The following is a 57,671-nucleotide window of genomic DNA, read 5'->3' as shown; positions in this document are numbered from 1 at the left end:
GAACGAGAGAACACGGACTGCAATAGAACCAATTTGGAAGTGCCCGACAGCAATAAACTTCTTTTCATGCGTCATAACACGCACAATATCGCCTTCCTCAAGTCCTTCTTCAATCTTGTTGATAGCACCTGAGAAAATCCATGGATGGTAACGAAGAAGACTCTCTTCTTTGCCCCTTTTCAAATATACTTGCTTATACATAAAGTTCCTTTTTAGAGTTTATTGGTTTCCGCTTCTTGGCGATTTGCGAATTATTTTCATGAAGATAAATATTTATTTACGTGAAAAGAAATCTTTTTCTTCATGAAAAAAAATATTTATCTCTACGATAATAATTTACATAGAGACGTTATTTTGATGTCACTTCTGATGTATTCCTCGCTTCTTCTGGTGTGGGTTTTACCTTGGGAGGGACTACTACGAGTTCGTAATTACCACTATGTTTCAATTCATGCAGACGCTCATAGAGTTTAATACATGTCCAAGCATCTGTAGAAGCATAGATTTTCTGCTTGTCATTCAATATCTCATTCTCCCAGTTCGATAACTGTTCACGCTTCGTGATACGCTCATGGAAAACATTAGCATAAAGTTTCTGAAGGCTCATATCTTCAATACCCAACGCCTTAACATAGTCTTGGAGGTCGATAAAAAAACCTGGTTTAAAGTCTACACGCTGATGTAACATCAAGATATCATCACTCAATGAGAGTCCCACCTTTGGCACTGTTGTATCTTCAAGAAAACGTTTAATACAATCTGGTACACCTATGATATTTAATCGAAAGAGAAAACAGACATCACGATCGCAAGCCTGCAAGAGTGCTACTTTGCGACGTTGCCCTTTTTTGAAGACAGGACGCGTCTCCGTGTCGATGCCGATGATATCCTTAGAAAGCAGATAATTAACCGCTTTCTCAGCTTCAACTTCATTTAAGACAACGACTATCTTCCCTGGGAAGGTAACCCTTGGCAACTGTGATATTTTACTCTTATCAAATCTATTGTATAATACTGTACTCATTTTAGATTGCATACTAACTTGCAAAATTAAAAAAAAAGTTTGAAAAACGGCACTTATGTGGCACTTATTTATTACTTTTGCAAGGATAAAAGAACAACGATAAATGGCAAAAAAGAAAACAACACAGAAAAGCAAGACTTTCACCGAGGCGATCGGACTAAATAACATTATTAACGACAAAACAGGATTTGTTGCTGGACTTATCCTTTTATGCGTTGCTATCTACATCTGTGTCGCTTTTTTCAGCTATTTCAGTACTGGTGCAGCAGACCAAAGTTTAGTTACCGACCTTCGCCCGGGAGAGGTGGAGAATACAAATAGAGTTTTCCAAAATACATGCGGTTCGCTTGGCGCAATCATTTCATACGGACTTATTTCCCGCTGTTTTGGTATTCCTGCCTTTATCATTCCTGCCTTCATTGCCCTTTGTGGACTTCGCATGATGGGAGCTTACAAGAAACTGAACTTAACGAAATGGTTCATGGGAATGGCTTTGGTAATGATTTGGTCCTCTGTTACTTTTGCAAAAGTCCTCACGCCATTACTGGGAGATCAAATATATAATCCTGGCGGAGACCATGGAGCTTTCTGTGTACAATATATGGAGAATCTTGTTGGTTCACCGGGATTGATAGCTATCTTGGTAATTGTCATGTTAGCTTATCTTACCTATATCACCTCTGAAACAATTACCGTCGTACGCAAGATGATAAATCCTTTTGGTTACATCCGTGACAAGGTGAAGTTTACAGTGGTACATGGCAGCAAAAGCGATAGCACAGAAGATCTCTATAACGATGAGGTTATAATAGAAGATGAACCAGTAGAGACAATAGAACACGTTGATCCTACTCTCGCTGAACCTATTGACTTACCAACAGAGCCAACAACCACTCCACAAGAGCCAGACACGCTCAACTCGTCCTATGGCAATGAAAAGGGAACAAAGACACCAAACAATATTACCCCAGGCTTTGAGATTGAGGAGAAGAAAGTTGAAGAAAAAGCAAATAGCAAGACACTCGCAAGTAACAACCTTCCACTGACACCAATCAATCCTCGTGAACCTTTCACAAAGTGGAAGTTCCCTTCACTTGATTTGTTGAGAGAATATGCTTCTGATTCTAAGACTAACTATGTAAGCCAAGAAGAGTTAGAAGCTAACAAAGATCGTATTATCAAAGTTCTAAATGACTTTGGCGTACAGATTCGTAGTATTCGTGCAACTGTCGGTCCGACAATTACTCTTTATGAAATTACCCCTGCACAGGGTATTAGAATCTCTAAGATTAAAAACCTTGAAGACGATATTGCACTGAGTTTGGCAGCTATCGGTATTCGTATCATAGCTCCTATGCCGGGTAAGGGTACAATTGGTATTGAGGTTCCAAATGCTAAACCCAACATCGTATCAATGTTCTCTATTCTAAACTCACGTAAGTTCCAGGAGTCAACAATGGAGTTGCCGATTGCATTAGGTAAGACTATTACCAATGAGGTGTACATGGTAGATCTTGCTAAGATTCCTCACTTACTTGTTGCAGGTGCTACTGGACAGGGTAAGTCAGTTGGTCTGAATGCTATCATCACCTCCCTACTCTATAAGAAGCACCCAAACGAACTGAAGATTGTACTCGTTGACCCTAAGAAAGTGGAGTTCAGCGTCTATTCTCCAATTGCAAAACCATTTATGGCTGCTGTTGAGGAGAATGAGGAAGAGCCAATCATCACAGATGTTCAGAAAGTTGTAAAGACGCTAAAAGGTCTATGTGTACTTATGGACGAGCGTTATGACCTGCTGAAAGCAGCTCGTGTTAGAAACATAAAGGAATACAACCAGAAATTCCTTAGACATGAACTGAATCCAGAGGAAGGACATGAGTTTATGCCATATATCGTTGTCATCATTGACGAGTTTGGTGACTTGATTCTTACTGCTGGTAAGGAAGTAGAAATGCCTATCACCCGTATCGCACAGCTGGCACGTGCCATCGGTATTCACATGATTATTGCAACCCAGCGACCAACAACATCTATTATCACAGGTAATATCAAAGCAAACTTCCCAGGACGTATTGCTTTCCGTGTTGGAGCGATGATGGATTCACGTATCATTCTTGATCGACCAGGCGCACAACAGCTCGTTGGACGAGGTGATATGCTTTATCTCAATGGTGCTGACCCTGTCCGCGTACAATGTGCTTTCGTGGATACACCAGAAGTAGAGAACATCACAAAGTTCATTGCTAACCAGTTAGGACCTGTCCGTCCAATGGAAATCCCAGAGCCTTTGTCTGAGGATGAAGCTGCTGGTGGTGGCTCACTGGACGCACAAACTCTTGACCCATTGTTTGAGGAGGCAGCACGAGCTATCGTTGTATCCCAGCAGGGTTCAACAAGTATGATACAGCGTCGACTGTCTATTGGTTACAACCGGGCTGGTCGCCTAATGGATCAAATGGAAAAAGCTGGTATCGTGGGTGCGGCAAAAGGTTCAAAACCACGTGAAGTATTGATAAGTGATGAGGTAAGTCTTGACAACCTTCTTACAATCCTGCGTGGGCAATAAAGTTTTTACATATACGGATAAAATCATTAAAACGATAAAACTATGAAGCAGATTAAATATTTATTATTGTTCGTTGCCATCTTTATGACAAATAGTATAGTAGCACAAAATGCTAATCAAGCAAAGGCATGCCTGGATAAAGCTACTGCAAAAGTGTCTAATTTAGGCGGTTTTACTGCCCACTTTGCCCTCTCCAGACCAGGTTCTGTTGGCAGGGCATCGGGCACTATTTCTGTGAAAGGAACTAAATTTGTTGCTACTACTCCACAGACAACCGTATGGTTTAATGGTACGACACAATGGTCATATATGAAGTCAACTGACGAGGTGAACGTTTCTACACCTACAGAGGCGCAACGCCTTTCAATGAATCCTTACGCATTGATGACACTGTATCGTCAGGGCTACAACCTCTCTATGACAACAGAGGGTGGTGCTTACGTAGTACACATGAAGGCTACCAATCCTAAACGCAATATCCCAGAGGCATATGTAACAGTCAATAAAGCTTATCAGTTGCAGAAAATCAAGATCAAACAGGCTAACAAGTGGACTACTATAACAGTCTCTGACATCCAGCGTAAGAATCTTTCTGATGCTATTTTTACTTTTAATAAGAAAAGTCATCCATCTGCTGAGATTATAGACTTGAGATAAATGACTTACTGGGAGGCTATACAAACACTACATAAGCACTTCTACCTATCTGGTAGAAGGAATAAAATATGGCAAGCCAACAACGTAGCAAAGCTTTTTTACTACGTGTTGGCTGTTTTTCTTTATGCTTATTTTGTTTGGATAGGATGTGAATTAGCAGACCTCATCATCAAGGATAATTTAGGGGGATATCGTTTCATCTATGCCCTACTACCGCTTCTGCTGTTCTTAGATTATCTTTTCAGATATACAACAGACCATCGGTTGCTGATGCATATCCGTCCTTATCTTCTCCTACCGCTTCCCAAACACAGCTATACAGACTATCTGATTTTGCGTCAGTTGATAGTTTTTAAGAACGTAAACCTCCTCTTTATCTGCATTCCTTTTGGTATTAAAACAGTCATTCCAGAGTTGGGTGCAACAGCTATGATTGGTTATACAGCAGGATTTTACCTCCTTCTGCTTATCAACGGACAGTTTTTCCAGTTTACACAAGTGCTGACGGCACGTGGACTTTTGTATTGGCTCATACCGATTTTTACTTATTTCTCCATCGCAGTAATAACAATCTTCTTCCCTTCTCCACAAAGTTACCTCCATCACTGTGCAGAGATGGGCAATGCAATGATTAGAGGTGAGATATGGATATATGCTGTTATGGTATTGTTGCTAATAGGAATGATATTGCTAAATCGCAATGTCCTTGAACAGCGTATCCGCCAAGAACAATACCCAGCAACAAGATCTAAAAGTACCAAAAGTAATATCAAACTCACTTTCTTCGATCGTTTCAACTTAATCGGAGAGTACCTTAAAATAGAGTTATGGACAATCCTCCGAAATAAGAGCCTACGCCTTATATTCATTTTCAACACAATTGGTATCTTTCTGTTTAGCCTAATTATTGCTGTTGACCCAGAAAGTGACATCGTAAAAATCAATGGCTTCATTTACTACAGCTTTATCATCTACGGGTTAAGTTCACTTACAAAAATCATGTGTTATGAAGGCAATTACTACGAGTGCCTACTGATGCAGCGTAATAGTGTCCAAACTCTTTTGTTAGCAAAGTACTACTTCTATACTGCCCTGCAGTTAGTTCCATTGCTAACCTTCCTTCCCATAGTTCTTATTGGCAAAATAAGCTTTTGGACGATACTTGCCTACGCTCTCTTTACAGCTGGTGTCGCCTATCGTATTCTATTTCAAATGGCGGTATATAATAAGGTAACATTCTCTATGCAAGCTACCCACACGGGCAAGAATGCGAATACAAACTACATACAGCTCATCGTTACAATCATTACTATCATAAGTCCGTTCCCCATCGCTGCATTAGGTACATGGTGGCTAAACCAACCGATTCTCACAAACGCCACCCTCTCCCTCCTTGGTATCATCTTCATAACCACTCATCGTCGTTGGATTAGTAGTATCAGCCGAAAGATAAAAGACAACCAATACGAACAACTTGACGGGTTTAGGAGGAGTAGATAAAGAAAACAACTTTCCGTTAAAACCAAAACCAAAAATGAGCAGTTAGACTGGGTAATCACTCACAACTCGCATCATCTTCACCACCTTTTTACATAGTACTAAGCATCAACACCATATGTGTTAAAGCATGAGCACCACATGTGCTAAGCGTGAGCACCATATGTGCGCAGCCTCAACACCACAATAAAAGTACTGAACATAAAATGGACTTTAGGGTGAATAGAGTCGCTAAACAACAATGAATAAGGTGACAAGAGGAATACTTATAAACCAAGCATAGCCAATATAATCTAAGAAACTCTTCTCTTAACAGGAAAATATCTACAATCATTAGAAAAACAACTATAGTTAATTCAACTCAACACAGAACAAAATAAGTAATATAAATGTTTTTGACTTATAGAAGTTTTTTCGTAACTTTGCTCTCAGAAACAAATTAAAATAAAGATTAGAACGTTATGCTTACATTAAAGCTCATCAGTGAAGAAACTGAACGCGTCATCAAAGGACTGGAGAAGAAACACTTCAAAGGTGCACGTGAGGCAGTTGAGAAAGTATTGGAATATGACCGTTTGCGTCGTGAGACTCAGCAGAAGCTTGACACAAACAAGCAGCAGCAGAATCAGCTCTCGAAGCAGATTGGTGGACTGATGAAAGAAGGAAAGAAAGACGAAGCTGACAAGATAAAGGAAGAGGTAGCACTATTAAAATCTTCTGACAAAGCTCTCCAAGAGATAATGGATATGGCACAGAAGGATATGACAGACGTGTTACTGACGATTCCTAACATCCCTAACGAGATTGTACCTGAAGGTAAGGATGCTGAGGACAATGTTGTCGTAAAGGAAGGGGGCGAGAAGCCAAACCTACCTGCTGACGCTTTGTGCCATTGGGACTTGCTAAAGAAGTTTAACTTGGTAGATTTCGACCTCGGTGTAAAGATTACTGGTGCTGGTTTCCCACTCTATATCGGTAAGTTGGCACGCTTCCAACGTGCCTTGGAGGCATTCTTCCTCGACGAAGCTCGCAAGAGTGGCTACTTGGAAGTACAGCCACCATTGGTAGTAAATCAGGAGTCTGGTCAGGCTACTGGTCAGTTGCCAGACAAAGAGGGACAGATGTATCATGCTAATCTTGACGACCTCTATCTCATCCCAACAGCTGAGGTTCCTGTAACAAACATCTTCCGTGACGAGATTCTCAACGAGCAAGACCTGCCTATCAAGCGCTGTGCTTACTCTGCTTGTTTCCGTCGTGAAGCTGGTAGCTATGGTAAAGACGTACGTGGTTTGAACCGTTTGCACCAGTTCGACAAGGTTGAGATTGTACGTATCGATAAGCCAGAGCACTCTTATCAGTCATTGGATGAGATGTTAGACCACGTTGAAGGTCTTTTAAAGAAGCTCGAATTGCCTTATCACATCCTCCGTCTTTGCGGTGGAGACATTAGCTTCACAGCTGCTCTCTGCTATGACTTTGAGGTGTGGAGTGCTGCACAAGAGCGTTGGTTGGAGGTGTCAAGTGTATCAAACTTCGAAAGCTATCAGGCAAATCGTCTGCATTGTCGTTTCCGTCATGCCGATGATAAGAAGATTGAACTCTGCCATACATTGAATGGTTCAGCCCTTGCTCTGCCACGTATCGTTGCAGCTATCATCGAGAACAACCAAACCCCAGAGGGTATTCGTGTACCAAAGGTACTCGTTCCTTACTGTGGTTTCGAGATGCTCGATGACAAGATGGACTAAAGAATACAGCCCCTCCCTTAAAAAGGAGGGGCATCATTACCGCGAACAACTAATAAAACAACAAAAGCTACTTACCCTTATCAATCTTTCATACGACTCTTTACAATAGAAGAACACCCAAAGTATAAAGAACACATAGGGTCAGTACTTTTAATATCTATTACCACTCCATGAACAAGATTATCCGTAAACAACAGTTTTCAGAGAAGGTTTTCTGCTTAGAAGTAGAAGCACCGCTCATTGCACGAAGCTGCCGTCCAGGTAACTTTATCATCGTGCGTGTTGACAACCACAGCGAACGTGTACCTTACACCATTGCTAAATCGGACCCAGTAAAGGGTACGCTCACCATGGTTATCCAAGAGGTAGGACGCTCATCAACAAAGCTTTGCCAGTTGAATGAAGGCGATGAGATTGTTGATATTGTCGGACCACTCGGCACTCCATCCCACATCGAGAACTACGGTACGATTATCTGTGCGGGTGGTGGTATTGGTATTGCTGCCATTCTCCCTATCCTCACAGCCTTGAAGCAGGCTGGTAACAGAGTAATTTCTGTCCTCGCCGGTCGCACAAAGGAGTTAGTTATCATGGTAGACGACGTAAAGAAATACTCTGATGAGGTTATCATCATGACCGATGATGGTTCCTACGGAGAGAAAGGTGTCATCACCGTGGGCGTAGAAAAGGTGATACAGCGCGAACACGTAGACAAGGTGTTAGCAATCGGACCTCCTATCATGATGAAGTTCACCTCTCTTTTAGCCAAGAAATACGGCATTCCTAACGACGTTTCACTCAATACTATCATGGTGGACGGAACAGGAATGTGTGGTGCTTGCCGTCTAACGATTGGTGGTAAGACTCGCTTTGTCTGCATTGATGGTCCTGAATTCGATGGCGACCTCGTCGACTGGGACGAGATGTTCAAGCGAATGGGGACGTTTAAGGATATTGAGACCTCCCCCAACCCCTCCGAAGGAGGGGAGTGCCTGGCGGAAAACAAGTCAGGGAATGAGGTTCAAGGGAAGAATGGAGATTGTTGCGACAGCGAGAAAAACAAGTCTACAAATAACGACGAAAACACGTCATCACCTACAGCCCACCTATCAGAAGAGTTGGAGGGAGCCGATTGGCGCACCACCTTACGCAAGGCCCTCAAGCCAAAGGAGCGCACAGCTATTGAGCGTGTGAAGATGCCAGAGTTGGATGCAGACTATCGCGCGAAGACCCGTTTAGAGGAGGTAAATATCGGATTAACCCCAGAGATGGCCATGCAAGAGGCTAAACGTTGCCTTGACTGTCCAAAACCCTCTTGCGTAGAGGGCTGTCCTGTAAACATTCACATACCAGACTTCATTAAGAATATAGAGCGTGGCGACTTCCTCGAAGCAGCCAAGATACTCAAAGAAACATCAGCTTTGCCAGCCGTATGCGGTCGTGTTTGTCCACAAGAGAAGCAATGTGAGAGCCGTTGTATCCACTTGAAGATGAACTCACCAGCTGTAGCCATCGGTTATCTTGAGCGTTTCGCAGCCGACTACGAGCGTGAAAGTGGACACATGGCATTGCCTACTGTTGCACCATCCAATGGTATCAAGGTAGCCGTTATTGGTTCTGGTCCTGCAGGCTTGAGTTTTGCTGGCGATATGGCTAAGCGTGGCTTCGAGGTTTATGTATTTGAGGCACTGCACGAGATTGGCGGTGTTTTGAAATATGGTATCCCTGAGTTCCGTCTGCCAAACAAGATTGTTGATGTCGAAATAGATAATCTTCGTCGTATAGGTGTACACTTCCAGACCGATACTATCGTCGGTAAGACCATCAGTATAGAAGACTTAAAGGAGAAGGGCTTCAAGGGTATCTTCGTTGGTTCAGGTGCAGGATTACCTAACTTTATGGGTATTCCAGGCGAGAACGCTATCAACATCCTTTCAAGTAACGAGTATCTGACACGTGTAAACCTCATGGACGCAGCCAATCCAGAGACCGACACACCAATCATTATGGGTAAGAAAGTCTTGGTTATCGGTGGTGGTAACACAGCTATGGACTCTTGTCGTACTGCCAAACGATTAGGTGCTGACGTCACACTCGTCTATCGTCGTTCTGAAGCCGAGATGCCTGCACGTCTTGAAGAGGTGAAACATGCTAAAGAAGAGGGTATTAACTTCCTCACTCTTCATAATCCACAGGAATATAAGGCGGATGAGAAAGGCCGTGTATGTGCCGCTGTCTTAGACGTAATGAAACTCGGAGAACCAGACGCAAGCGGACGCTGTCGACCAGAATTGACTGGCGAGACCGTCACTGTCGAGTGCGATCAGGTTATCGTTGCCGTAGGTGTATCACCTAACCCATTGGTACCAAAGTCTGTAAAGGGACTTGAATTAGGTCGCAAAGACACCATTGTTGTCAACGAACAGATGCAGAGTTCACAGCCAGAAATCTTTGCTGGTGGTGACATTGTACGTGGTGGTGCAACCGTTATCCTTGCCATGGGAGACGGAAGAAGAGCCGCTGCAAACATGGCAGAACAATTATTAGCAGAAAAATAATCACCCTGCTTATTGCTTGTATTGGTTAGTAGCACGTTTTATTAATGACAGTTACTCCCTTTCCAACAACAACAAACAGTGGTGCTAAGCCTTAGCACGAATGGTGTTTACATACAGCACCATTCGTGCGAAGCATCAGCACATGTGCAAAGAGGCATAAATAGCTTACTTTCTGTACCCTGAATAAAGAGCAATATACTAACAAACAATGTATATGAGAAGCGTGTACAGGATAGTATGAAACCTTATAATCGAAACAGTCGGATTGAGTTCTTCAATCCGACTGTTTTAGTTTTTGTAATTAAGAAACTAAAAGTAATAGAACAATCCTATCATTCCTTGCTATAAATCGTTGGGTCTTTCACACCTGCAGCTTCAAAGGCTTCCTTACGTTCAACGCATGTTCCACACTTACCACAGTGAATATCAGCACCTTTATAACAGCTCCAAGTCTTAGAATAGTCTATTCCCAACGCAGCACCACGCGCCACAATCTCAGCCTTAGTAATCTCCATATAAGGAGCCTCCACACGCACTTTCACAAAAGTTCCAGCCTCCGTAGCACCATTCATCGCATGAATAAACTCTGGACGGCAGTCAGGATAAATCGTATGGTCACCACCATGATTAGCAATATACACACGCTTCAACTCATGACTCTCAGCAATCCCCGTTGCAATCGCAAGCATAATACCATTGCGGAAAGGAACAACCGTCGACTTCATATTCTCTTCCTCATAATGCCCCTCTGGAATAGCATCAGCCCCATCAAGCAACGAACTCTTGAAATACTGGTGCATAAAAGACAGTGGAATCGTAATATGAGGAATCCCCAACTTCTCACAATGATACTGAGCATAAGGTAGTTCCTTAGCCCCATGGTTCTGACCATAGTCGAAAGAGATTGCTAAAGCGATCGTCTCCGCCTTATCATAAAGCAACGTGATAGAATCAAGTCCACCACTGACAATAATAACCGAATCTTTCATTACAATCTTATTTTTTTGCAAATTTACAAAAAAGATAGTGTTTGATTTCACCAATCCATCAAAAATTAGTATTTTTGCGGATAGGAATATTATAACGTTACAAATAATAAAGAACAAATGAAAATTAACGATTTTAACTTCGCTGGACATAAGGCTATCGTCCGCGTAGACTTCAATGTGCCTTTGGATGAGAATGGTCATGTAACTGACGAGACACGTATCCGTGGTGCTTTGCCAACACTTAAGAAGGTATTGGCTGACGGTGGTGCTCTTATCATGATGAGCCACATGGGTAAGCCAAAGGGCAAAGTGAAGCCAGAGCTTTCATTGAGCCAGATTGTTAAGAACGTAAGCAATGCTCTCGGCGTTGAGGTTAAGTTCGCTAAGGACGCTGGTAACGCTGAAGCTGAGGCTGCTGCATTGAAACCAGGCGAGGCTCTCTTGCTTGAGAACCTTCGTTACTATCCAGAAGAGGAAGGCAAGCCAGTAGGTGTTGAGAAGGGAACTCCAGAGTTCGACGCTGCAAAGGCTGAGATGAAGGAACGTCAGAAGGACTTCGCTAAGAAGCTCGCTTCATACGCTGACGTATATGTAAACGATGCATTCGGTACAGCTCACCGTAAGCACGCATCTACAGCAGTTATCGCTGACTACTTCGATGCTGACCACAAGATGTTGGGTTACCTCATGGAGAAAGAGGTTACAGCTATCGACAACGTATTGAAAAACGCTCAGCATCCTTTCACCGCTATCATCGGTGGTTCAAAGGTAAGCTCTAAGCTCGCTGTAATCAAGAACCTCCTCGACAAGGTTGACAACCTCATCATCGGTGGTGGTATGGGTTATACCTTCATCAAGGCACAGGGTGGTAAGATTGGTAAGTCACTCCACGAGGACGACTTGATGCCAGAGGCATTGAACGTAATCGCTGCAGCTAAGGAGAAGGGTGTAAACCTTTCACTCTCTGTTGCTACTGTTTGTGGTAAGGACTTCTCTAACGATACAGAGCGTAAAGTATTCCCTATCGATCAGATTCCTGATGAGTGGGAAGGTATGGACGCATCTGAGGAGAGCATCGAGGCATGGAAGAAGATTATCCTCGCTTCTAAGACTATCCTTTGGAACGGTCCTGTAGGCGTATTCGAGTTGGAGAACTTCGCTAAGGGTACTGGCGAGATTGCCAAGGCTGTTGCACAGGCAACTCAGGAGAACGGCGCATACTCTCTCGTTGGTGGTGGTGACTCAGTTGCTGCTGTTAATAAGTTCGGTCTTGCTGACAAGGTATCTTACGTATCTACTGGTGGTGGTGCTATGCTCGAGGCTATCGAGGGTAAGGTACTCCCAGGTGTAGCTGCTATCGAGAAGTAAGAGATTTATCTATCTCTCAAATATACACAAGCCGTTGCTTCATCATGAAGTGACGGCTTTTTTTATATAGCGAACTAAACGAGGAAACGAACCATATACGAGAGTAGTATCTAATGGCTTACAGGAAACTAATTAACGATTTACAACTTAACAACAGGTTATAATCTTCATCAATCGACACTCTTTTGTAATAAAAACTTCATACCTACAATTTTAGTAGATGCTTAATCGGAGTTGAATTAACGCCTAATTGGCTTCTAAAAGATGCCCTTTTGAACCCTTACTAACGCCCTTTTGCACCCTTACTAAGCACCTTTTAAAACACACACTCACAACAACCTGATAACAAAACATTTACAAGAACGCTTAAAACGCATATTTTTTGAGGTTTTTCTTGCCTTATCTTCCATTGTTTTGTAAAGATAATTGATAACTAAACTTAAAACCTTAAACTTTGACGTTTAAACTGTCCCCCAAACGGTAACCATAATTATGAATTTTGAATTATGAATTAACAACTCGCAGTTTCATACAGCTTGAGCACTATTTCATCAGCAGGGAGAAAAAAGATGAGAGTAAGTAGAAGATTAAAACTAACTTTGCAATGAGGTTATTAAAACAGTATCAAAACATGACCATTAAAGTACATGACAACATGATATATTTAACTCAAACAAAGATGAAGAAAAACAAACAAAGGAAAAAGCAAATCATTCTTTCCACCACCGCTATCATTGCTATACTCGGAGCGATAATTGCATTGTGCAATATTATTGTTGATAAGAATGCAAAAGGAAGAACATTCAATGATATCAATGATGTTCCCACTATGCAGACAGCCTTACTGCTCGGTACTAACCCAAAGGCAAGGGGAGGGAAAAGACCGAGTTCCTTCTATATGGCACGTATCAAGGCGACTGTAGAACTTTACAAACATGGGAAGTTCAAACAACTTATTATTAGTGGAGACAAACGCGAAGGATATGACGAACCACAAACAATGCGCCATGACCTTATAGAAAGAGGTGTCCCTGATAGTATCATCACAATGGACGGACAAGGCTATCGTACCCTACTATCTATGAGAAATATTAAGCAACACTTTCGGGTTAACGATATGATTATCATCTCACAGAAGTGGCACAATGAGCGTAGCATCTTCTTAGCAGACAAGATGAATATTAAAGCTGTGGGATATAATGCTGATGACGTACGACATCCAAGGGCCATATGGACACATATAAGGGAGTTATTGGCAAGAGTTAAACTCTTTATTGACTTGTATATTACACATCGAAAAGACTTCTGTGAGTAGCTATCCTAAGCCACTGATAGGGTGCAAGAAATAGATTTTCTATACAAAGTAACAAGAGTATAGCTTTTTATTACTAAATTTGCACTACTATAACAATTTGTTGACAATAAGTAGTGAAACAGCTGTTAATCATACAAAACGGAAGCACAGAAATGATGCGACTGGCGTTTGACGAGATTCTTTATATTCGGTCAGACGGCAACTATTGTGTGATGACACTTTCAAATGGTGAGGAGATACAGTTATGGATGAACCTCAAAGCCATTACAGAACTCATTGATCAACAGATGCGACAGCAAGAAATTGTATTCGTAAGGGTGGGTAAACAATATGTTCTCAACCTTCACTATATCAGTAGAATTGACACGAAGAAGGACCAGCTGAGCCTGTGGAGAAAAGAACTATCACAAAAGATAGTACTCGACTCTATCTCACACAAAGCGTTGCAGCTCCTTGAAGAGGGTATAAAACAAAAGCAGAATGAGCTATAGTGACGACGATATTCAGTTCTTAGGAGGTACGGAATTCAAGCCTTCTCAGCTAACAAACAAGCAGCAGCCAGCATCCCGCAGATGGTGGATAGGAGTTGTTGCGCTTGTATTTATCGCCCTTTCTGCTGCAACCTTCTACTTCTGGCAGAAAGCAAATAGCCGTACCCTCGCTTTTGATTACCCATTAAGTCGCACGTCAACAGAAATCATTCGCGACTTAGAGAAGATGCCGACAGACTCGTTACAAGGGGTAACGATGAAGGTTGATTCACTCTATGGTGTGAGTATGAGACTATACGAACTGCACGGACTTACACCTACCCTATCTCGTACTGCCCCTTCTGACAGCGACTCTACCGTCTGCCTTGTCACACATGGTTGGGACTTCTATTGGGACGAAAACCATCAGTACAAATACATTGGCGACTTTATCTATCATGGTAAGGAGTATGCCAGCAACCATAATAAGGCTGGTTTTGTAGCTATTGTTGGCGACAAGTGGCAAATAGGCATCGGTCAGGACGATTCCATAAAGGAGTATGTCAAAGCTCACAATGGTAGTATGTTCCGCCAATTTGCCCTCGTATCGGCAGGACAAATATGTGAGGAGCAGTTTGCCTTAAAGGGAAAAGTGACACGCTGTGCATTAGCACGTAAGGCCGGCTCTACAACGATTTGGTATGTTGAGACTATCCATAAAGAATCCCTCTACGACTTTGCACAAGCCATTGCCGACTATGGCTTTACTGATGCCGTCTATCTGACAGGTGGAAACAATGGTAACACCTTCTATCGCACACCATCCAATAGCATCTGTGGAGTAGCTGACTGGAAGGGATACGGAAATAACCTACTTATATTTAAGAAAACAAAATAGAAACAAGTTAATAGGAATATCAAATAAAAAAATAAAGACTCATTTGTACGTAAGTATATTGAAGAGAGTATGACAATTTTAGTTCTTAAAACAATATATATATATTTTAGTTTGAATAAGATGTTTATATCTTGTTTTTTTGTATATTTGCACTATATTTTAAAAGCATTTAATCAATGAATAAGGTTATGTGTAACTCTTCTGCGATAAGATGTATAAACTACTGTTGATCATCAACAAGTTACATAAATAGATACATACAAGTTCTGGTAAAGAATGTCATTTCGAGCCTTTTTGCCACAATGTTACGTTTATAAGTTCTTGATATTCAACGTTCATTATCGCTGAAGAGTTATTTTGTTTGTAATCAAAATATAAATAATATGGAAATTATCTCATTAAGAGGTCCCCAAAATAGTGGGAAAACAACAACACTAACGATTGTACATGATAAGCTATTGGAACAAAGCTCTCAAAATTCTAACAGTTATTTTAAAGAAATATCCAATGGTGATTTTCTTGATGTCATAGAATACAACGGAAGAAAAGTTGGTATTGTTACACAGGGAGATTATTCAAGAGGAGAATGCTCTGTAAAGAATCATCTCGAAGAATTAAAGGATTTGGGATGCGATGTGGCTATTTGTGCTTGTACAATTGGTTACGGCAAAGACAGTATTCAAGCTGCTATCAATGCTTATCCTATGCACGATTACATTGAAAAGAAATGGGTTGACGATGCCACACTATACAACACAGCCAATCATGAAGATGCGAATAAGATAATGGCACTACTTAACCTTCAAAAAGTTTTGTTTGTCTTATTGAATGAGTACACAGATTGGGAAGGTGCTTTTCTCTCTACAGCCCTTCATGTTGGCGTAATACCAGGTAGTGAAATCAAGTACAGAGTGCATACAGTTGCTCCGACATTAGATGCAGTCTGTTCCATTGGTGGATTCAAAACATTGCCCAACTATTCTTTTGAGAATATGCCCAAAGACTATGCAGCCTTAGTGCTTATCGGTGGCAATCAATGGGATTCTCCTGAAGCAGAACTTGTTGAGCCATTGGTACAAGAAGCATTGAATAATGGCAAACCCGTAGGAGCTATATGCAACGGAGCATCGTTTCTGTGTGCTCATGGCTTCTTGAACAACGTAAAACATACGGGTAATGGTCTCGACCAACTTAAACAATGGGGTGGTGAAAGATACACGAACGAAACAGGATATGTGAACGCACAGGCTGTAAGTGATAAAAACATCGTTACAGCAAATATTACTGGTCACTTGGAGTTCACTCGTGAAATGCTCTTACTTCTGAAAGCCAATACTCCTAAAAAGATTGCAGATTGGTATGACTTTTATAAGAATGGATTTGTAAAACAGTAGTAATACTAACAAATAAAATTGATTAGGAGAGGGTGTATCAAAATGTATATACCAATTTGATAATCTTACAGTTTGAAACAATTCATTAAAAATGACCATTTCTGTACTCGATTTTGAGTAAAGAAATGGTCTTTTCTTTGTTTTAGGAAAAACTACTTATAGTTTGAAAGTTGTCAAGTTATTAATTTGCATTTTGACACACGCTCTTTCTATATAACTTGTTGTAATAAGTCTGAGAATGATATTCTAATCTCTTAAGCGATAAAGTCCAATTTCAGAGATAGTTGGCACTGCACGCACCTCACTGATAATAAGGCGTACCTCCTTAGCAGTTTCAACAGGGAACTTCAGCAAACGCTTATGACCAACGGTTGTACCCTCAGTTACTTTCTTCCAATTGCCCTTGGCATCCTTCACCTCAAGTGAGAACTTCTCAACACGCTGTCCCTTACGGATATCCTCCTGCACAGAAAGGACATTGAAGGTAGCAGGTTTATTCAGTTTGAATGAGAAGACAGCCTTACCATCCTTCATCTTTGGACGTACAGAAGTGTCATAATTATCGTCAATAACATTGCGACCCTTACCCTCTGAAAGCACACAAGTAACCTTTGCCTTTGCCAAGAGATTATCAGTGAAGGTATTTGCATACAACTGGCGGAAACCACGAAGACTTCTTATATCAGCCTCAGAGAGTTTACCTTCCTTATTAGGAGGGAGATTCAAGAGGAGTACACCATTCATTCCGACAGATGTGAAATAGATATCCATCAGTTCCTTTGGCGACTTCACCTTGCTATCCTGATCCTCATGATAGAACCAACCTGGACGGATAGACACATCAATCTCAGCTGGATACCAAATGAGTGACTTTGCCTTTTCAATCTTCTTGCGGCTACCGAGATCCTGACCCATCATATCACCAACAGGTGCAGTCAGCACTTCCTTCTGTGAGTTCTTTGCAATAGCATCCTGATCAAGATTGTCCTTTGGCACAACACTCCATTCCATCTCACGGCCACGGCCAGTCTCTGTACCAACCCAACGAACATCAGGTCCCATGACAGCTATCACTGCCTCTGGCTGTAACTTACGAATAAGCTCATACCAACGTACAAAGTCATACACCTGCTTCTTACCATTTGGTCCTTCACCACAAGCACCATCAAACCATACTTCACTTACCTTACCATATTGTGTAAGCAATTCTGTCAACTGTTTAACAAAGAAGTCGTTATAAGCTTCAGTTCCATAAAGGTCTGAATTACGATCCCAAGGAGAGAGATAGACACCAAAGTCCATACCATACTTCTTGCAGGCATCGCTCACCTCACGTACAACATCACCTTTACCCTTCTTCCATGGAGAGTTCTTAACACTATGTTCTGTATAAGCCGATGGCCACAAACAGAAACCATCATGGTGCTTACAAGTAAGGATAGCACACTTAAAGCCTGCTGCCTTCAACTCACGTATCCACTGATCAGCATCAAGGTCAGTAGGATTAAAGATAGCTGGTGACTCCTTACCATCACCCCACTCTCTACCAGTATAGGTGTTTATACCATAATACAAGAAAGCCGTAAGTTCCAGACGCTGCCAATTAAACTGACAAGCAGAAGGCACCATCTGGGCAGTTTTCCTGACAATATCAGCGGGACTGTCGGTGGGTTGTAGGCCACAAGATTCTTTTCCAGAGCATGGGATGCTGTAGCAAAGCGGGCATGAATAGCAAACAGATGGTTGCAACAGTCGACTTTATAAACGGAGAATAGACTTTAATCCTCATAAAACAAATTGTGATAGTTGGGTTCGTATGATTTGATAAGATGCAGCAAATTTATAATTTTCTACTGAAAATGCCAAATAATGGAGCCATAAAAATAAATTCTTCCTTTGTAAGTCATAAACAAGAATAGCTTAAAAGACATCTCTCTAAGAAGGAAGATGCCTTCATCAAAAGTTTTTTTACCATCTCTCGCCATTGCGATTATCTAAATTTCTTTTCAGATTATTTTGTGGTTCCAGAATTTTTACCTACCTTTGTCGCCGATAAAAAACAAGACTTTGAACAGGTAGAAGGAAACATGCAAAATCATAACGAATTCCTTTTCACAAGCGCAAGCAACAGCATCATACAGGAGAACGAAAGTTTTTCTGCGAAAAAATGTACAAGAAAGTCGTCAGATTATTTGGTAGTTTCAAATAATTTATTACTCTCTCTCTCTCTCTCTCTCTCTCTCTCTCTCTGGTAGAGCAGACGCAGACCATCCTTTTTTATTTCTCGTTCACGCGCGCGAGGCATGTCTCGCAAACTCTTATCCACAAAGGGCTCGGTAGAGTTCCCCTTGTGCAGTAACCCATGCCTTTTTGTGAACTAACAGAAGACAAAATAAGACCAAACGTTGCATTATATAATTCTATAAATTATGAAGAAAAAACAATTAAAAACTTATTGCATCCCTGTATCTACTCTGGTGTATGTAAAAACTTCTTCGCTAATGGAAACCTCTTTCCCCAGCCAACATAATCCGGGTCAGCACGGTACAGGTCCAAGCAGTGCCAAGCAGGGAATGAACTGGGAAGAGTTGCAAGAAGGCAAAGAGGGCGTTTCCACTTGGGAAGACTAACGAAAGAGAGTTATCAACAAAAAAAAAACAAAAACAAAACGACGAAATGAAAAAAGATTTATTTAGGGCGCATCTGATGTCGCTCATAGCCCTTTGCAGTTTTATGCTGGTGCTGGGTTCTTGTGCCAATGAGGACATAACGCAGAAAACAACAGACACAGATGCCGACAACGACAAGAACCTGACTACGTTTACAACAGGTACAGATCCAAACACTCGCACTTCACTAGACTACAACACTGGTGCTTTCTATTGGGAATCTGGTGACCATATCTATGTAAAGGATGACAACTACATGTGGCAGAAGAGCAGTAACGCTCCTACCACAAAGACAGCCTCTTTTAGTTTCATGGTACCAGGTAAGTTCACGGAACAAGCATCCTATAAGGTTTTTTATCCTGGCAAGAACGGAAATCAAAATGAAGTGACCATTCTAGCTGCCCAGACGCAGACTGTACCAAATACTACAGCCCACTTGGGTGAGTCGGGCGACTGTGGAACGGCTGACGCAACAGGAACCGTCGGCGGAAAAACATTCAGCTTCAAGCTCGATCATCAGGCTGCCTATCTCGTCTTCCAACCTTACACGAGCAACGCCGTTCTTCGTAATTGCTATCTGACAAAGATAGAAGTTACCTCTAACAATGATATTACTGACACCTATACATTTGATTTCACAACGAACAAACTGACAGGTGGAACACCATGGTCTTCTACTAATCACAAACAGATTATCCTTACCACAAAGGGAAGCGGTACTTACGTCGATGGTTTCCCATTGACCAACAGCGCTGCTGACCTTACAACCAATGGCGCCTACATGGTTATCAAACCAGGTACACATAAACTTAGAATCCGCTATTGGGTGAAAGATGTAGTCAATAACATAGAGGGAACCATTACAAAGGTGCTCAGTTCTTTTAATTATGTAAAGAACACCTATTACGACATGATAGCTGATCTTAATATTCGTAGCTACGACGGTCACCAATATTACATGTGGGATGCCCAGCAGAACTATTGGGCAGGCCATGAATGGGACTCTTCTGACCCCTGGCAGCCGAAACTTTGGTATCAATCGAATCCCAATTATCCACAAAACAATACTGACCCTCGCTGGTATAACGAGGTGGTTTGCGATCCCAGCAACCCACAGGACGCTACAACGCCTCTCTTTCAGACGCTGCTAAGTGCTAATGAAATGTCTTGGTATACTCGTGCAGGTGACCCTCGTTGGGATACTGATGAACTATGGGCAACAATGGGTCATCTTTACAAAGGCGGCGTGTGGTTAAAGAAACTCTCCAGAATTGCAGCTGATCAACATGTTACTACGGCCTACATGAAAACAAAAGGAGTAGCTGGTGTTGATATGCGTACCCATACAATTATCATAATGACCACCCCATATTATACAGTTCCCAAAAAAACTCTTCCTGATGCTGCCGAACAAGCTGACTATTTCTACTTACCTGCTCTTGGCTCGTATAATAACGGAGCATTTCAAGAATGTGGTAGAAATGGTGGCTACTGGTCTTCAACAGCTGCACCAACAGGAGGGAGCACACACGCCTGGCATATGTCTATCAGTAAAGATTACCTTGATATGCACGACTTTGGTAGTGACCGTAGGTCGGGCATCATAGCTGCACCTTTCAAAAACGGTCAGACAGGCTCAGGCCCATTCTTTGAATAGTCATTCCATAGGAAAGCCGAAGATAGTCTTTGGTGGTTCTTTCCTATCAATCGGAAAAATGGACAATAAAAAGGTTTGTGAACCTATAGGAGTGTAAAACTAACGAAAATAACTCGTCGGCCGCGGCCGAAACCGATAAAACGGTGAAAAAGACCTTAATGCAAGTTATATAAAAATATTGGTGTCCGATAAAACTTTTGCGTTCATATCTTATTAATTCAGAATAATAAAAAAACGGGCTGATTGTTTTGTACATTCAGCCCTTCTTATTTCCTTTGTAGTTGTCAAAATAAAACAATGAAATAAGATGAACAAAAGTACACATTTTATCGGACAGCCACTATATGTTCAACTGTTAAACTATTTTAATCGTGATAAAATTCTCTCTCTGAGCCAAGCTCAGGGAGGTGAACACTATATAAAGAAGTTTGATGCATGGCATCATCTTGTTGTCATGCTTTATGCCGTAATGCTGCGTTTAGACTCTCTGCGTGAGATAAAAGCCTCTCTCTTTGCTAATGTTAATCGCTTTAATCATCTTGGTTTAAAGCATTTTCCTTGTCGAAGTACCTTATCAGATGCAAACAAACGTCGAGATTCCGAGATATTCGGTTCGATCTATATGAACCTATATGAGAAATACCGCCATGAGCTTTACTCGGACAGCCCAAATAGTGGACAGCCCAAATGGCTGAAGAATCTACAAATAATAGATTCTACGACAATAAGTCTGTTTTCTAACCTAGTCTTTAAAGGTGTAGGACGTAATCCCAAAACTGGCAAGAAGAAGGGTGGAATAAAAGTACATACAGTGATATTTGCCAATGAGAATGTTCCAAGCGATATCAAGTTCACATCTGCAGCTAGTCATGATCAGTTTGCACTTATCCCAGAACGATATGCCAATGAGGAACTGATTGCTTTTGACCGAGCCTATATAAACTATGAAAAGTTCTCTGAACTGACGCAAAGAGGCGTTATATATGTAACTAAGATGAAAAATAATCTTAGCTTTGAAAGGATTGCTGATACAGATTACCAGATGACTACAGATTATGGAGCTGTACGCGTAGAAACCATTCTCTTCCATAAGCATACAAAGGAAAAAGATATCTACCATAAAGCAAGAAAAATCACATATCAGGATAAGACCAAGAAAGGGAAAATCAGATTAATATCACTGCTGACCAATGATTTTCAGATGTCGGCAGAAGATATTATAGCTATCTATAAGAGACGATGGCAAATAGAAACCTTATTTAAACAAATAAAACAGAATTTCCCGCTAAGATACTTCTATGGAGAGAGTGCGAATGCTATAAAAATACAAATATGGATTACGCTTATAGCCAATCTGCTTATAACCCTAGTGAAGAACAAAATAAAGAGACCTTGGAGCTTCTCAGGCTTGGCAACAATGATAAGAATTCTACTTATGAGTTATGTCTCAATACAGAGTTTCTTTGAGCAGCCACATAGAGACTGGGATAGATTGATTACCCAAGTAAAAGCCCCACCAGAAGAGTTGTCATTATTCTAGGGGGGCTTGGAATTTGAAATTAGAACTAATCATGCCTATTTCAGCAGGATTGAGAGAGGATATTGCAGTATATGGAGGTTTTATCGGACAGCAATAATATAAAAAAGGATGCACAAACTGTGCGTCCTTTTTTATATAACTTATTGCAATAAGCCAAAGAATAATAGTTTAATCTCTTAATCGGTATAAACCAATTTCAGAGATTGTTGGCACTGCACGAACCTCGCTGATGATAAGGCGCACCTCCTTAGCAGTCTCGACAGGGAACTTCAACAAACGCTTATGACCAACGGTCGTACCCTCTGTTACTTTCTTCCAGTTGCCCTTAGCATCCTTTACTTCGAGTGAGAACTTCTCCACACGCTGTCCCTTACGGATATCCTCTTGCACAGAAAGGACATTAAAGGTGGCAGGTTTATTCAGTTTGAATGAGAATACAGCCTTACCATCCTTCATCTTTGGACGTACAGAAGTGTCATAATTATCGTCAATAACATTGCGACCCTTACCCTCTGAAAGCACACAAGTAACCTTTGCCTTTGCCAAGAGATTATCAGTGAAGGTATTTGCATACAACTGGCGGAAACCACGAAGACTTCTTATATCAGCCTCAGAAAGTTTACCTTCCTTATTAGGAGGAAGATTCAAGAGGAGTACACCATTCATTCCGACAGATGTGAAATAGATATCCATCAGTTCCTTTGGCGACTTCACCTTGCTATCCTGATCCTCATGATAGAACCATCCCGGACGGATAGATACGTCAATCTCAGCTGGATACCAAATAAGTGACTTTGCCTTTTCAATCTTCTTACGACTACCAAGGTCTTGCCCCATCATATCACCAACAGGTGCAGTCAGTACTTCCTTCTGTGAGTTCTTTGCAATAGCTTCCTGATCAAGATTGTCCTTTGGAACAACACTCCATTCCATCTCACGACCACGACCAGTCTCTGTACCAACCCAACGAACATCAGGTCCCATGACAGCTATCACTGCCTCTGGCTGTAACTTACGAATAAGTTCATACCAACGTACGAAGTCATACACCTGCTTCTTACCATTTGGTCCTTCACCACAAGCACCATCAAACCACACTTCACTTACCTTACCATATTGTGTAAGCAATTCAGTCAACTGTTTAACAAAGAAGTCGTTATAAGCTTCAGTTCCATAAAGATCTGAATTACGATCCCAAGGAGAGAGATAGACACCAAAGTCCATACCATACTTCTTGCAGGCATCGCTCACCTCACGTACAACATCACCTTTACCGTTCTTCCATGGAGAGTTCTTAACACTATGTTCTGTATAAGCCGATGGCCACAAACAGAAACCATCATGGTGCTTACAAGTAAGGATAGCACACTTAAAGCCTGCTGCCTTCAACTCACGTATCCACTGATCAGCATCAAGGTCAGTAGGATTGAAGATAGCTGGTGACTCCTTACCATCACCCCACTCTCTACCAGTATAGGTGTTTATACCATAATGCAAGAAAGCAGTAAGTTCCTGACGCTGCCAATTAAACTGACGAGCAGAAGGAACAACATTTGCTGCCTTATGAACAATTTCCGCAGGAGAATCTGTCGGATTAATTATTACAACGTTCTGCTCCTGAGCATGAAGCGTTGGAAGAACTACCGGCGAGAATAATAAGCTTGTACAAGCTATCGTTGCCTTAAAAAAATGGGAATAAGAATTCAGCCACATAATTATTAGGTAATGATTTATAAATGTAATTTTAATATTCTACGGCAAATTTAAATATTTTCGTCGAGAAAACCAAATACGTTCACAATAAAACACATTTATAAGCGTTATATATACAATAGTAAGAATTCAAAGAAGTGCGGTTTTCAAAGTAAGAGATTCACTGCATTGGTAAATTAAAGTTAAATAAAACCTTTTTGATAAGTAAAAACCTCTCTTTAACTGTTACTTTCTTTAGAAATCCTATATAAAGAAAATGAGTCTAAACCCTAAGAACCTAAAAGAGGAAAACAAGATGCTGCATAGTCCAGCAACATGGGTTCCTACGCTTTATTTTGCCATGGGTATGCCTTTCGTCGTACTCAATATGGTTTGTACACTAATGTATAAAGGAATGGGGGTATCTGATAAACAGATAGCCTTTTGGACCTCCCTCATCATGCTTCCTTGGACCTTAAAACCGTTATGGAGCCCGTTCTTAGAAATTTATAAGACAAAGAAGTTCTTTGTTGTATTGACACAGTTGATTACAGGTGTGCTTTTTGCATTAGTAGCCTTTGCCCTTCATCTTCCTTTCTTCTTCCCCGTCACAATAGCGATACTTGCTGTTATCGCGATGAGTGGTGCTACACATGACATTGCTGCAGACGGAACCTATATGTCTGTACTCTCAAACGAAGAGCAAGCACGATGGATTGGTTGGCAAGGAGCTTTCTATAACATTGCAAAGATTGCTGCGACTGGAGGATTAGTCTACCTTGCAGGTACGTTTATTGAACATTTCGGAGTAACAAAGGCATGGATGTTTATCATGTTTATTATCGCTACAATCATGTTAGTGATAGGCTGTTACCACATCATTATACTCCCAAATCCAAAGAAGACTACAACTGATTCTCCTAAAACATTAAAAGAATCGTTAGGTGAACTTGTTGAGGTATTTATCGACTTTTTCAAGAAGAAACACATTGTATATTATATCTTCTTCATCATTCTCTATCGCTTTGCTGAAGGATTTGTAATGAAGATTGTTCCTCTCTTCCTCAAGGCATCACGTGCCGACCAAGGTTTAGGATTGAGTGAACAAGAGATTGGACTTTGCTATGGTACTTTTGGTGCTGCTGCCTTTGTTATCGGTTCTATCCTTGCAGGCTATTACATTGCATGGAGAGGATTGCAAAAGAGTCTCTTTTCACTTGCATTGGTTTTCAATATCCCATTCATAGCCTATACATTCTTAGCAATCTATCAACCAGAGAGCCTTTGGTTGATTGGCGGTGCTATCGTAATGGAATATTTCGGCTATGGCTTCGGCTTTGTTGGACTATCCCTCTTTATGATGCAACAGATTGCACCTGGTAAACACCAGATGGCACACTACGCTTTCGCAAGTGGTATTATGAACTTGGGCGTAATGTTACCAGGTATGTTGAGTGGTGTTTTCAGCGATTTCTTGGGTTATCGCCAATTCTTTATCTTCGTATTGGTATGTACTATTCCAGCACTGTTGGTTACATGGTTTGTCCCATTCACCTATACAGATGATACGAAGAAAGAAAAACTTGAAGCATAAGAAAAGTATTTTATAACATAATAAACCAAAACATAATAATTAAAACCAAAGATTATGAGATTAATCATAGAACCTAACTACGAAAAGTTATCTAAATGGGCAGCAAACTACGTGATTGAGCGTATTAATGCTGCTAAGAATCAAGACAAGCCTTTTGTACTCGGTTTGCCAACTGGTTCTTCACCAGAAGGTATGTATGCTGAGTTGGTAAAGGCTTATAAAGAAGGTAGGGTAAGCTTTAAGAATGTTGTTACATTCAACATGGATGAGTATGTTGGTTTGCCAGAGAGTCACCCACAGAGCTATCACAGCTTTATGGCTGAGAATCTCTTTAACCACATCGACTGTCCAAAGGAGAACATTCATATCTTGAATGGTAATGCAGAGAACCTCGAGGCAGAGTGTCAGCATTATGAGGAGATGATTCGTGAGGCAGGTGGTATCGACCTCTTCTTGGGTGGTATCGGTCCTGATGGTCACATCGCTTTCAACGAACCAGGTTCATCTCTCCGTTCACGCACTCGTATCAAGACATTGACTTCAGATACACGTATTGCAAACTCACGTTTCTTTGACAATGACCCAAATAAGGTTCCTGTACATGCACTGACAGTAGGTGTTGGTACAGTAATGGATGCTAAGGAAGTGTTGATACTTGTAAATGGTCACAACAAGGCAGAAGCTTTGCGTGCTGTTGTAGAAGGTCCACTCACACAGAAGTGGACAATCAGTGCTTTACAGATGCACGAGCACGGTATCATCGTTTGTGATGAAAGTGCAACAGACAAGCTAACAGTAGAAACATACAAATACTTTAAAGACATAGAAAAGGAGAACTTGTAATGAAACTGAATTTAAGTTCACAGATTGTACTCAATCAAATACCTGAGGAGTTTTATCGTCCTGCAACAGCTATCGAACGCTCTGAGATAACACGTTTTGAGAAGGTTCCTACTGATATCTTCCCAACTATTGAAGAAGGAGCTATCGACATTGCCAACCATCTTGAGGCAGACATCAAGAAGAGAGAGCAGGAAGGAAGAAAGTATGTTATGGGCGTTGGCTCTGGTTCTTCCCTCACTCCTATCTTCCACGAGCTTATCAAGCGTCATCAAGCTGGTAAGTTGAGTTTCAAGAATGTTGTTGTCTTCAATGCATACGAGTACTTCCCACTGAGTGAAGAAAACGTAAATCGTGGTATCAACCAGCTCAAAGAGCGTTTCTTGAATCATATTGATATTGATGTAGAGAACATCTTTACGCCAGATGGTACTATTGCTCAGAATGACGTACAGGAGCATTGCCGTCAGTACGAGCAACATATTAAGGAGTTAGGTGGTCTTGATGTTATCCTTTTGGGAATTGGCCGTATGGGTAATATCGCTACCAACGAACCAGGGTCAAGCATTACCTCTGCTTCTCGCCTTATCTTGATTGATGAGACATCACGTGAGGAGATGAAGATGAGCTTCGGTTCTCAGGAGTCAGTTCCTCCATGTTCTATCACTATGGGTGTTAGCACTATCCTCTCTGCACGTAAGATCTTCCTTACAGCATGGGGTGAAGAGAAAGCTGAAATTATCAAGAAGACTGTTGAGGGTAAAGTAAGTGATGCTATTCCAGCATCTTTCTTGCAGACACATAACGACGCACATGTTGTTATTGACCTCTCTGCAGCCGCTAAGTTGACACGTATTCAGCATCCTTGGCTTGTTGCTTCATGCAAATGGACAGATAAGTTAGTACGCTCTGCACTTGTTTGGCTTTGCCAGATTACAGGTAAGCCACTTCTCAAGTTGACCAACAAGGACTATAATGAGAATGGCCTTAGCGAACTCCTTGCACTCTATGGTTCTGCATACAATGCAAATATCAAGATCTTCAATGATCTCCAGCATACAATTACAGGTTGGCCAGGTGGTAAACCTGATGCTGACGACACCTATCGTCCAGAACGTGCTAAACCATTCCCAAAGAGAGTGATTGTATTCTCTCCACACCCTGACGATGATGTTATCTCAATGGGTGGTACACTTCGTCGTTTGGTACAGCAGGGACATGACGTTCACGTAGCTTACGAGACATCTGGTAACATTGCTGTAGGTGATGAGGAGGTTGTACGTTTCATGCACTTCATCAATGGTTTCAATCAACTCTTTGCTAATGAGCAAGATGAGGTTATTAAGTCTAAGTACAAAGAGATTAAGGAATTCTTGAAGAACAAGAAGGAAGGAGACATAGACTCACAGGATATCCGTACCATTAAGGGACTTATCCGTCGTGGTGAGGCACGTACTGCTTCAACTTTCAATCAGATTCCTCTCGACCATGTTCACTTCCTCGACCTTCCTTTCTATGAGTCTGGTAAGATTGAGAAACTCCCAATGGGCGAAGCTGACGTGAATATTGTAAGAGAACTCATTACAAAGGTAAAACCTCATCAGATTTATGTAGCTGGTGACTTGGCTGACCCACATGGCACTCACCGTAAGTGTACAGATGCCGTTTTGGCTGCTATCGACCTTGAGAAAGAAGCTAAGGCAGAGTGGTTGAAGGATTGTCGTGTGTGGATGTATCGTGGTGCTTGGGCAGAATGGGAAATTGAGAACATCGAGATGTGTGTTCCTATCAGCCCTGAGGAGCTGCGTGCAAAGCGTAACTCTATCCTCAAACACCAGAGCCAGATGGAAAGTGCGCCATTCCTTGGCAACGACGAACGTCTCTTCTGGCAGCGTTCAGAAGACCGCAACCGTGGTACAGCTAAACTCTATGATGACTTAGGATTGGCTTGCTACGAGGCAATGGAAGCATTTGTTGAATACAAGTTTTAGTACTTATAAGACAAACAAGAATTAATGTATAAGAAGATCTTATTAACTGTTTCCCTCTGCGCCTCACTCTTACAGGTAGGTGCAGTAGGAACAGAGAAGAGCAATAATATCAAGAACGATGATGGTTTTACCACCATCGTTTTTGATAGAGCTAACAGCCCTGTTCCTTATCGTATCCCAGCTATTACCGAGACACGTAAGGGGACACTGTTAGCAGCTTGCGACTTCCGCCTCAGTCATACCGACGTGGGATGGAACAACAGAAATGGTTTGTGGCAGATTAACATTGTTATGCGAACGAGTAAGGACTTTGGTAAGACCTGGTCTGACACTGTTTGCGTAGCGCACGGTAACGAACATGCAGCTGACCCAATTCGTACTGCTTTCGGTGACCCAAGTATCATTGCTGACCGTACGTCAGATAATGTATTACTTCACTGTGTAGCAGGTAAGAGTGCTTATCAGACTGCAACTCGTCAGAACCCACAGCACGCTTACTTCTTCCACAGTACTGATGGTGGTAAGACATGGGACAATGGAACAGACCTTACCGAGATGATTCATGGTCTCTACGATGGAAAGCTGCCTAATGGTGGCAACCCAGATGGTATCTTCCTCACATCAGGTAAGATTATGCAGAGCCGTTACATCCGTAATGGCAAGTTCTATCGCCTTTACATCGCACATCCTATCCGTCAGAAAGGTGTTGACCGTTGCGGTACTTTCGTTATCTATTCTGACGATTTCGGTAGCACATGGCACGTCTTAGGTACTCCTTCAAAGGCTCCTTCTATTGCACAGGACGAGTCAAAAGTTGAGGAAATGCCTGATGGTAGCGTATTACTGAGCTGCCGTGACGTTTACGGAGGCAGACGCTTTAATATCTTTACTTACAAAGATGCAGCGAAGGCAACAGGTAGCTGGGGCGAGGAAGTTATGCCACAGAATATGACTGGCAAGCAGGTAAATGCCTGCAATGGTGGTATTTTGATTGTTCCTGCAAAGCGAGTTGCTGACGGCAAGAAGCTTTTTGTAGCCCTTCAGTCAGTTCCACTCAGCGCACGACGTGATAGTGTAGGTTTCTTTTATAAGGAGTTAGCATCTTATGCTGACTACTCTACTGCCCATGCATTAGGTAGCAACTGGAAGAAAGGTCTGCGCGTAACCGACGAGTCTTCATGCTACTCAACAATGGTACTTATGAAGAACCAGCGCATCGGCTTCCTCTATGAAGTACGCGGACAGAATGACGGCTATGACATTGAGTTCAAGAGTCTGTCATTGAAGGCGATTACTAATGGAGAATATGATATTCTTCCTTACGTTGATCGTTCTAAGTACATGGTCGATGCTGCTAAGGCACATCAGACCAAAGCACCACTTGCAGTAAAAAAAAAGCAAGTGAAAAGAAAGAAATAACAGCCTGGAAAGGCGAACGTATCGGACTTGAGTTCCCATTACCAGAGGTGGTAAAGGGCAACTTAAAACTATCAATGAGCTGTAGCAATCGACTCCTGTCGACTGCTACAGCTCATTTTCTTTCTGCCGTTATCACCGATGACTTCCAAAACTGTGGTAATCACCCTGACTCCTTACAGACATGGCTCATGCCCGATATCATTGGGGATGATAGCATAAAGGCTGACGACTCAATGTATGGCAAGTCTGCATGGTGCACAATTGAGATTCCTCAGAACATTAAGGCAGGGTCCTACAAATTAAATTTATTGCTACAGCAAGACGGTAAGACTATCAGCACCATACCATTCACTATAAAAATACTCAATCGCAAGCTCACACTCTCTGATAACTTCCACCTCAATTTCTGGCAACAACCCTACGCTGTTAGTAGATATTATGGCGTAGCTCCTTGGAGTCAAGCGCATCTTGATATCCTCCGTCCTTATATGCAGTTGCTTGCACGTGCTGGACAACGCAATGCTTCAGCTATCCTCTTCTACGAACCTTGGGGCGTACAGAGCAATGATAAGTTCGATGCGATGATCGAGACGACACGAAAAGCAGACGGAACATGTTCGTATGACTATACAGCCTTCGACCGTTGGATTTCGTTCCTCGACTCTTGTGGGATCGATGGAGATATCAATTGTTTTTCAATGGTGCCTTGGGACATGACTTTCACCTATTATGATGAAGCATCAAAAAGTTATAAGGAACTAAAAACGACGACAGACAGCAAAGAATACAGCGACTTATGGATTCCATTCCTACGCTCCTTTGCTGCCCATCAGAAGGAGAAAGGTTGGTTTGACAGAACCGTCATAGCGATGGACGAACGTACCCTCGATGCTATGCAAGATGCCTATCGAATTGCACAGGAGGCAGCACCGGGTATCAAGATATCATTGGCAGGAAACTATCACAAAGAACTTGTCGATAAAATCTATGATTATTGTATTGCTTGGAAGCAGCAGTTTACGCCAGAAGACCTTGCTTTGAGGAATTCGAAAGGTTGGATTAGCACCTCCTACACGGCTTGTCCCGATGCAATGCCAAATGTGGGTAGCAACAACGAACCAATTGAAGCAACCTACCTCCCACTCTATTGCCTTGCTAATGGCTTCAATGGCTTCCTTCGCTGGGCATGGATGAATTGGACTGATAATCCTATGTATGACAGTCGCTTTAAGTTGTTCACACCAGGCGACACCTACATCGTATATCCAGGAAACCACTCAAGCCGCCGGTTTGAACATATAATAAGAGGTGTACAAAACGTTGCAAAGATTGAGACATTACGCAAGGAGTACAAGCAAAAAAGGAATCAGAAAGCCTTGCAGCTGTTAGAAGACACCCTTTCTCAATTCAAAAATCCGACACCAAACGACGTTGAATTGAGAGAAAGTATATATAAGATTGAGTCACTACTCAATAAGTAAACTTTACACGTTGATGATAATTGTAAACAAAAAACTTGCCCCATTACACCAAGAGTGGTGACAGGGGCAAGAAAACGAAAATTAAATTAATAAATTAAAAAGTATTGCTATTGATATCACATCAAGGGCATATCTCTAAAAACATGAATAAAAATTAATTCAGAATCTTTCAAAACCGAGTTTGTTTTCAAATCTGTTCTGTTAACCCCAAAACTTTCGCATTTAGTGAGGGTTAGACGGTGTCTGGTACAGGTCCATTTTCTTCTTTCTTTTCCTTTTTCTCTTTCCCTGCCTCTTCTGTCTTTCTCACCGATTCGTAGGAGTTTGCAGAAAGCTCACGCTTCAATTCTGTTCCGGGTGTGAAGACCACACGCGGCTTAATCGTCTCAGTCTTAAAAGCTTTTTCAGTTTCTGCCCCTTTGCTTGACAGTGTGACACGCATCGAGCCAAACTCGCCCAACTGAATGCTGAAACCATCACGGAGATAATGGGGCAAGCAATCGATAAAGTTATACAACACGTTCGACACATCACCACGTGTCAAGGACGAACGCCCCGCAATGTCACGCGCAATATCGTCGAGCGACTTATGCCCAAGGTTAACAGGGTTAGCATAAAACTTTACTTCTTCCCGCTTCTGCGGATTTTTCTTTGGTACTAAACGAATTTTCATAATTCTTCGTGTTTAAAGTTATACATTAGATTCTTATTATCATAGCGTAGGGCAGCACGCCTCTGCAGCTTTCTTCATACATCTTCATGCTGCCCCATTCTATTTTCTTGGTTTATTTCCTCCCTTTCATCGTTTCTTCTTTCCTCCTTTCAGTATCCTCTTCCTGCCAGATACGTATCCCCTTGCTGCGCAATGCGTATCTACGTGCCGTTAGATGCGGTGAGCGCTGCTGCTGAATGCGGTGAGCGCCGCTGCTGAATGCGGTGAGCGCCGCTGCTAGATACGCATCTAACGGCTGCGCAATGCGTATCTACGAGTAGCTAAATACGCATCCGCCAACACGTAGATACGGTGAGCGCAGCAACGGAATACGCATTCAGCAGAAATCCTGTCCATTAGGCACTCCCTCCCCTTTGGGGCTACTCTTTATACACATCTCTGTTTAACAAAAAATCTTTTAATAAAAGAGTGCGATATAAACAGAATTTAAGAGATTTAATTACTAAAAATCAATGATTTCAGTATTATACAATATAATTCTTATCACAAATTTTAAGTTAATTGAGATGTGTATAAAGAGTAGCCCCTTTGGGGAGGGTCGGGGTGGGGTTTCTTAGAGGGCGACACCTGTAAAGGGGCAATCGCGAGAACTACTGAAGCGCCTCCGCCCTGAACCCGAGGTAGCGGCTGCTGTTGTTCACGTAGACGTGACCACTGTTGAAGTTCAGGTTGTACGCGTCGCTACTGTTCCATGGGTCAGCACTTGACGACCAATAGCAGCTGCGGTAGCCAACGCCGTACAGCTGACCAGACTGGTAGTAACCCAAGGCGGGCAGGTAGAAGTAATTGTTTGCGTCAGCAGCATCGGGGAGAGTCTGAGATACAGACCAGCTGTTTCCACGGAAATTTGTTCGCCAATCGCTTCCGTCTACAGCTTTGTTAGCGTCAAATCCGCTTATATTCGCCTTCTTCTTAAACCACATACCACCTTTATATAAGTGACCCATAGTTGTCCATAACTCGTCTTTGTCCCAACGGGGATCGCCTTTGGCTGCGTACCACGTCATCTCGTTCACGTTAGGGAGAGTTGAGCAACTATTGCTTGCTTGAAACCCACCGCTACCCTCGTGGAAGTAACGAGGGTCTGTGTTGCTCTTGGGGTAATTTGGATTGGCTGCCGGTGACATAACCGTTGGCTGGCCTACGCCTGCTCCCAAGTTCTTTGTCCATTCGTAACCGTACCAATATTGCTGCTGCGCATCCCACATATAATAATGGTCGCCGTCGTAATTCTTAACTTGTAGATCTGCTTCCATGTTGACATATTCATTCTTTGCAAAGGTATGAGAAGGAATAATCTTGGTAATGGTCCCCTCTACTTGCGTTGCTACGTCCTTTACCCAGTAACGGATTCTTAAAGTGTGTGTACCTGGCTTGATAACCATGTAAGCACCATTGGTTGTTAGGCTAGCAGAAGTGTTTGTCAAGGGGAAGCCATTAGGATAAGCACCACTACCCTTGGTTTCAAGCACAATCTGCTTTCCGTTACCTGTACCTGTCAATGCACCAGTGCCAGTTGCTGCCGTTGGGTCAAGGGTATAGGTATCTGTAATATCGTTATCTGATGTTACTTCTATTTTCGTAAGATAGCAATTACTTAAAACGCCATCGTTTGTATAAGGCTTAAAAACAAGATAAGCTGCCTTGTGGTCGAGTGCGAACTCGAACTCGTGGGTCGTAGCGTTACGTGTTGCCTTAGCTATACCGCAATCACCTGATGCGCCAAAGTGGGCGGTGGTGTTTGGCTCTGTTTGCGTTTGATTCGCAGAGATGGTTACCTTATCCTTGTTACCGTTCTTACCAGGATAGTACACTTCGTATGAAGATTTGGCGGTGTACTTACCAGGCATTAAGAACTTGAAAGAGGCTGTCTTGCCCGTTGGCGAGTTACTACTTTGCTGCCAATTACCGCTATCATCCTTTACCCAAATCTTATCGCCTGCTTCCCAATAAAATGTACCATCTGCCTCCATGGTTGTGCGTGTTGCAGGTTCGCCAGTGCTGAATGCGGTTAACCCTTTATCGTCAATGGAGGTCTTGCCGTTCTGTGCTAAATCATCATTCGCACAAGAGGCAAAAGCTAGTGTTAAACCAAACACGACAGCCAAAGACACTAATCGTGTGATAAATAAATGTCGTTTCATTGTTTTCTTGATTTTTACTTTGTTCTCTTTGTTAATAACTCTCTGTTAGTCTTCCCAAGCGGAAGATTCTCCTTCATTTTCATCGCCTACTACCTGCCATGCTGGTGCTTGCTTAGCACTACTAATGGTTCCTCCAGGAGTTGCTGGGTTATGCTGACCATTAAACGGAGAACCCGCCATTAAATTTGTGATTTCATTTACTTGAACTATCATGCAACTTGGTGCAGAATAATTCTTCTTTTCTTGTTTCTTTCTCATTGCTTTTTGATTTGATTAAAAATAGTTGTTATCTACTCTCTATGTGACTTTGTTGCACACCTTTTATTATCTATCCTGATGAACTCATTTCATTATATAGTTCTCTTATTTGTTCGTTCCCCATCCCTACAGGCAGACAGCATATCACTGCTGCCTACCCGAGAAATCAACGAGAGAAAACAAACTATTACTAGAGAATTACAATTATCTTTTGCGGTAAAATCAGTGGTTAGGGTTTCCTTATTCTGCTCTTTAGACAGTTCAGAAACAAGCACAAAAAATAACAAAGGAAACTTACGGAAAGTCCTTTGTTTACTCGTTTGTACGCGATTCACCTCGCGCGCGTATGCGTGAAAGAAAATAAAAGTAGTTACGCCTGCTCTACTAGAGAGAGAGAGAGAGAGAGAGAGAGTACAAAATTATTTGGAACTACCAAATAATTTGCACTATTTTTTCTGTCTTTCTTCGTTAAAGAATCTAATGCAGCACAAATAGAGCCTACACCTTTATTTCCTAAGGTGCAAACTTTTGCTGAATTAATATTCTTTATGACGCTCATTGTTATTACGAGTTAATTTTAATTTAACTGGGCGCAAAGGTAGTGAGAATATATGAAACAAACAAGAAAATAGAAAAAAAATAAAACATTTGTCTTTTCTTGCTCTACGTTACCTTATTAAATAGCAAATATCTTTGCAGAGGGCTTGAATAATGAGGGCTAAGTTCGTTATCTTTTCTTTGTATCTTCGCCTTTAGTTTAAAACGATAATTCGTCTTTTTACATCCTTCAGTCTTTATCTTATTGGACTAATATTTTGAAGGTGGGCGAAAGAGAACATTCTATCTCTGCCACCACATTGGAGTAGCGTAATCATCAGGACCACCTAAAAGTTCGACAGCCTTATCGTAATTACTGCGATTATAAATCTGTTGATTCTTATCAAAAGGTATTCTATTAGGTGTCAACAACGTATAACCATTTGTTGCTTGTGGTACGGAGAAGATGCGCGGATAACCCGTACGCCGAATCTCGTTCCATGCTTCCTGTCCATTTGGGAACAAAGCTATCCACTTCTGTGTAATCAATCGCTCCATTTTCTCATCCATAGAGGCATTGTCATCCCATTTAATAGTAATCGTAGAAGCCTTTGCAGCCGCTCCACCAAAGCCACCTAAAGCATCTGCATAGTTAGCTTCTGTCGAGGTGTCATCCAACAAATAGTTTACAACACCATCTGCTCCCCATTGATTGAAAGACAATGTTACGCCTCGTTCATAATACTCCTTGGCAGTACCACCACCCATATTCCAACCACGCAAGACGCCTTCCGCCTTACAAAATGCCATTTCCGAAGCAGTAAGCCATAAACTTGGTGTCGTTTCTTGCACATTGACTGTTGAATAAAGACGCTTAGCAACAATATTACTCCCTATCGCTGCTCCAGCCCGACAGCCAATATATTTACGCTGTCCTGCCGTCATCGGCTGTAGGAAATACATGCTCATGCGTGGGTCTTTATATCCCGTCATATAACTTTCAATATCAGCACAGACACGACTGTCACCCCATGAAACAGCTGTTGTCCATAAACCCGACTTATTATAACGGACCGCACAGTTATCATCATTCCCTTCTATCACGCCATCTCTCACCGCTTGTTCAGCCAACGAGCGTGCCAACGTTGGTTCTACATTACTGATACGCACGGCAATGCGCAGTTTAAGTGAATTAGCAAACTTACGCCACTTATTGAAGTCACCTTTATATACGAGATCGTATGGTGCAAAAGCAATCATATCCTTAGCAAGATGCGTGTCAGATGAGATGTAAGCAGTAGCCTCATTTAGGTCCTTTATCAGCTGTAAATAGATATCTCTCTGAGACGTGTAAACCACCGTATTATCTGCATTCATACTGAGTGGGAAAGGTCCGTAGATATCCGTAAAACGCAAGAAGGCCTGCGCACGCAGAATCAATGCCCACGCATAAGAAACATTCCCCTTACCATTCAGTTTGACAACCTCATTAAAAGCAGACACCATTGGAGGGGCATAAGATGCTGGCCAAGCACACCAGGCATTACTTGCATTGAAAAGTGTATGATTCTTAGGTAACTCCTTGGTGTAGGTTGTATAACGTCCAAGATAATTACCAACAAAGTCTATCATTGTTTGATAGGCATTCTCCTGCTCTGGGAAAGCTATCCCCTGCATCTGAATCAAGAATGAACCGACAGCATAGTTATCGCGCTTCAACTCCTCTGGCGATAGTTTACTGCCTGGTCGGTTGATATCAACGAATTCACCCGTACAGGAAGAAAAGACTGTCAGCAGACAGAAGAAGAAAAACAGTATCTTTCTACTAAACATCATCATCTTAGAGTTTTACATTGATACTAAAGCCCAACGAACGTTGACTGGGCTGCATGAAATAATCAAATCCTTGATAATAAATATCGGTTGAGGAAGTTGCCTCGGGGTCAAAAGGTGCCTTACAATATAGCATCAAGAGATTTCTTGCCGTCAAAGCCACAGACACCTTTGCGCCACGAATCAGTTTATCAAAGGTATAACCCAAATAAAGCTCTTTGATTCGAGCGTTAGTAGCCTTGTAGACATACTCATCCCAAATCGGTGTTTCTCCTCCAACGACTGTATAATACTTCTCCGTAGAAACCAACTGATTGCCAACGGCAACACCACCATTGTTTCTCAGTTCTGCAGTCTTCCTTGAAACACCATACGAATCCATGAAAGCTTGGGTCTGTGACACGCAGACACCACCTAAACGGGCTGTTATCAACATTCCAAGTTCTATTCCTTTCCATGAGAAATTATTGCTGAAACCAAGTTGCGCCTTAGGTAAAACAGAACCAACCAACTTAGGTGAAGCTAACTCCATCTGCATCACCTGTCCATCAGAATTAAGTAAGATGTTGCCTTGTATATCACGCTTAAAATCAGTAAAGGTATAGAGGTCGCCCATCGTACCGCCTTGTGTCAATATCACCTCACACCCATTCAAACCGCCTTGGCGCAAAGTTTCATTAGGATTATCAAGTAATCTAACAACCCGGTTACGATTTGTACTATAAGTCATATTGGTTGACCAACGAAGATTACTCCACTTCTTGTTATAGCCAATGCTCAATTCTAAACCTCGATTCTGCACATCTCCTGCTTGAATATACTCACGATTAAACGCCCCGCCAAGTGTAATCGAACGAAGGAAGGTTTGATTCTTCGTATCTGATTGGTACAACGTGAACTTTACAGACATAGCTTCTTTAAACAGATGTGCCGTCATTCCCGCTTCCCAAGAGTTCGTACGCTCTGGATAGAAGTTATCTGGAAACTTATAAGTAACCGTATGATAAGTACCAGTAGAAGGAACATACTCATACCGCCAAGCAGAGGAAATATTAGGAGAAATGGCAGAACCCACTGAAGCCCATGAGGTACGGAACTTCAAGAAGTCAACGAACTTCGGCAATTTGAGCATCTTTGAGAGAATAGTCGACATACCCACAGAAGGATAGAAGAAGGACTGTTGGGCTGTATTACTAAGTGAAGAGTCCCAGTCGTTACGCCCTGTCACTGTCAGATAAACCCGTTCTTGCCAACCTAACTCCACACTCCCAAGTACGGAATGAATTGCATGACGCGTGATATCAAAGATTGGACGGTTATCTCCCGACACTCTATTATAATCTATTCCATTAGGAGTAAAGATATTTGAAGGCGCTTTTAAACCTCCTTGAAAACCTGACACGTCATAGGATGTATGTGAGAAAGCACTACCAACGTTTGCTACCAGCGAGAGAGCACCCCATCGTTTAGTAACGTCAGCCATAACATCTGCATAGAAAGAACGGTCATTTATCTTGCAATAACTATAATATCCGTAAGGCGAATGAGCGAAGATATCAAGCGTTGAAGCGTATCGTTTGTCTTCCAATCTATTAACAGCTTCATCCCAACGAAGTCTTCCTTCAAGAGCTAACCAATTCGTAAGATGATACTTCACACCAAGGTCAGTGAGGTATCTGTTACGCTTTGTTGTCTTCAACATACGGTTCGTAACCCAATAAGGGTTTTGCATCTTCAAGTCATCTCCATAGTTCCAGTTCTGCAAATTGATATTGCGCACTGCATCATAGGTTTCAAACTCCTTTATAGCATTAAAGTTCTCACCACGTGGAAAAAGATAAACAGAGGTCAGCGGATTGAAGTATTGTCCCTGTGCCAACATATTCTTGTCATTTTCTCTGACGAACTTAAAGGAGAAAGTTAGCCTTAACCTATCCTCCAATGCGGTAAATACGTTTTTAAATGTGAGGTTATAACGTTGGAAATCGTTGTTAGGAATAATACCAGACACCGTCGATGACCCTAAAGATAGGTATACTTGATTACGCTCAGTACCTGCCGTCAAACTTGCATTATTCGTAAAGTTGACTCCCGTACGGAAGAAATCCTTTGGTGTATAACCACCAGTACCCGACGCATTCTTCGTTCCCCATGACTTCATTTCATTGGTACGGTTACTGTATTCGTTCTGGAAATCAGGTAAAACAAAGGGAGAAAGGAACTGTGTACTTGTAGAAAACTCTACCAACGTCTTCCCTACTCGACCCGATTTTGTCTTTATCATCACTGCTCCCTGCGCTGCGGCTGATCCATAGAGGGCTGCAGCTGCAGCACCACTAAGCACCGACACACTCTCAATATCATCAGGATTAATATCCGAAATACCCTCTGCACCAGGCTGTATCGAATAGATACCTCCCTTCACATCATCATTACTACGATTGTTAATAGGAATACCATCGACCACATAAAGCGGTTGATTGCTCTGCGCTAAAGACTTCGGACCACGCATTACCACACGCGCTGCGCCCCCCATTCCTGCTGCTGACTCATTGACAGAAATACCAGCCATCCTACCACCCAAAGCATTCGCAATGTTAGTTGTCTTCACCTTGTTCAACTCGTCACCATCCATCTGCTTGACATTATAGTTCAAAGCTGTACCCGAACGGCTGATACCCAAAGCTGTTACAAAGACTGCCTCTAACTCATAGGGACTCTCCTTCAACACAAACAACTGATTATTTCTATTCTCTATACGCTTTTCTATCGCATCAAAACCGATACAAGAAATAATCAAAATAGGGTTAGGTGTTTCTGATTTCAAAACAAATTTACCCTCTAAATCAGACATCGCACGTACCTTAGAGCTACCCTTTACCATGATGGTTGCACCAATAAGAGGATTACCCTCTACGTCTTGCACCTGCCCATTAAAGGTATAGAGCGTTGACACAGCGGGTTCCTCTCTCTTACGTTGTTGGTAAGTAGTTTCCGTACTGTTCGTATATCTATTTTTTATAGCTAGTTTCTCCTTCTTCAGATAGATAATATTATCGATGATTTTATAAGTTATCCCCGTATTTTCAAAGAGTCTATTCAAGACAAAATCAATCGGTAAATTACTTATAGAAACAGCATTAACCTTCTGTTTTCCAAGCGCATCATCATAGAAAAAACGATACTTAGTTTTCGACTTAATTCGTTGTATAACAGTCTTTAAATCAGTTTGGTTTGTTGTTAGTGATACCTGTGCAGAAACACTATGTACACCTATCATCAAAAGAAAGGCACACATAAACGTTCTGAGGGAAAGTAATACTTTCAGACGACCATATATCACCATGGAATCAGTTTAAATAGTATTATTCTTACAATACACTAACAAAACATTGAGTTTACATACACAAAGATAGTCAATTATCTTTATTTAATAAAGATGCCTCATACCCATTTCACATAAATTAACCCCTTCATTCCTCTTTACAAGTATAAAAAGTGTATCTTTGTTCATAAATATTGAAATTCTCCTGCTAACAACATTGCAAAAAATAAAGTTGTAGATAGGATAGAACCATAGTAAGCAGGATTAAAGAATAAACAATGACATTACCAGAACAAAGGTTCCGACAGATATTTAGGGCATTATATCCCTCCCTCTCCTTTTATGCTACTCGGCTTGTACAAGACGATGAGGCAGAGGATATCGTGCAGGAAGCTTTCATGGAGCTGTGGAAACACAAAGAAGATATTGAAGACGAAAGCCATATTAAGGCTTTCCTTTATCGTATTGTCTATACTCGTGCACTCAATGTCATTAAGCACCGCACCGTTGTCAACAACCATGCTGACAGCGTAAAGAAAGTAACTCAGTTCAAGTTAGACTATTATGACCCAGAGGCTAACGACGTAATGGGCTACATAGAAGGACTGGAGACAAGAAAGCAAATCAACGATGCCATCAGCGAACTTCCTGCTAAATGTCGTGAAGTTTTCATACTGAGTTATCAGCACGATAAGAAAAACAAGGAGATTGCAGAGCAGTTAGGAATCTCGATTCGCACAGTTGAGGTACATTTATACAAGGCTTTGAAGACTTTAAGAACAAGGTTAAAGCGACATACTTAAGGACTTTTCAAAGAAAAAGTATGTGGCAAGAAATTTATAGTGGTTATAAGTGGCATCTCTTAAAAGTTTAAACACAAAAAGTAGACCTTATACTCCAAACTTCAAAACATCTCGTTTTGTCCTGATTTTTCACATATCGCTTTTATAAAGACCACAAAATGGCTTGCAATTAACGCCCTTTAGGCTTGCAAAAGGTGCCCTTTTGAGGTCTTACTAACGCCCTTTTGAAGTCCAATTAACCACCTTTTAAAATCCTTATTCACAACTATCTGATAGTAAACAACTTACAAAGATACTAAAACAGTTCCGTTCTAAGCCATCTTTCCACCTTTTCTTCGAATATTTTGTCAATATATTTCTTTATCTTTTTAAAGTAAATCTCACACGGGTGCACGGAGATAAAAGCGTATTAATTTAAAGACACGTAGCCCACAGAGGCACCAATGGTGTAAGAAGTAAAGGAATATAACAACAATATTTATTGAGAAGAATACGCCATCAACCCTTAGTTAGCAATGTGAACACATTACATAATCTGATGATATATCAACCTTTATAACATTTTTTATTAATTCCTATTACGTAAAAAGACGAATTAGGTTGTTATAAGAAGTGAGTGGCAGGAAAACTGCTGACTAAAATATTAAAATACAATACGCCTCAGTTGAAACAAAACAGAATGAGTGAAATAAATAACAAGACCATTAAAGACTATCTTATTGGCAAAGCAACAGCCAAGGAGATGGAGCAGTTAGCTGAATGGCTGGCGGTCTCGGAGGAAAACCAAAAGGAATTCTTCGAGATGGAGTTGGCTTTCCATTTAGGAAAGAACAACCAGTTTGCTACATCTAAGAAAATTGAAGAAGCAGAGACTAAACTATTTGACCAAATCACTGAATACGAAGAACAGAACAGAAATAAGAATAAACTTTATTTCCTCCGCTATGCTGCAGCAATTATTGTTGCCGTATTACTGATTGGAGGAGGACTCTTTGCATATCTTCACCAGTCTGCAGAAACTATCACTGTTGCAGCGATGAACGAGGTAAAGAAAGTCGTTTTACCTGATAATTCTACCGTTTGGCTCAACAAGGGAGCTACAATTAGTTATGCAGATAACTTTGAGGGCGACGAGCGTAAGGTAAACTTAAAGGGCGAAGCATTGTTCCACGTAACAAAAAATGCTGAAAAACCATTCATTGTAAACAGTGATGGAGCATCAGCAAAGGTATTGGGAACAACCTTCAACTTTAAAGATCAAGCTGCTGATGGAAAAGAAGTTATCAGCTTGATAGAAGGTAGATTGGAAGTAACAGGACTGAATGGAGAAGGAAAGGTTGTCCTTCATCCCAACCAAAAGGCTACTGTCAGCAAGGATTCCAAGACCATTAAGACAGAAAATAGTTATGCACTTGCCGACGCTGTATGGCGTGACGACATAATCCCATTTAACAATATGCGAATCAATGAGATTGCTAAAATCCTTGAGCAGCTCTACGATTACAAGATTATTGTTGACGCTAAGTTAGACCACACAAAAACTTACACAGGTGTTATCAAGAGAAACAAGGATATAAGAAATGTCTTAGACGGACTTTCTTATACCATCTCTTTCCACTACACCATCCACGACAAAGAGATAACCCTCTCAGAATAAGTTTCTGAGAGAGCTATCTTTTTTGCCATAAGATGTCTAAATCAGCTTCTTAAAGTTTAACTATATAACACGTTTCGAACGACAAACCAACTCTACTTCAATAACAAATTGAAACGCAATTAGCGGTCAGCACCATAGGTGCTTACCATCCGCACAACATGTGTTAGGCATCACCACATCGATTGAAGGTAAAGAGAAAGGGGCATTAAGTTCGTTTTAACGAAGAGAGTAAGACGCTAACCGCTTTCCAAGATGTGAAAGATTTAATCAGATAACACTATAAAAAAGAATTATTTACGTGAGAAAGCAATATCTATTCTCACGTAAATAATTCAATAAAAGGATTTCTAAAGGACGTGCGAACCAGTCAAAGCCCAATAGGCAAAAGCAAGAACAGCAAGTGTAATGATGATGCGAAAGATACAACCTGTTATCTTCTTAATCAGAATAAGCCCGATAACTAATACGGCAAGGAGGGCAATAAAATATTGTAAATTCTCCATTAAAACATGCTTTATTTGAATAAATGTCTGAATACAGCAGGTATTGGTGTCTCAAACTCCATGCGCTGGTGTGTAACAGGATGATGAAAACAGAGTACGTATGCATGTAGACAAAGACGATGAAGAGGGTCATCACCATTACCATACTTTATGTCACCGCAAACAGGATGTCCCATATCAGCAGAATGTACACGAATCTGGTTCTTACGACCTGTCTCTAACTGATACTCAACAAGGCTGTGCGCTACCGTACGATCAAGTACATGGAAATGTGTAACGGCATATTTTCCACCATTATCCACTGGCGAGCTATAGGTTACATATGACTTATTATCCTTTAGCCAATTGGCAATCGTACCTTCATCATGCTCCATCTCACCACTGACTACAGCCACATAACGACGGTCATAAACGATATTATGCCAGTCATGTTCAAGTAACTGCTCCGTCTGTATGTCCTTAGCATAAATCATCAGTCCTGATGTATCACGGTCAAGTCGATGCACAACATGTGCCGTACACTTCTGCTTTGTCTTGCGGAAATAATCATCAAGAACGGTCTTAACATTCAACGAAGAATGACCAGCAGCCATTGAAAGAATACCGATATTCTTCTCGATCACTACCAAGAATCTGTCTTCATAAACAATCTTCACATAGCGACTGCGGAACAAATCGTTCTTCTTGCTTTTGCTGACAGATATCTTGTCGCCTGCCTTCAGCTGATAATCGAACTGCGTAACGCACTTGCTGTTCACCTTGATACCACGGTTCTGTAGCGTTGCTTTCACCTTGTTCTTGCTCTCATTCAGATTAGCCAACAACCATTCAAGCAACGGAGCAGGCTCCGTCACTCTATAATGCTTATATTTCTCCTCTGTATATGGGTTCTTTCTTATCATAATACAAAAGTACAAAGAAATAATGACTTAAACTATTACGAGTATAACAAATCAATCATCTTGTTACATATCAGTAAGAGACTGTCAACATGGAAAAAGAGAACAATAGTACTTAAACCATCTAAATTAAGTAAAGCGATGCACACTAAAAGAGGCTTAAAACATCTTCACCCACTCACGGAAACGAACAAGTCCTTCCTCTCCAAATTTTGAAAGACTCTTTATCGCTTGTTCAATTGTCTTTTCTTCATCAAGATGTGTCTTAGAAAAGAACTTGTCAGCATAACAAATAACTTTCTCTTCCATTGTTTCTGGAAGGAAATCTTGTTCTGGAAGTGGTAGCTTTTGTGCGATGATTTGGCTGCGTGTTATACCTGCTCCCGTATGGCGTTCACAGACACGAGCATGTTGAGGAAAGCCCTCTGCACGCAATATTTCAGCACCAATACGTCCATGACAGATATAAGGTTCGCTTCCAAAGCATTGAATACTCGGTGCATTGCAACGAACAATACCTATATCATGCAGCATAGCAGCTTCCTCTATAAATTGTCGATTGAGCGACAATTCTGGGTGATGGTCGGCAACAGCAAGTGCCTTATCCGCTACCGCACGGCTATGAACCAAGAGGATATGGCGGAGTTCGTTATCCTCTGGATAGTATTTATTGATAATTGCCTGATAATCCATATAATCAAAAAAGCCACGCTTCCTCTCCCAGACAGTTTTACACCGCCATGAATGAGGAACCGTGGCCCTATCATTTATAATAATCTTTCTTTATTCTTCGTGTGCTCTCTCGATGTAAGCGATAACATCGCCCTTATCAACCTTAGCACCCTGCTTAGCGTTGATTTCAACCAACTTACCACCGAGGGCGGCAGGAACAGTTACGAACTCGCCCCAAGGAGCCTGAACGTAACAGAAGACATCACCTTCCTTGTACTCCTTACCGATGAATGGTTCGATAGCTGGAGCAGCCTCTCCATCACCTTGGAACTCCCAGAAGAGCTGACCCTTAACAGGAGAAACAATAGCATCAGCCTTAGCATGCTTGAATGCAGCAGCCTCCTCTGGGCTTACCTTTGCACCGAGTTTCGCATCCTTTGCAGCCTGAAGATCAGCAAGGAAGTTCTTCTTAGCCTGTCCGCTCTTGTAGTTACGGTACTGCTCTGGGTGCATAGCCAACTCGAAGAGTTCCTCATCATCCTGTCCGTAATCCCATCCGTTCTCATCCATTTCCTTACGGAAGTCGTCAAGAGCGTTTGTAAGTAAGGTGTGAGGATCGGCATCAGTGAACTCAAGACCCTTCTGCTTAGCAAGGTCTTTCAACTCCTGACATATCTCACCAGGAACACGACCACTCTTACCAAGAATCATACCCCACATAGAATCGTCCATCATTACGAAGCGACCCTTACCCTGCTCAAGGGTGAGGAGGTTCATAAGAGCAATGTTCTTTGTATATTGTGAGAATGGAGTTACCAATGGAGGATACCCTACGCGTGGCCATACATATGCCACCTCATCGAACAACTTAACGAGCATATCATCTACAGAAAGCTCTGGGTCGCCCTTCTTCTTACGGAGGTTATTGATAGTTGAACGAATACCACCAAGGTCAGCCATCATAGAACCCATCATACCACCAGGCAAACCACACTCAAGGAGCAATGAACTCATAATCTTGTTCTGTGGGTTGATGAAGTAACCGAGCCACTCATCAATAAACTCCTGAGTCATAGCACGTGCCTTCATGTAGGCATCCATGTTGATTTCTGGTACATCAAAGCCAGCGTTCTTCAACATGCTCTGTACAGAGATAACGTCTGGATGAACCTTACCCCATGACAATGGCTCAATAGCAACATCAAGAATATCAATACCGTTCTTGGCTACCTCAAGCATAGAAGCCATTGACAAACCAGGACCAGAGTGACCGTGATACTCAAGAATAACGTCTGGATGCTTCTCCTTAATGCGACGAGTCAACTCACCAAGGAATGCAGGCTGACCGATACCAGCCATATCCTTCAAACAAAGTTCCTCTGCACCAGCTGCGATCTCCTCATCAGCTAACTTACAGTAGTACTCAATTGTATGAACAGGAGAGGTAGTGATACAGAGTGTTCCCTGTGGAGTCATACCAGCTTCCTTAGCCCACTTCAATGCAGGTGCAATATTACGAATGTCGTTCAGACCGTCGAAAAGACGAGTGATATCCACACCCTGAGCATGCTTTACACGATACATCAATGCACGAACATCATCAGGTACAGGATACATACGCAATGCGTTCAGACCGCGGTCAAGCATGTGCGTCTTGATACCAGCTTCATGCAGAATCTTGGTGTAGGCACGTACTGACTCGTTAGGGTTTTCACCTGCCAAAAGGTTTACCTGCTCGAAAGCACCACCATTGGTCTCTACACGTGCGAAACAACCCATCTCAATGAAGACAGGTGCAATACGTACCAACTGATCCTTGCGTGGCTGGAACTTACCAGAACTCTGCCACATGTCTCGATAAATGAGACTGAACTGAATTTTCTTTCCCATATATATTTTCAATATGTTACTAAATGAAGGGATTGCAGCATGCAATCTGACCTGCAAAATTAGATAAAAATTTCCAAAAAACGACTGACCGCTAATATTTTTTGCAATAATTGACTATCTTTGCAGTCTAAAAGTTAGTACATGAAGAAAATGTTTTTTCCTCTCTTCGGCTTTGCACTGCTTTTCCTTACAGCTTGTTACAACCAAGTATCGACTGGAGATCATAGTGCTATCGATGTTGAGGTTCAAATGAAAGGTGATAGTACACGCTACGGATTAGCGTGCGATGGTTGCTCTGATTCTATAATTGTTCTCCTACCTAATGAGGGAGGTGACCCTGTAAAGTTTGACATTGTAACGGCAAAACGCAATGGCATGGTTTATGGTACACCTGAGATAGGCGACGAATTGGCTATTGTCCCTAATCCTCTTGACCCTTACGAGGCGGAAATGGTTATCAATCTTGAACAAATGAAGGGTACATGGACTTTCCAAGTCTTACCAAAGTTGAAGCCTAATCCTACGAAGACAGAGGAAGAAATATTAGCTGGCATGAGCGATTCTATGAAGGCTGCCTTGTTTACACCGCGTGAATATGGCTTTACACTGAAGAGTTACAACCAGGCTTCACCAGTGGGTTACGTCATGAAAGCCAACTCTTTGGAAGATGAAAGTCCTGTGGAATATCCTAAGGTGACTGTTTATACGAGCTGGCACATCTTCAACGGTAGACTTTATATCTATAAAGACACACTTGACGAACAGGGACACCGCATCCCACAAGACTCTGTCGGCTTTGACTCTGGCTCTATGCGCTACCTCTCAGAAGACTCTATGGCCGCTCTTTTCGGTAAGAAAGTGATGCAGTATCACCGCAAGAAGAATGCTTTGGAAGCTAACAAAGAAGCTCAAAAAGCTGAAGAGAAAAACTCTATTATACAGAGTTTTAAGAAATAAATATGGTTCTTCCGTTAAATCTATAGATGATTCTTACATAGTTTTAACGGAAGGACTGAAGTAACTTATTAAACAAAATGATAGGATAAAAACTATCAAACTACATATTTTATTATAACTTTCCGACGCAAGACACCTTTTCTTATTAATACCTCAAAGATACGGATAGGAATTTGAAAAAACATTACATAATTTCAAATAAAACATCTATAAATAAGGGTAAAAACACATATAATAGGCAGACTTGTAACCAAAAGGAAATCAATTAGTTAGAAAGTAGCATATCAAAAGATGCTTAATTGGACTTCAAAAGGGCGTTAGTAAGGGGCTTAAAGGGCACCTTTTGCAAGCCAAAAGGGCGTCTTTAAGAAGCCTAAAGGGCATGTATTAGACTTAAGTCGTCTGAAAATAGTTTACAAACATTGAATAATCAAGGAATAAGTTGTTTATAGAAAAAGGTTAGACACCAAATCGATTCACATTTTACCTTGTATTTATTCCCCTTTGTGAGAGCATCTAATTGGGGATAGTTATCGAAAAATATGAGTATTATAATCAAATAACCTAATTTAGGTTTAATCTTTTCAAGCACAAGATTTGGCTGTTATTACAATTTTATATACCTTTGCGCAGATAATTATAGAGGTAATTCAGCCATCATACTCATAGGCTAAAAAGCCTTTCACAACCAAGGCAGCAATGCCGTTATAAAAAGGAGACCACTACAGGTTTTAAGAATATGAAGAAATTAATAGCGTTGTTTTCAATCATAACAATACTCTCCTTCTCTTGTTCAAACATCATTTCAGCACAGGCACCAGCCAAAGCAGCGACTGCAGCTACTGCTGACACGCTTTCAGATGATGCACTTAACGAGACAGGTGTAGCTGATACTGCAATCGTTAAAACACCAACCGCACAAGATACGGGTATCCACCAATCCTTAAAGCGTAAGTTCATTGAGGGTAATGCTGGCTTTATGTCGTTGGTAGCATTGGCTTTGGTGTTAGGTTTAGCATTCTGTATTGAACGCATTATCTACCTAAGTCTTTCAGAAATAGATGCCAAACGTTTTGTTGGTAAGTTGGAAGATATGATTGTTGCAGGCGAGATTGAACAAGCAAAGGCACTGAGCCGCGACACACGTGGACCAGTAGCTTCCATCTGCTATCAGGGTTTGTTGCGCATAGACGATTCTATAGAAAATATCGAACGTAGCGTTACCTCATACGGTAGTGTTCAAAGTGCTAACCTCGAGAAGGGCTGTTCATGGATTACACTCTTCATTGCAATGGCTCCATCACTCGGTTTCCTTGGAACCGTTATCGGTATGGTAATGGCATTCGATCAGATTCAAGAGGCTGGCGATATCAGTCCAACGATTGTGGCATCAGGTATGAAGGTGGCTTTGATTACAACCATCTTCGGTATCATCGTAGCCCTTGTGCTGCAGATATTCTACAACTATATCCTCTCAAAGATTGACCATATCACAGCCCAGATGGAAGAATCAGCCATCTCACTGTTGGATGCAATCATGAAATATAAACTAAAGTCAATTCATAATTCATAATTCAAAATTATTCGAACGAAGTTCTCATCAGTACGTCATAATTATGATTACTTATGATTCACAATCCAATAATGATTATTCGAATGGGAGTTTATTAGTAAGCAAGAATTATGATATTCACATTCAACTATTCTTACCAAGTTTCCTTCTGTAACAAACACAGAAAACATCGGTAATCATAATTATAAATTGTGAATTATGAATTATGAATTAAAGAAGTAATCATAATTATGACTTGTGAATTATGGATTCTGAATTAAAAAGCGGTATGATGAAAACAAAAGGAATAGCAAAGATGGACGAGGAACGCATATCACAACGTGTTCTCTACGTGATAGTAGCCCTATCGGCTATTGTCTTTTTGGCATTCTATCTCATTGGCTATGATACCCCTTTTGCAGGCAATACAGCATTCAATGCACCTATGCTTACCGACGTTTTGCTTTGGTTTATGTGGGGATTGCTTGCTATCACAACTATAGCCTCTATCGTTGCCGTAGTTCGAGGCATACGAAGAGCCAACCGAAGTGAAGGAATGACGAATGGTATTCCTGCAAGAAGGATTACCTATACAACATATGGAATAACAGCACTCATCTTACTCTTGACCTTTGTTTTCGGTTCTACGCAGACAATGATGGTCAATGGAGAGAACTTCACAGATAGCTTCTGGCTTCGTATAACAGATATGTTTGTGAACAGTTCACTACTTCTCCTTGTTCTTGCAGCAGGAGTAGTAGCCTTTGGAGCGACTCGTTATTACAGAAAGGGACGCGGAAAATGATGTTTCGTAAGAGAGAACGAAGGAAAGTTCCTATACTAAATACGACGTCAACAGCAGACATTTCGTTCATGCTGTTGATATTCTTCCTTGTTGCCTCTTCTATGGACCTCGACAAAGGACTGTCACGTCAGTTGCCTGCTATCGATAAAACAAAGACACCACCTGCTGCCGTAGATAGCAGAAAAGTGATGCGTATTGTTATCGATGCGGAGAATCAAGTGACACTTGATGGAAAGGCTGTGACGATGAAGGAGCTCTTACAGCGCGCAACACAGCTTATTCAAACTAACGGAAAGGGGCATCTTATCCAGTTACAGAGCAGCCGTAACGCTTCATACGACACCTATATCCACGTGCAAAACCAATTAGTTGCAGCCTATAACACCCTTCGCAACCAACGCGCACTCAATCTTTTTGGGAAAGAGTTTGAGCTATGTAGCAACGAACAGCAGAAGCAAATAGCCGACGAACTACCTATGCGAATATCAGAGGTATACAATGTTGGCAAAGCAGACAACACAGAGAAAGGGGGTACAGAATGAGACTCTATCGTGGAAGAAATCATGAGATTCCTGCATTGAACACAGCTTCGATGCCCGATCTTATCTTTTCTATTCTCTTCTTCTTCATGTTAGTTGTACACATGAGGAAAGCAAATGTACACGTAAAGTACCAAGTGCCAATGGCAACAGAGCTTTCACGCATGTATAATAATTCAACTATACAGCACATCTATATTGGTCGTCCCATCAATAGCCTTGGACAAGTAGAAGGAGAGAAGATGGTTGTACAATTAAATGACCATATCACAACGATTCCTGAAATAAGGAAATATCTGATTCAACTCTCTGCTGCTTTACCGCCAGAACAGCGCAAACAACTAAGCGTAAGTATCAAAGCAGACCGCCATGCAGATATGGGTACGATTATGGATCTCAAACAAGTGTTGAGAGAGGCTAACGTGTTGAATATCAACTTTACAGCCACAATGAGTAGGAATAACAAACTGAAGTAGGTTATAAAGTTGTAATTTGTTGTAAAAAACGACTTTTTAACTTGCTTATTAAGAGTTTTTTTAATACCTTTGTAAGCAAAATCAAATTGTAAATAATGGCACATAGAAGTTTAGATCGTCTTGATAAGAAGATTCTGCACCTCATTTCTGAGGATGCAAGAATTCCATTCCTTGAGGTTGCACGTGCATGTAACGTCAGCGGTGCAGCCATTCATCAACGTATTCAGAAGTTAACAAATCTTGGAGTATTAAAGGGTTCACAGTTTATTATAGACCCAGAGCGTATCGGTTATGAGACCTGTGCATTCATTGGTTTGAACCTTAAGAATCCTGAGAAATTTGATGATGTTGTTGAAGCTCTGCGTCAGATTCCAGAGATTGTAGAGTGTCACTACACCACAGGTGAGTATGACCTCTTCTTGAAGATTTACGCATACAACAACCATCACCTTATGTCTGTCATTCACGACAAGCTGATGCCACTTGGTCTGTCACGCAGCGAGAGTTCAATCTCTTACAATGCTGTTATCGACCGCACCTTACCTATTGAAGGTATGAAGGTTGCTGACGTCGTTTTAGATGATGATGAAGAGGACGAGGAGTAAAACTACTGTCTACCTATAATTAATAGCGTAGAATAAACTAATATCCTTTTATAAAGGATGACTGATACAAAGAAACCCGTACAACATTTGTGCGGGTTTCTTCATTCTCATGCTTTCCTCGCCTACTCAAGCAATGTATCTCTCATTTTCATGAGCCCTTATCATGTTACTTTTTACACATCATCGAGTGTGAAAAATATTGACATAGAAATCAGAAAAAACCTCTTTTTAATACTCAAAACAAACAAAAAATCGCACGCTTGTAACTTGCTATTAACCAAATAGTTGCACAACAGCATTTCTAAAAATGCTTAGTTAGGATTCAAAAGGGCGTTAGTAAGACCTTTAAAGAGCATCTTTTGTAAGCCAATTAGGCGTTAATTCAAACGCTGTTGAGCATCAATTAAAATCAATAATACGATTTTTCTTTACAAATCAAGAAAGCACTGAGAATAAAAAAAGAGGTAAATAAGCATTTATTAAACTCTGGAATACTTTATGGTTCTTCAGGAATTTGGAGTAATAAAGTAAGCCTACTAAAATATAAAAGGCACACAGAGAGGGGGAGAGCACGGAGGTGAAAGCATAAAAGACAATTTCACGGAGGTGCCGAAGGCACAAAGAGCGACAGAGCCGTAGTGTACGTATTGCTGATTGCTTTGGTAATAAACGTTTTAATAAATCTTGCAAACCACTGTTTTGTAATGAAATAGACCAAAGTATTTATAAAACTCGCAAATATCCTCTGTTTCTCCACGAGGATGTGTCAATAATGGCTTTGTTATAAACAAACCTCCGTGCTCTCCATTTCTCTCTGTGACATTTCTTGAAAGTTCTAATCTCAAAAGGTATCACTCCAAATTGCTGAAGACCCTACTTTATCATCTTACAATAAAAAAGTCCTCACAAGCATAAACATACTTGCGAGGACTTTTCTATAAAATATCTTTTAAGCTGTAGAACAACTCACGAACAACTCATTACGACTTGCGTACATGAGTTATCGGTCATTGAGATACAACTATTATGCCTTAATATTTGGCTCTTCCAAACCGAGGTTGCGCTTCTTATCTACTACCTTCAAAGTAAGACCAGTGATAAGAGCAATCACACCCAAACCAGCAAGCATAACCAACGGAGCTGTATAGTTGAGCTGTGTTGGGTCAGTAACACCTACGTTTGTCTTATCAAGTACCTTACCAATAAGGAGTGGGAACAACCACAAACCGATATTCTGAATCCAGAAGATAAGTGCGTAAGCAGAACCGATAATCTTTGCGTCTACGAGCTTTGGAACACTTGGCCACAATGAAGCTGGTACGAGTGAGAAAGAAGCACCGAGAACGAGGATGGTTACATAAGCAACGATAACACCACCTACCTGGCTTGACTTGAACTGTGGAAGGACAAAGGCAAAAGTGAGGTGACATACAATCAGAAGTAATGAACCCAATACGAGCATAGACGCTGCCTTACCCTTATGGTCAACATAGCTACCAAGGATAGGTGTAATACCTACTGCGAGCAGTGGGAATACTGCAAAGATAGACTCTGCAGACTGACGCATATAACCCATGTAGCAGTAAACAACAAGGCTACAAATTGATAATAAGAGCATAGTGTTCTTCAAAACCTTATTCTTCATGAAGTTGAACATGAATGCAGTTGCAGCAACAACGAGCATGATAACGTACTGTATGATTGTCACACTTGATGAAGCCCAGAATGAACCTGCAGGAAGTTCGTGGAAGGTAAGGTTACACTGAAGCATATTTACAGCGTACTTCTGGAATGGGAAGATAGCTGAGTAGTAAAGCACACAGAGCAATGCTACGAGCCAGAAGCCCATACTTGACAGAATCTTACCGAGGTCGCTAATCTTAAATGGATCGTCTTTCTCCTCTGCCTCACCTGTCTGTGAGTCGAGCTTCTTATCCATGAAGAAGTAAACGATGAACATCATCAATGCAATACAGATAAGTACTACACCGAAAGCTACTGAACGAGAAACATTAATATCGCCACCAAGTTTAGCAAAGAATGGTGAGAAAATCATACAGGTAGCAACACCAAGACGAGCCAAAGCCATCTCTGAACCCATTGCCAATGCCATCTCACGACCCTTGAACCACTTTACAATACCACGAGAAACAGTGATACCTGCCATCTCAACGCCACAACCAAATATCATGAAACCACAAGCTGCAACCTTTGCAGAGGCTGGCATTCCCTGATAGAAAGGAGATACGCCCAACTGTTCGAAGACAGGAATGTGGTTGAGGTTATTGGTAAACCATACGTCAAGTGCACTACCAGCAAAGCTGTCGCTGATGGCATAGTACTTGATTAAAGCACCAGCTAACATCACTGCACCAGACAAGATAGCAGTGAAACGAACGCCCATCTTATCGAGGATGATACCTGCGAAGATGAGGAAGAAAACGAAGACATTAAGGAATGTCTCTGAACCCTGCATAGTACCGAATGCGGTTGAGTCCCAACCTCTCTGCTCCTGCATCAACTCCTTGATTGGAGAAAGGATATCAACAAAGATGTAGGCACAGAACATTGCCAGGGATAGAAGGAGGAGAGCCGTCCAGCGCATCGCTGCTGAATCTCTCAATGATGTTTGAATTTTATCAGTCATGATGAATTTATTAGTTAACAAGTTTACATGTTGACGAGTTGACAAGTGAACAAGTAAACAGGTTATTTGTTAGATTATAAGTTAAAAGTGAATGAGTTGATAAGTTTACAAGTTGACGAGTTTACAAGTTGACAAGTAAACGAGTTAATACTATCAAGCAACTTGTCTACCTGTTGACGAGTTTACAAGTTAACAAGTAAACGAGTTAATACCATCAAGCAACTTGTTGACTTGTTGACGAGTTAACAAGTTGACAAGTAAACGAGTTAATACTATCAAACAACTTGTTGACTTGTAAACTCGTTCACTTGTCTACTAATCACCTACTTCTTCAGCCAGCGGTCGAGCCAATTAAAGAATGTACGCTGCCAGAGAACACTGTTTTGTGGTTTCAATACCCAGTGGTTCTCATCAGGATAGAGAAGTAACTCAGCAGGGATACCACGCAGACGAGCTGCATTGAAAGCACCCATTCCTTGATTAGCATTAATACGATAGTCTTTCTCGCCGTGGATACAAAGGATTGGAGTATCCCACTTATCAACATTCAAATGAGGACTGTTTGCGTAAGTACGCTTTGCAGCTTCGCTCTTGTCCTTATTCCAATATGCATCGTCATACTCCCAGTTGCTGAACCAAGCCTCCTCTGTATCTGTGTACATACTCTCAAGATTGAAAGCACCATCATGAGAGATGAAACACTTGAAGCGCTTGTTGTGAATTCCAGCAAGATAATAAACAGAGAAACCACCAAATGAAGCACCAACAGCGCCTAAGCGGTCTTTGTCAACAAATGGTAGATTGTTAGCTGCATCGTCAATCGCAGAGAGGTAGTCGTTCATACACTGACCAGTCCAGTCGGTACTAACTTCCTCGTTCCATGCGCTACCAAAGCCTGGCAAGCCACGACGGTTTGGCGCAATGATGACATAGCCATTGGCTGCCATAATCTGGAAGTTCCAACGATAACTCCAGAACTGAGAAACAGGACTTTGTGGTCCGCCTTCACAGAAGAGCAATGTAGGATATTTCTTATTTGGATCGAAGTGTGGAGGAGTAATTACCCATTCCATCATTTCCTTACCATCAGTTGTCTTTACCCAACGAGACTTTACATCACCCAAAGCTAACTGGTCATAGATGTGCTTATTCTCAAAGCTGAGCTGTGTCTGAACGCTTGCTTTCTCCTTCTTAGCAGGAGTTATAGCGAAGATTTCATTAGCTTGAGAGATGCTCTGACGGATAGCAAGCAACTTCTTATCACCAAGGAGTGAGATACTTACATAGTTATGATCGCCTTCTGTCAGCTGCTTCACTTCGCCCTTAAGATTCGTCTGATAGACGTTCACCGTTGCATGCCATACACCAATGAAATAAAGGTCCTTTGAATTAAGGCTCCATGTGTAGTCGTCTACATTTGAATCAAAGTTTTCAGCAACGTATGTCTTCTTGCCTGTTGCCAATTCATAGACACAGAGGCGGTTGCGGTCACTCTCATAACCATTGTTCTTCATACTCTGCCATGCAATGTACTTGCCGTCAGGTGAGAACTTAGGGTTAACATCGTAACCTACATTCATATCGCCAGCCTGATGATTTACAGCCTGATTGCGCATACTCTTTGTAGCATCAATCTTTGGCTCAACATAGTCGGCTGGCTTGCAGAGATTCTTTGTTTGGCGAGTCTCCACATTATATATATATATGTCGGCATCGGTAGAGATAGCATACTGTGTACCTTCCTTCTTACGGCAGGTATAAGCAATAAGTTTAGAGTCTTTGCTCCAATCAATCTGCTCGATACCACCGAATGGTGCCAACGGACTCTCATAAGGTTCACCTTCGAGTACATCAACACCCGCACCAACACCCTCAACAGTTACATCTGCCACAAAAGGATGTGCATTTGTTGTAACGTAATGGTCCCAATGACGATAGTTCATATCGGTGATGACCATACCCGTAGCCTTTGGCAAGTCGCTTGGGTTCTGCTTGATAGTGCCATAGTAAGGGATGCTCTTGATGAGAACAACACGCTTACGGTCCAGAGAGAATCGGAAACCTTCGATGTCGATATCCGAATGTGTCAACTGCTTACGGTTAGTACCGTCTGCATTCATTGTCCACAGTTGTCCACCTGTAAGGAATGCCAAGGTGTTGTTGTCGAGCCATGCTGCATCACCCTCACTCTTTGCAGAGGTAGTCAGCAGACGGTCGTTCTTACCATCGGCATCCATCACGCGTAGTACCTGGTGTCCTTTGTTTTCTTTGACACTGTAATAACCCACCTGGTAGACAATCTTCTTGCCATCAGGTGAGGCTTGTGCAGCACCGATACGTCCCATAGCCCAAAGTGTCTCAGGAGTCATGAGGTCACTTGTAAGCGTGATGTTGTTACGTCCGATGTTCACATCCTGTGCTTGTGCAACGCTACCACTCATCATCAGAGCCGCAGTCATTGCCATGGTTAAGTTTTTGTTCATAGTTATAGACCTTTCTTTTTCTTATTTAGCTCATCTTGCTTGCGTCGAAGTTCTTCTTGCTGCTGCTTCTGTAACTCCTGTAAAGCCTGCATACGAGCGAAGAGTCCACTTCCCATATTGTTCTTAGGGTTGTTCTTTCGCTCTTCACGACGTACTTCAAGGATTGAGAGAAGTTTCTCCTCATTGGTTGTCTTGCGCAATGCCCACATGATAGCAGCTGAGAAGAAGAGAGATATAAAGTAGTAGAAGTTCAGACCTGATGAATAGTCATTGAACATGAAGAAGAAGAACAATGGCATACCAAACATCATCCACTGCATCATCTTCATCTGATCAGCCTGCTGTCCTACCATCTGGTCCTTCTGCTGCTGCATGGTAAACCATGTGTAAAGCAAGTTAGCACCACAGAAGAGGATACAGGTCAATGAGATATGGTCACCAACGAGCCAAACGTCATGATCCCATGAGAAGATTGGATCGAAAGTGCTGAGGTCATGCATCCAAAGGAAACTCTGACCACGAAGTTGGATAGCATTCGGTACGAAGTTGAACATCGCAATCCAGATAGGCATCTGTATCAACATAGGAAGACAGCCTGACAAAGGACTCACTCCATACTCTGAATACTTCTGCATCATAGCCTGTTGCTTCTGCATCTGGTCTTCTGGCTTATTGAATTGCTTCGTTGCTTCATCCAACTTTGGTTTCAACACACGCATCTTAGCAGAGCTCATATAGCTCTTCTTCACCATTGGGAAGGTAATAAGCTTTAATAATAAAGTAATGAGAATCAGTACAACTCCCATTGGGAACACCTTACTCAACCAATCGAATACATACAGAGTAAACCAACGGTTGATAATGCGGAACAATGGCCAACCAAGATATACGAGGCGTTCCATATCAAGTTCCTTTGCAAACTTACTCTCTGTTTCAACAGACTGAAGCAGACGGAAGTCATTAGGACCAAAGTAGAATTC

Annotated in this window: 44 protein-coding genes (2 of these 44 cut by a window edge); 26 read left to right on the top strand and 18 right to left on the bottom strand. The window is 41.6% G+C overall.

What is annotated here, in order from left to right:
- A protein-coding gene (locus tag J4861_RS03010) for a class I SAM-dependent rRNA methyltransferase (protein WP_211815739.1) crosses the window boundary here: on the bottom strand, positions 1–201 show its 5' portion. The gene continues 1,002 nt to the left of window position 1, outside the view; 201 of the gene's 1,203 nt are visible here — the first part of the coding sequence; its start codon is at positions 199–201; its stop codon lies beyond the left edge, outside the window.
- Positions 202–349: 148 nt separating this feature from the next.
- On the bottom strand, positions 350–1,024 hold the full coding sequence (locus tag J4861_RS03005) for a 3'-5' exonuclease (RefSeq protein WP_211815738.1): 675 nt from the start codon (positions 1,022–1,024) through the stop codon (positions 350–352).
- Positions 1,025–1,127: 103 nt separating this feature from the next.
- Here J4861_RS03005 and J4861_RS03000 point away from each other — a divergent pair, with 103 nt between their 5' ends.
- From J4861_RS03000 to J4861_RS02980, 5 genes are all read left to right on the top strand, one after another.
- On the top strand, positions 1,128–3,593 hold the full coding sequence (locus J4861_RS03000) for an FtsK/SpoIIIE family DNA translocase (protein ID WP_211815737.1): 2,466 nt from the start codon (positions 1,128–1,130) through the stop codon (positions 3,591–3,593).
- A gap of 42 nt (positions 3,594–3,635) precedes the next feature.
- Positions 3,636–4,250: an outer membrane lipoprotein periplasmic chaperone LolA1 gene (gene lolA1 / locus J4861_RS02995; RefSeq protein ID WP_211815736.1), complete on the top strand. Its 615-nt coding sequence runs from the start codon at positions 3,636–3,638 to the stop codon at positions 4,248–4,250.
- On the top strand, positions 4,251–5,750 hold the full coding sequence (locus tag J4861_RS02990) for a DUF5687 family protein (protein WP_211815735.1): 1,500 nt from the start codon (positions 4,251–4,253) through the stop codon (positions 5,748–5,750).
- Between the two features lie 458 nt (positions 5,751–6,208).
- Positions 6,209–7,498: a serine--tRNA ligase gene (gene serS / locus J4861_RS02985; protein WP_211815734.1), complete on the top strand. Its 1,290-nt coding sequence runs from the start codon at positions 6,209–6,211 to the stop codon at positions 7,496–7,498.
- A gap of 170 nt (positions 7,499–7,668) precedes the next feature.
- Positions 7,669–10,056, top strand: coding sequence for a bifunctional dihydroorotate dehydrogenase B NAD binding subunit/NADPH-dependent glutamate synthase (locus J4861_RS02980; RefSeq protein WP_211815733.1), 2,388 nt, complete (start codon positions 7,669–7,671; stop codon positions 10,054–10,056).
- A gap of 332 nt (positions 10,057–10,388) precedes the next feature.
- On the opposite strand, the gene queC is transcribed toward J4861_RS02980, so the two are convergent.
- Positions 10,389–11,045, bottom strand: coding sequence for a 7-cyano-7-deazaguanine synthase QueC (gene queC / locus J4861_RS02975; RefSeq protein WP_211815732.1), 657 nt, complete (start codon positions 11,043–11,045; stop codon positions 10,389–10,391).
- 117 nt (positions 11,046–11,162) lie between these two features.
- On the opposite strand from queC, the gene J4861_RS02970 reads away from it, so the two are divergent.
- The 5 genes from J4861_RS02970 to J4861_RS02950 all read left to right on the top strand — a co-directional run bounded on the left by J4861_RS02970 (position 11,163) and on the right by J4861_RS02950 (position 16,490).
- Entirely contained in the window at positions 11,163–12,413 is a 1,251-nt protein-coding gene (locus tag J4861_RS02970) for a phosphoglycerate kinase (protein ID WP_036862583.1), read from the top strand.
- Positions 12,414–13,092: 679 nt separating this feature from the next.
- The gene (locus J4861_RS02965) at positions 13,093–13,728 is read left to right on the top strand and encodes a SanA/YdcF family protein (RefSeq protein WP_211815731.1); all 636 of its coding nucleotides are present in this window, start codon (positions 13,093–13,095) and stop codon (positions 13,726–13,728) included.
- 113 nt (positions 13,729–13,841) lie between these two features.
- Entirely contained in the window at positions 13,842–14,219 is a 378-nt protein-coding gene (locus J4861_RS02960) for a LytTR family DNA-binding domain-containing protein (RefSeq protein ID WP_226893203.1), read from the top strand.
- Positions 14,209–15,096, top strand: coding sequence for a hypothetical protein (locus J4861_RS02955; protein WP_211815730.1), 888 nt, complete (start codon positions 14,209–14,211; stop codon positions 15,094–15,096). Before J4861_RS02960 ends, J4861_RS02955 begins: the two co-directional genes overlap by 11 nt.
- 785 nt (positions 15,097–15,881) lie before the next feature.
- Complete coding sequence (locus J4861_RS02950; RefSeq protein ID WP_211816634.1) at positions 15,882–16,490, top strand: type 1 glutamine amidotransferase family protein; 609 nt, start codon at positions 15,882–15,884, stop codon at positions 16,488–16,490.
- Between the two features lie 246 nt (positions 16,491–16,736).
- Here J4861_RS02950 and J4861_RS02945 read toward each other — a convergent pair whose 3' ends face one another.
- On the bottom strand, positions 16,737–18,239 hold the full coding sequence (locus J4861_RS02945; RefSeq protein WP_249110721.1) for an alpha-L-fucosidase: 1,503 nt from the start codon (positions 18,237–18,239) through the stop codon (positions 16,737–16,739).
- 680 nt (positions 18,240–18,919) lie between these two features.
- On the opposite strand from J4861_RS02945, the gene J4861_RS02940 reads away from it, so the two are divergent.
- The 3 genes from J4861_RS02940 (at position 18,920) to J4861_RS02930 (ending at position 22,356) form a co-directional block, all read left to right on the top strand.
- Positions 18,920–19,120 (top strand): hypothetical protein, encoded by a 201-nt coding sequence (locus J4861_RS02940; RefSeq protein ID WP_211815729.1) that lies wholly within the window; start codon positions 18,920–18,922, stop codon positions 19,118–19,120.
- A 46-nt stretch (positions 19,121–19,166) separates the two neighbouring features.
- Entirely contained in the window at positions 19,167–20,816 is a 1,650-nt protein-coding gene (locus J4861_RS02935; protein WP_211815728.1) for a hypothetical protein, read from the top strand.
- 307 nt (positions 20,817–21,123) lie between these two features.
- Positions 21,124–22,356 (top strand): IS4 family transposase, encoded by a 1,233-nt coding sequence (locus tag J4861_RS02930; RefSeq protein WP_211815727.1) that lies wholly within the window; start codon positions 21,124–21,126, stop codon positions 22,354–22,356.
- A gap of 168 nt (positions 22,357–22,524) precedes the next feature.
- Here J4861_RS02930 and J4861_RS02925 read toward each other — a convergent pair whose 3' ends face one another.
- Positions 22,525–24,069 carry an alpha-L-fucosidase gene (locus J4861_RS02925; RefSeq protein WP_211815726.1) on the bottom strand — a complete coding sequence of 515 codons (1,545 nt, stop codon included), beginning with the start codon at positions 24,067–24,069 and terminating at the stop codon, positions 22,525–22,527.
- A 256-nt stretch (positions 24,070–24,325) separates the two neighbouring features.
- Here J4861_RS02925 and J4861_RS02920 point away from each other — a divergent pair, with 256 nt between their 5' ends.
- The 5 genes from J4861_RS02920 to J4861_RS02900 are packed head-to-tail and all read left to right on the top strand — an operon-like array spanning position 24,326 to position 31,373.
- Positions 24,326–25,642 carry an MFS transporter gene (locus J4861_RS02920; protein WP_211815725.1) on the top strand — a complete coding sequence of 439 codons (1,317 nt, stop codon included), beginning with the start codon at positions 24,326–24,328 and terminating at the stop codon, positions 25,640–25,642.
- A 54-nt stretch (positions 25,643–25,696) separates the two neighbouring features.
- Positions 25,697–26,485, top strand: a complete 789-nt coding sequence (gene nagB / locus J4861_RS02915) for a glucosamine-6-phosphate deaminase (RefSeq protein WP_211815724.1) — start codon at positions 25,697–25,699, stop codon at positions 26,483–26,485.
- Positions 26,485–28,473, top strand: coding sequence for a glucosamine-6-phosphate deaminase (locus J4861_RS02910; protein ID WP_211815723.1), 1,989 nt, complete (start codon positions 26,485–26,487; stop codon positions 28,471–28,473). The genes nagB and J4861_RS02910 overlap by 1 nt, the downstream gene beginning before the upstream one ends.
- Before the next feature lie 24 nt (positions 28,474–28,497).
- Positions 28,498–29,892, top strand: a complete 1,395-nt coding sequence (locus J4861_RS02905; RefSeq protein ID WP_211815722.1) for a sialidase family protein — start codon at positions 28,498–28,500, stop codon at positions 29,890–29,892.
- Complete coding sequence (locus J4861_RS02900; protein WP_428842162.1) at positions 29,889–31,373, top strand: DUF4091 domain-containing protein; 1,485 nt, start codon at positions 29,889–29,891, stop codon at positions 31,371–31,373. Before J4861_RS02905 ends, J4861_RS02900 begins: the two co-directional genes overlap by 4 nt.
- A 232-nt stretch (positions 31,374–31,605) precedes the next feature.
- Here the strand turns inward: J4861_RS02900 and J4861_RS02895 are convergent, their stop codons facing one another.
- The 6 genes from J4861_RS02895 to J4861_RS02870 form a co-directional block, all read right to left on the bottom strand.
- Complete coding sequence (locus J4861_RS02895) at positions 31,606–32,046, bottom strand: HU family DNA-binding protein (RefSeq protein WP_211815720.1); 441 nt, start codon at positions 32,044–32,046, stop codon at positions 31,606–31,608.
- A 650-nt stretch (positions 32,047–32,696) separates the two neighbouring features.
- Positions 32,697–34,250 carry a hypothetical protein gene (locus J4861_RS02890; protein WP_249110720.1) on the bottom strand — a complete coding sequence of 518 codons (1,554 nt, stop codon included), beginning with the start codon at positions 34,248–34,250 and terminating at the stop codon, positions 32,697–32,699.
- Between the two features lie 45 nt (positions 34,251–34,295).
- Positions 34,296–34,508 carry a hypothetical protein gene (locus J4861_RS02885; protein ID WP_211815719.1) on the bottom strand — a complete coding sequence of 71 codons (213 nt, stop codon included), beginning with the start codon at positions 34,506–34,508 and terminating at the stop codon, positions 34,296–34,298.
- A gap of 370 nt (positions 34,509–34,878) precedes the next feature.
- Entirely contained in the window at positions 34,879–35,067 is a 189-nt protein-coding gene (locus J4861_RS02880; RefSeq protein WP_211815718.1) for a hypothetical protein, read from the bottom strand.
- A 281-nt stretch (positions 35,068–35,348) separates the two neighbouring features.
- A complete protein-coding gene (locus J4861_RS02875; protein ID WP_211816631.1) occupies positions 35,349–36,881 on the bottom strand; it encodes a RagB/SusD family nutrient uptake outer membrane protein in 1,533 nt (510 codons plus the stop codon).
- Between the two features lie 4 nt (positions 36,882–36,885).
- Complete coding sequence (locus J4861_RS02870; protein WP_211815717.1) at positions 36,886–40,224, bottom strand: SusC/RagA family TonB-linked outer membrane protein; 3,339 nt, start codon at positions 40,222–40,224, stop codon at positions 36,886–36,888.
- A gap of 257 nt (positions 40,225–40,481) precedes the next feature.
- Here J4861_RS02870 and J4861_RS02865 point away from each other — a divergent pair, with 257 nt between their 5' ends.
- Positions 40,482–41,006, top strand: a complete 525-nt coding sequence (locus J4861_RS02865; RefSeq protein ID WP_211815716.1) for an RNA polymerase sigma-70 factor — start codon at positions 40,482–40,484, stop codon at positions 41,004–41,006.
- A gap of 679 nt (positions 41,007–41,685) precedes the next feature.
- Positions 41,686–42,663 carry a FecR family protein gene (locus J4861_RS02860; protein ID WP_211815715.1) on the top strand — a complete coding sequence of 326 codons (978 nt, stop codon included), beginning with the start codon at positions 41,686–41,688 and terminating at the stop codon, positions 42,661–42,663.
- A 347-nt stretch (positions 42,664–43,010) separates the two neighbouring features.
- Here the strand turns inward: J4861_RS02860 and J4861_RS02855 are convergent, their stop codons facing one another.
- The 4 genes from J4861_RS02855 to J4861_RS02840 all read right to left on the bottom strand — a co-directional run bounded on the left by J4861_RS02855 (position 43,011) and on the right by J4861_RS02840 (position 46,627).
- On the bottom strand, positions 43,011–43,166 hold the full coding sequence (locus J4861_RS02855; RefSeq protein WP_211815714.1) for a hypothetical protein: 156 nt from the start codon (positions 43,164–43,166) through the stop codon (positions 43,011–43,013).
- Positions 43,167–43,177: 11 nt separating this feature from the next.
- On the bottom strand, positions 43,178–44,068 hold the full coding sequence (locus J4861_RS02850; RefSeq protein WP_211815713.1) for an RluA family pseudouridine synthase: 891 nt from the start codon (positions 44,066–44,068) through the stop codon (positions 43,178–43,180).
- Positions 44,069–44,224: 156 nt separating this feature from the next.
- Positions 44,225–44,758, bottom strand: a complete 534-nt coding sequence (locus J4861_RS02845; protein WP_211815712.1) for an HDIG domain-containing metalloprotein — start codon at positions 44,756–44,758, stop codon at positions 44,225–44,227.
- 90 nt (positions 44,759–44,848) lie between these two features.
- Positions 44,849–46,627, bottom strand: a complete 1,779-nt coding sequence (locus tag J4861_RS02840) for a biotin/lipoyl-binding protein (RefSeq protein ID WP_211815711.1) — start codon at positions 46,625–46,627, stop codon at positions 44,849–44,851.
- Positions 46,628–46,768: 141 nt separating this feature from the next.
- Here J4861_RS02840 and J4861_RS02835 point away from each other — a divergent pair, with 141 nt between their 5' ends.
- The 6 genes from J4861_RS02835 (at position 46,769) to J4861_RS02810 (ending at position 51,561) form a co-directional block, all read left to right on the top strand.
- A complete protein-coding gene (locus tag J4861_RS02835; RefSeq protein WP_211794669.1) occupies positions 46,769–47,584 on the top strand; it encodes a hypothetical protein in 816 nt (271 codons plus the stop codon).
- Between the two features lie 739 nt (positions 47,585–48,323).
- Positions 48,324–49,157, top strand: coding sequence for a MotA/TolQ/ExbB proton channel family protein (locus tag J4861_RS02830; RefSeq protein WP_211815710.1), 834 nt, complete (start codon positions 48,324–48,326; stop codon positions 49,155–49,157).
- Positions 49,158–49,425: 268 nt separating this feature from the next.
- On the top strand, positions 49,426–49,941 hold the full coding sequence (locus J4861_RS02825; RefSeq protein WP_211815709.1) for a hypothetical protein: 516 nt from the start codon (positions 49,426–49,428) through the stop codon (positions 49,939–49,941).
- A complete protein-coding gene (locus tag J4861_RS02820) occupies positions 49,938–50,483 on the top strand; it encodes an ExbD/TolR family protein (RefSeq protein WP_211815708.1) in 546 nt (181 codons plus the stop codon). The genes J4861_RS02825 and J4861_RS02820 overlap by 4 nt, the downstream gene beginning before the upstream one ends.
- Positions 50,480–50,956 (top strand): ExbD/TolR family protein, encoded by a 477-nt coding sequence (locus J4861_RS02815; protein WP_211815707.1) that lies wholly within the window; start codon positions 50,480–50,482, stop codon positions 50,954–50,956. The genes J4861_RS02820 and J4861_RS02815 overlap by 4 nt, the downstream gene beginning before the upstream one ends.
- Positions 50,957–51,051: 95 nt before the next feature.
- Entirely contained in the window at positions 51,052–51,561 is a 510-nt protein-coding gene (locus tag J4861_RS02810) for an Lrp/AsnC family transcriptional regulator (protein ID WP_004359634.1), read from the top strand.
- 1,024 nt (positions 51,562–52,585) lie between these two features.
- Here the strand turns inward: J4861_RS02810 and J4861_RS02805 are convergent.
- The 3 genes from J4861_RS02805 to yidC all read right to left on the bottom strand — a co-directional run.
- On the bottom strand, positions 52,586–54,208 hold the full coding sequence (locus J4861_RS02805) for an MFS transporter (RefSeq protein WP_211815706.1): 1,623 nt from the start codon (positions 54,206–54,208) through the stop codon (positions 52,586–52,588).
- Positions 54,209–54,531: 323 nt separating this feature from the next.
- Positions 54,532–56,691: a dipeptidyl-peptidase Dpp5 gene (dpp5, locus tag J4861_RS02800; RefSeq protein WP_211815705.1), complete on the bottom strand. Its 2,160-nt coding sequence runs from the start codon at positions 56,689–56,691 to the stop codon at positions 54,532–54,534.
- Between the two features lie 2 nt (positions 56,692–56,693).
- A protein-coding gene (yidC, locus tag J4861_RS02795) for a membrane protein insertase YidC (RefSeq protein WP_211815704.1) crosses the window boundary here: on the bottom strand, positions 56,694–57,671 show its 3' portion. The gene runs 954 nt beyond the window's last position; the window shows 978 of its 1,932 coding nt (coding positions 955–1,932); the start codon falls outside the window, past its right edge — the gene reads right to left on this strand; its stop codon occupies positions 56,694–56,696.

This window comes from Prevotella melaninogenica (assembly GCF_018127925.1).
In the GTDB taxonomy this organism is placed as follows: domain Bacteria; phylum Bacteroidota; class Bacteroidia; order Bacteroidales; family Bacteroidaceae; genus Prevotella; species Prevotella melaninogenica_C.
The sequence above is the reverse complement of the archived record's forward strand: the minus strand, read 5'-3'. Positions and strand labels throughout refer to the sequence as shown.

Coding starts and splice junctions, on each gene's coding strand:
- J4861_RS02920 (WP_211815725.1), top strand. CDS start 24,326: ATGAGTCTAAACCCTAAGAACCTAAAAGAGGAAAACAAGATGCTGCAT.
- J4861_RS03005 (WP_211815738.1), bottom strand. CDS start 1,024: ATGAGTACAGTATTATACAATAGATTTGATAAGAGTAAAATATCACAG.
- J4861_RS02840 (WP_211815711.1), bottom strand. CDS start 46,627: ATGGGAAAGAAAATTCAGTTCAGTCTCATTTATCGAGACATGTGGCAG.
- nagB (WP_211815724.1), top strand. CDS start 25,697: ATGAGATTAATCATAGAACCTAACTACGAAAAGTTATCTAAATGGGCA.
- J4861_RS02820 (WP_211815708.1), top strand. CDS start 49,938: ATGATGTTTCGTAAGAGAGAACGAAGGAAAGTTCCTATACTAAATACG.
- serS (WP_211815734.1), top strand. CDS start 6,209: ATGCTTACATTAAAGCTCATCAGTGAAGAAACTGAACGCGTCATCAAA.
- dpp5 (WP_211815705.1), bottom strand. CDS start 56,691: ATGAACAAAAACTTAACCATGGCAATGACTGCGGCTCTGATGATGAGT.
- J4861_RS02880 (WP_211815718.1), bottom strand. CDS start 35,067: ATGAGCGTCATAAAGAATATTAATTCAGCAAAAGTTTGCACCTTAGGA.
- J4861_RS02835 (WP_211794669.1), top strand. CDS start 46,769: ATGAAGAAAATGTTTTTTCCTCTCTTCGGCTTTGCACTGCTTTTCCTT.
- J4861_RS02910 (WP_211815723.1), top strand. CDS start 26,485: ATGAAACTGAATTTAAGTTCACAGATTGTACTCAATCAAATACCTGAG.
- J4861_RS02875 (WP_211816631.1), bottom strand. CDS start 36,881: ATGATGTTTAGTAGAAAGATACTGTTTTTCTTCTTCTGTCTGCTGACA.
- J4861_RS02895 (WP_211815720.1), bottom strand. CDS start 32,046: ATGAAAATTCGTTTAGTACCAAAGAAAAATCCGCAGAAGCGGGAAGAA.
- J4861_RS02865 (WP_211815716.1), top strand. CDS start 40,482: ATGACATTACCAGAACAAAGGTTCCGACAGATATTTAGGGCATTATAT.
- J4861_RS02885 (WP_211815719.1), bottom strand. CDS start 34,508: ATGAGAAAGAAACAAGAAAAGAAGAATTATTCTGCACCAAGTTGCATG.
- J4861_RS02940 (WP_211815729.1), top strand. CDS start 18,920: ATGAAGAAAAAACAATTAAAAACTTATTGCATCCCTGTATCTACTCTG.
- J4861_RS02935 (WP_211815728.1), top strand. CDS start 19,167: ATGAAAAAAGATTTATTTAGGGCGCATCTGATGTCGCTCATAGCCCTT.
- J4861_RS02950 (WP_211816634.1), top strand. CDS start 15,882: ATGGCACTACTTAACCTTCAAAAAGTTTTGTTTGTCTTATTGAATGAG.
- J4861_RS02815 (WP_211815707.1), top strand. CDS start 50,480: ATGAGACTCTATCGTGGAAGAAATCATGAGATTCCTGCATTGAACACA.
- J4861_RS02860 (WP_211815715.1), top strand. CDS start 41,686: ATGAGTGAAATAAATAACAAGACCATTAAAGACTATCTTATTGGCAAA.
- J4861_RS02905 (WP_211815722.1), top strand. CDS start 28,498: ATGTATAAGAAGATCTTATTAACTGTTTCCCTCTGCGCCTCACTCTTA.
- J4861_RS02970 (WP_036862583.1), top strand. CDS start 11,163: ATGAAAATTAACGATTTTAACTTCGCTGGACATAAGGCTATCGTCCGC.
- J4861_RS02890 (WP_249110720.1), bottom strand. CDS start 34,250: ATGAAACGACATTTATTTATCACACGATTAGTGTCTTTGGCTGTCGTG.
- J4861_RS02855 (WP_211815714.1), bottom strand. CDS start 43,166: ATGGAGAATTTACAATATTTTATTGCCCTCCTTGCCGTATTAGTTATC.
- J4861_RS02850 (WP_211815713.1), bottom strand. CDS start 44,068: ATGATAAGAAAGAACCCATATACAGAGGAGAAATATAAGCATTATAGA.
- lolA1 (WP_211815736.1), top strand. CDS start 3,636: ATGAAGCAGATTAAATATTTATTATTGTTCGTTGCCATCTTTATGACA.
- J4861_RS02805 (WP_211815706.1), bottom strand. CDS start 54,208: ATGACTGATAAAATTCAAACATCATTGAGAGATTCAGCAGCGATGCGC.
- J4861_RS02965 (WP_211815731.1), top strand. CDS start 13,093: ATGAAGAAAAACAAACAAAGGAAAAAGCAAATCATTCTTTCCACCACC.
- J4861_RS02955 (WP_211815730.1), top strand. CDS start 14,209: ATGAGCTATAGTGACGACGATATTCAGTTCTTAGGAGGTACGGAATTC.
- J4861_RS02830 (WP_211815710.1), top strand. CDS start 48,324: ATGAAGAAATTAATAGCGTTGTTTTCAATCATAACAATACTCTCCTTC.
- J4861_RS02930 (WP_211815727.1), top strand. CDS start 21,124: ATGAACAAAAGTACACATTTTATCGGACAGCCACTATATGTTCAACTG.
- J4861_RS03000 (WP_211815737.1), top strand. CDS start 1,128: ATGGCAAAAAAGAAAACAACACAGAAAAGCAAGACTTTCACCGAGGCG.
- J4861_RS02980 (WP_211815733.1), top strand. CDS start 7,669: ATGAACAAGATTATCCGTAAACAACAGTTTTCAGAGAAGGTTTTCTGC.
- J4861_RS02870 (WP_211815717.1), bottom strand. CDS start 40,224: ATGGTGATATATGGTCGTCTGAAAGTATTACTTTCCCTCAGAACGTTT.
- J4861_RS02845 (WP_211815712.1), bottom strand. CDS start 44,758: ATGGATTATCAGGCAATTATCAATAAATACTATCCAGAGGATAACGAA.
- J4861_RS02810 (WP_004359634.1), top strand. CDS start 51,052: ATGGCACATAGAAGTTTAGATCGTCTTGATAAGAAGATTCTGCACCTC.
- J4861_RS02990 (WP_211815735.1), top strand. CDS start 4,251: ATGACTTACTGGGAGGCTATACAAACACTACATAAGCACTTCTACCTA.
- J4861_RS02825 (WP_211815709.1), top strand. CDS start 49,426: ATGATGAAAACAAAAGGAATAGCAAAGATGGACGAGGAACGCATATCA.
- queC (WP_211815732.1), bottom strand. CDS start 11,045: ATGAAAGATTCGGTTATTATTGTCAGTGGTGGACTTGATTCTATCACG.
- J4861_RS02925 (WP_211815726.1), bottom strand. CDS start 24,069: ATGTGGCTGAATTCTTATTCCCATTTTTTTAAGGCAACGATAGCTTGT.